The following is a 57,279-nucleotide window of genomic DNA, read 5'->3' on the forward strand; positions in this document are numbered from 1 at the left end:
GTCCCACGCCGGCCGGAGCAGGTCGCGCGCCCCGGAGACCACGGTGGTGGCCGGGGTGTCGTCGGTGTCGCTGACCGGCCCCATCAGCACGCGGGACCCGTCGGCGGTGACCCCGGCGGCGGTGCTGGCCGTGAGGCTGACCCCCACGCTGCGCAGGCCCAGGTCGGTCGATCCCAGCGGCCCACTGACGGGGTCCAGGGTGCCGCCGGTCCCGGAGGAGAGGAGGCCGCCGCGCAGGCCGTAGAGCAGGGGGCTCGCCTGGAACCCGGCGGGGTCGTACTGGCTCCCCCCGTCCACGCGGTAGGCGCTGACGCCGCCCGGCAGCGGGATCGGGTCGCCGTTGATCGAGACGCGCAGCGCCTCGATGCGAGTGTCCTGGCGCAGGGTCCACGCCAGCTGCGCCATCATCAGCTCGATCGACTCCGTCGACAGCTGACCCTCGTCGCCCTTCAGCGCGATGTCGGCGATGCCGTCGGAGATCGAGACGGACGGCGCGAGGGTGAGGCCGGGCGGCACGAAGCTCTTGACCACCCGGTCGAGCCCGTCGCTCGGCCCGAGGAGCAGGGCCTGGGTGAGGGTGCTCGCCAGCTGCTTGCCGCCGGGGACGTAGACGGGCTCCGGGACGAGCGTTCCCACCGTCGGGTCGAAGTAGTAGAGGGAGACCTGCCGGAAGCGCCGGGCGAACCAGGTCTCCGGCACGATGAGCGCGTCGGGCACCCCGTCGATGCGCCACTCCCCCTGCTCGAACGACATCGGGAAGCCGATGGTGCGTTGCGACTTCGGCAGCGCGCCCTGCCAGGCGCCCTGGGAGTCCAGCTGGTCGGGTTCGGCCAGCGTCACGGAGACCCCGGCCGCGGTCTCCGCCACGCGCGGGTAGCCGGCGTAGGTGACGGTCGAGTCGGGCGACCACGCGGCAGCGGCGTCCTTGGTGAGGAACTCGCGGGCCGTGTTGGTCTGGATCGGCGTCGCCGTCATCGCGACCAGGAACCCGCGCACGATGTCGGCGCGGGTGTCGCCCTCCTGCGGCGGCCGGGGGTTGAAGTAGATCCCCTGCTCCACCGACGTGCCACCCCGGGACTGGGTCTCGACGACGGGGCCGGTGTCCGGCATCGAGACGCAGCCGGCCAGCAGCGCGACGGCGGCCACGACCACCGTCACGAGCGAGGCCTGGCGCGCCCGGGCGCGGCTCACGAGACCGGCTCCGTCACGTCGGCGGGCACGAGCGGCAGCGGACTGTGCCGGAGCACCGCGCCCGCGCGCCGGGGCAGGGTCAGCCGGAACTGGGCACCCTCGCCGGGCCGGCCCCAGGCCTGGAGCCAGCCCCCGTGCAGGTGGGTGTCCTCGAGGGCGATCGACAGGCCGAGGCCGGTGCCGCCGCTCGTCCGGGCGCGAGCCGGATCGGCCCGCCAGAAGCGGTTGAACACCATCGCGGCCTCACCGGGCGCCAGCCCGACGCCGTAGTCGCGGACCGCGATCGCGGCGGCGTGCTCGTCACCCTCGACCAGGACCACGATGTCGCCGCCGGCCCGCTCGGTGCCGGTGTGGTCGATCGCGTTGGTGACCAGGTTGCGCACGACCCGCTCCACCCGGCGTACGTCGGCCTCCGCCAGGCAGGGGTGGTCGGGCGCCTGGACCACGACCTCGACGTTGCGCTGGCGAGCGAGCGGGCGGGTGGCGTCCACGATGCGGTGGGCGACGTCGACGAGGTTGATGTCGTCGAGGTCCAGGACGGCGGCGCCGGCGTCGAACCTGCTGATCTCGAGCAGGTCCGCCAGCAGCGTCTCGAACCGGTCCAGCTCGGTCTGGAGCAGCTCGGCCGACCGCGCCGTCGTGGCGTCGAAGTCGCCGCGCGCGTCGTGCAGGACGTCGCTCGCCATCCGCACGGTCGTCAGGGGGGTCCGCAGCTCGTGCGAGACGTCGGACACGAACCGCCGCTGCACCCGGCTGAGCTCCTCGAGCTGCCGGATCTGACGCTGCAGGTTGCTGGCCATCTGGTTGAACGACGTCGCCAACCGGGCCAGGTCGTCCTCGCCCGAGACCCGCAGCCGCTCCTGGAGGTGCCCGGCTGCGAGCCGCTCGGCCACCCGTCGCGCGAGCCGGATGGGGGTGACGACCTGGCGGGTCACCAGCCAGGTCATCCCGGCGACCAGCACGACGAGCAGCACGGCCGCGGTGAGCAGCGCGCGGGTCACCAGCGCCATCGTCTCCTCCTGCTCGTCGAGCGGGAAGAGGTAGTACAGCGTGTAGGTGTTGGCGTCGGCCGGCAGCAGCACCTGGGAGCCGACGACGATCCCCCGCGACGACGTGGTGGTTCCGTCGATGTCGGTGGTGTGGATCGTCGTGTAGGTCCAGGCCGTCGGCGCCTCGGCGTCGAAGTGCTCCTCCAGCGAGATCGGGACGCTGCTGGTGTCGAGCAGGGGGCTGGAGTTCACGCCGCCGTCGGCGATCCGTCCGCCCGGCCCGGTCGGTCCGGCCAGCACGACGTAGAAGCCTCGCGTGGCGCCGCGCCGGATGATCGGGTCGATCAGGTCCGCCTTCTGGCTGGCGACGTCGGCGTCGGTGCCGGGCACCGCCTCGAGGCGGTCCCGGGTCTCGGCGGTCTCGTCGTTGGCCTCGGCGACGACGGCGTCCACGCGGTGGTCGAGCAGGCCGTCCTGGATCTGCTGGAGCAGGTACCAGCCGACCACACCGATGACGGCCACGGAGAGCAGCACCGTGCTCGCGACGACCCGCGCCTGGATCGACCGGCGCCAGAAGGTCAGGGCCCGGCGTACCGGCTCCGGGAGCCAGCGCGACCCACGGGGGCGCAGGTGCAGCATCGCCGAGCCTTACGCCGTCCCGGCCTTGTAACCGACGCCCCGCACGGTGACGACGATCTCGGGGCTCTCGGGGTCGTGCTCGACCTTGGAGCGCAGCCGCTGCACGTGCACGTTGACCAGGCGGGTGTCGGCGGCGTGCCGGTAGCCCCACACCTGCTCGAGGAGGACCTCGCGGGTGAAGACCTGCCAGGGCTTGCGGGCGAGGCAGACGAGCAGGTCGAACTCGAGCGGGGTGAGGCTGATCGGGACGCCCGCACGCGAGACCGCGTGGCCGGCGACGTCGATCGACAGGTCGCCGATGGTGAGGTTCTCCTGCGCCGGCGTGTCGAACCGCCGGATCCGCGCCCGGATCCGGGCGACGAGCTCCTTGGGCTTGAACGGCTTCACGACGTAGTCGTCGGCGCCGGACTCGAGGCCGACGACGACGTCGACGGTGTCGCCCTTGGCCGTCAGCATCACGATCGGGACGCCGGACTCGGCGCGGATCTCCTTGCAGACGTCGATGCCGTCCTTGCCGGGCAGCATCAGGTCGAGCAGCACCAGGTCGGGCTTGTAGCTGCGGAACGCCTCGACCGCCTCGTCACCGCGCGTGACCATCCGGCTCTCGAAGCCCTCCTGCCGGAGGACGATCGTGAGCATCTCGGCGAGGGAGGCGTCGTCGTCGACGACCAGGATCCGGCCCTTGGTGTTCTGGTCGTTCGGTGGGCCGGAGGGCGCTCCGGCGGGCTCGCTCATATCTTCCATACTGCCAGCCCGCCCGAGCGCGATCTCAGTATCGGTACTGGTCCGACTTGTACGGGCCCGCGACGTCGACGCCGAGGTACTGCGCCTGGTCGTCGCTGAGGGTCGTCAGCTTCACGCCCAGCGCGCCGAGGTGCAGGCGGGCGACCTCCTCGTCCAGGTGCTTGGGGAGCACGTAGACGCCGACCGGGTAGTCCTCGGGCTTCGTGAAGATCTCGATCTGCGCGAGGACCTGGTTGGTGAAGGAGTTCGACATCACGAACGACGGGTGGCCGGTCGCGTTGCCGAGGTTCATCAGGCGACCCTCGGAGAGCACGATGATCGCGTTGCCCGACGGGAAGGTCCACACGTCGACCTGCGGCTTGACGTTCTTGCGGACGACGCCCTCGAAGGTCTCGAGGCCGGCCATGTCGATCTCGTTGTCGAAGTGGCCGATGTTGCCGAGGATCGCGTTGTGCTTCATCTGCGACATCTGCTCGACGGTGACGACGTCCTTGTTGCCGGTCGCGGTGATGATGATGTCGGCCACGTCGAGGACGTCGTCGAGCGTCGAGACCTGGTAGCCGTCCATCGCCGCCTGCAGCGCGCAGATCGGGTCGATCTCGGTGACGATGACGCGGGCGCCCTGGCCGCGCAGCGACTCCGCGCAGCCCTTGCCGACGTCGCCGTACCCGCAGACGACCGCGACCTTGCCGCCGATGAGGACGTCGGTGGCGCGGTTGATGCCGTCGATGAGCGAGTGGCGGCAGCCGTACTTGTTGTCGAACTTCGACTTGGTGACCGAGTCGTTGACGTTGATGGCCGGGAAGAGCAGCGAGCCTTCCTTCATCATGTCGTAGAGGCGGAGCACACCGGTGGTGGTCTCCTCGGTGACGCCCTTGATCTCACCGGCGATCTTCGTGTAGCGGTCCTTGCTCTCGGCCAGCGAGGCGTTGAGGACGTCGAAGACGATCTTCTGCTCGTGGCTCTTGGCCGAGGCCGGGTCGGGCGCCTGGCCCGACTTCTCGGCGTCGACGCCGAGGTGGACGAGCATCGTGGCGTCGCCACCGTCGTCGAGGATCATGTTGGCGAAGCTGCCCTCGGGCCAGTTGAGGATCTGCTGGGTGCACCACCAGTACTCCTCCAGCGTCTCGCCCTTCCAGGCGAAGACCGGGACACCCTGCGGGTCCTCGGGAGTGCCGTTGGGGCCGACCGCGATCGCGGCGGCCGCGTGGTCCTGGGTCGAGAAGATGTTGCAGGAGGCCCAGCGGACCTCGGCACCCAGCGCGACCAGCGTCTCGATGAGCACGGCGGTCTGGATGGTCATGTGCAGGGATCCGGCGATCCGGGCGCCGGCGAGGGGCTTGTCGGCCCCGTAGCGCTCACGCATCGCCATCAGGCCGGGCATCTCGTGCTCGGCGAGCTGGATCTCGGTGCGGCCGAAGTCGGCCAGGTTGAGGTCGGCGACCTTGAAGTCCATGTGTCTGCTCCTGGGGTCTGGCGAGGGGTTGCTACCGGGAATCCGAGGTTAGAACGCGTCGCACCCAACCGAAGAATCCTCGATGCCTCCGCTATCGCAGACCTCCGGCGGGCTGGTCGGCTTGGCGGTCTGCTCGGGTCGACCGTCGTGGTCACCGCTGCAAGAGGACGCCGGCGGACGTGACTGTGACCCCACGGGCCGGTGGCCGGTGGGGTGGGGGTCAGTGGGTTCGTCGGCGTTTGTGGGTGAGGTCGTTGGTATAGGTGCGGCCCATCGGTGAGGTCCACACGAAGGTGGTGAGGGTGGGTCGGGTGTAGGTCCAGTAGCCGTGGGTCTTGAGGCGGTGGTGCAGCCGGCACAGCGGTGCGAGGTTCGACGACGTCGTCGGTCCGAGTGGCCATGGCTGGATGTGGTCGAGGTCGCAGGTCCTCGCGGACTTGCCGCAGCCGGGGAACACGCAGGTGGGGCAGGTCAGGATGACCTGCTCACGCATCCGTGCGGTGGGCGCGTAGGAATCGGCGGTCAGCTCCACGGCCAGGTCGAGGACCGGGCGGATGCTGACGCGGGTGTTGCCCTTCTGGCACCACTCCGCGAGCTGCTCGACGGTGATCGTCGAGCCGGTCGACGAGGCACCCTCGACACCGACGATGCCGTGCGGGGCGCGGGTGTCGTGGTGGGTGTAGATCACCAGCTCCCGCTCACCGGAGCCGTCAGCGAACAGCCCGAGCGCCATGGCGCGACGCGCATCGAGGTCCAGGGTGGGGTGCTCGTCGAGGAGGGCGTGAGCCTTCGCCTTGATCGCGGCTTCCAGGGCGAGCGCGTCGTCGAGGTCGAGGAGTCCTTCGATCGGGACGTAGCCGTGGTTGTGCTTGGCGTCGTCGAGCCCGACCCGCAGGAAGGGGCCAGTGCTCGCGCGCTCGTCTTCCTCGTTGTCGGCGTCGGCCTCCTTGGCCGCGGCGTTGGCAACGCGTTCGATCTCGGCGAACGAGCAGGTGTGCGCGATGGGCGCCAGGATCGTGTCGACCTGCGCGGCTGCCTGGGGTGGCAGCGCGATGGTGTGCTCGGCGACCCGGCGGGCCTTCCACACCTGCACCTCACCGGCCATGACGCGGTCCCACAGACGAGGGAGGCGGTGCTTGGTCTCGATCGCGGATCCGATGAGCTTGCGCCCACCGGTCGAGGTCGTGCCGACGGCGACCGCGAACTCGGTGATCGCGAACTCCGACACCGTCGGTGCGCCGTACCCCGCGACCTCGAGCGGTCGGTCGCCGAACAGCACGTTCGCCTCGAACAGGGGGTGGTCGGCGAGAGCAGGGGCGTCGTCGCCGGGGTGCGCTTCGCCCCATGCGGCGGCGAGCTCGAACTCGTGGGCTTCGGCGAGGACCTTCGCGCGGTGGGTGACCTCGGTGGCAGCCAGCAGCGCCTCGTCGCGGGACCGAGGTCCGGCTTCGAGAGTGCTGCGGCGCTTCCGAGTGGGCATATGGCACACTATCACGATTCGAACGTATGTTCTACTCCATTTCGACCTCGCGCAGTTGCCTGTGGAGCGAGTCGTCGGCAGCGCAGCGCGTTATCAACGGCATGAGCGGATGCTTGGGTTGCTCTTGAGCGGCGTGCGCCATCATTGCTCGGTGACGACGACACCGACGCTGGATGAGCTGATCACCCTGCTCGTCCGCGGCGCATCAGAGGAGCTCTGCTTCTCAGGCGTTAACCACGAACTCCGGGAGGACGGCACGTGGCGAAGGTCGCGAGTCTGGCGTCAGAACAGGTTGGCCAGGATCGAGGACCTGTCCGGAGACAGCACCCTGATCGCCGGCGACCGAACCTATTGGCGCAAGTGGCCGTCAGACCCGACGTTCGTGGCGCTTGAGCGGCCCGCTGACCACGACACGTTCGACCTCGGCTCCTGGACGATGCTCGACCCCGACGAATATTGGCGAGACTGGTTGACCCAGGATGCCGAGGCCGTCCTGACTTCTCTGCGTCAGGTGACCTACGAGGGCCGTGACGCCCTGCAGTTCGTGGCGCCCGAGGTCAAAGGCGGTATGCCCACATTGACCGTTGATGTCGAGCTCGGCCTTGAAGTACGAGCCAAGCGGGCCGACGTCGGCGTGTTCCACTGCTGGACCGATCTCCGCACCGACGAGTCGATGAACGACGACCTCTTCCTGCATACGGCGCCGTTGTCCAGCAACCTGGGCTCCTGAGCAGGCGCCTCAGCACGTCGCGCTCATCGGCACGACCGAGCGCACGCCACGCGGAAGAAGCAGATGGTCAGGGCTCCGGCTCCCAGCGCATGAACACCCAGTGCTCACCGGGCAGCAGGTCGCGGGTCGCGTTGGGGACCGCTCTGAACCTCACAGACACGCCGGGAGGAAAGTCGGCGATGCAGTAGGTCTCGGCCGAGGACACGCACTCCGCCTGCACCTCGCCGACCTCGCCCTCGTACAGGAACCGGGCCTCGACGGCTCCTTGCTCCGAGGAGCCTTGGTGCGACACGGCCACCGCCCGAAGGTCGCTGGTGACCTGCTCCCACAGAGCCCGCATCATCGACAACATCACGTCGGTACTCATGTCGGCCACGGACGGAGTATCGCCCGCTCATCGGCCATGTGAGTGCGTCTTCGCTCGTTGCAGAAGCGGCAGCGGACGCGCTCACGGCAGCTGCGGCTGTCGGTGCGGTGCGCAGGAGTCCGCCGTACTTCTGCGGCGGTGACCACGACGGTCGACCCGAGCGGACCGCCAAGCCGACCGGGGCTGGAAATCGCCCGTGGTGCCACAGCGGGCGGTGACCACCCTTTCCGTCTGTCGCGTCGCCGACAGCGATCACAGCGCGCCGCGGCGCTGGCGACACCGAGCGATCAGTGAGCGACGGCGGCCTTCTTGCGGCGCGGGATGACGTGCAGGACGCCGAGGACCACGGCGCCGACGACCAGGCCGAAGACGGCCGAGAGCAGCGTGTTGGTGAGCCAGCCGGCGATGCTGCCGAGGGTGCCGCCGACGGCGTGGTGGACCTCGTGCTCGAGGTGGTGGACGAGGTCGTACGGCGCGTGCCAGCCGAGGTCGTCGAGCCCGACGATCTCGATGTGGCCACCGACCCAGAGCATGGCGGCGATCCCGACGACGGAGATCGTGGAGAGGAGCTTGGGAGTGCCGACGAGGAGGCCGTGGCCGATCTTGCCGGCGAAGCCCGTCGAGCGCTCGGTGAGGGCGAGCCCGATGTCGTCGAGCTTCACGATGATCGCGACCACGCCGTACACCGCGACGGTGATCGCGATCGCGACGACGACGAGGATCAGCAGCCGGTTGAGGAACGGCTCGTCGGCCACCTCGTTGAGCGCGATCACCATGATCTCGGCGGACAGGATCAGGTCGGTGCGGATGGCGCCCGAGACCATGGCCTTCTCGGCGTCCGCGCCGACGACGCCCGCCGGCACGGCCTCGTGCTCGTGGCCGCGCAGCCGGCCCCAGACCTTCTCGAAGCCCTCGTAGCACAGGTAGGCGCCACCGACCATCAGGATCGGCGTCAGCAGCCCGGGCAGGAACTGGCTGAGCAGCAGCGCGATCGGCAGGATGATCACGAGCTTGTTGCGCAGCGAGCCGATGGTGATCCGCTTGATCATCGGGAGCTCGCGGTCGGCGGTCACACCGTGGACGTACTGCGGGGTCACCGCCGTGTCGTCGACGACCACACCGGCGGCCTTGGTGGTCGCCCGCCCGGCGGCCGCACCGACGTCGTCGACCGACGCGGCGGCCATCTTGGCGAGGGCGGCCACGTCGTCGAGCAGTGCGAAGAGCCCTCCAGCCATGCGGGAACGCTAGCGGACGGCCGTTGGCTCCCCGACCTCGGAGGCCGCGCGGTGGTGCAAACCGGCGTCCACGCCGGCCTCGATCTCGGCCTGTACGTCGGGCTGGACCTGATCCTTCGCGACCGTGAGGTCGACGGCGTGCTTGGCGTGGCGCTCGGCGTACCCGAGCGGGTCGACCAGGTGGGTGAGGCGCGACGACACCGGGTGCCAGGCCAGCGCCAGCGCCAGCAGCACGGCGGCGAGCGTGGTGACGCCGAACGCGATCACCGCGTGGTCGTCGGCCCAGTCGCCCCAGCCCGCGTAGCCGGCGCCCTTCACCACGAAACCGTGGAAGAGGTAGACCACCAGGGTCGCGGCGCCCATCCGGGCGAACCAGCCGCCGACGCGTGGCACCAGGGCGAAGAACGCCCAGGCGCCGAGGGTCCCGATCGCGAGCACGAGCAACCGCGTGAGCAGCGCGCGGAGGTCGTCGGCGTACCCCATCTCGTCGTAGCGCGAGCGGTAGTAGAGCCACTCGGTGCTCGCCCAGACGTCGGTCCAGGTCGTGAGGATCCAGATGCCGACGAGGACCCCGACCGCGGCGACCTGGGACGGCCTGCGACGCAGCAGCTCGAGCCGCTCGGGCGTCGCCTTGAGACCCATCACGAAGAACGGCAGCAGGCCGAGGACGCGGGCGATGTCGAGCGTGTTGCCGGCGTACATCCCTGCGACCACGCTGACCACGACGGCGACGACGAGGCCGCCCCACATCGGGCGGAAGATCGGGGTGAGCAGCCGCCAGAAGAACATCGCCGCGAGGTACCACATGGGCCAGTGGGGGTCCTGGAAGAGGTTCTTCATCTCCTCGCCGCCCACGTAGACCCGGAACAGCGCGAGCGCGCACTCGAACATGACGTACGGCACGACCACCGTGCGGACGAGCTGCCAGAGCCGCACCTTGCTGTAGACGAACGTGCGGGACAGGTAGCCGGTCACGAAGACGAACGCCGGCACGTGCCAGGCGTAGAGGAAGTCGTAGAAGTGGTCGGTGACCGCGTTGTGCGGCAGCAGCGTCCACGAGTGGCCGACGACGACGAGCGTCACCAGGATCATCTTGGCGTTGTCGAACCAGGGGTCGCGAGCAGCAGGGCGCGCGGTCTGCGCGGGCGTCGAGGTCTCAGTCGGCACCCTTCGGGTCTACCCGGTGTTGCGGCCGATCAGTCCTCGACGAAGCCGATTCTCAGGTACTCCGCAGCGTACGTACCGCTGAGCAACAGGGACGCGTAGCGGGCGACCTCGGTCGGCGCCTCGGTCGTCACGATCTCGACCCGCACCCGCCGGTCGGCGGCGGCGGCCAGCAGCCTGCCCCGCTGCTCCCGCACGACCGCGTCCTCCGCACCGTCGTCCAGGACCAGCAGCATCGGCCGCCGCTCCCCCGTGTCGTCGGCGAAGGGGTCGTCGAAGACGTCCCGCTGACGGGCGGCCTCGATCACCGGCAGCAGGTGCTCGGCGTCACCGGCCAGGGCGGTCCGGCCGGTCGCGCGGCGGATGGACTCCGCGACGCGGCGGGCGGCCCGCGCGGCGAGCACCGAGCCGCCCCAGACGACCGGGTTGGTGTCGGCGAGCGCGATCGCCAGCATCTTGGCGGGGTTGACCGCCAGGTCGCGGTGCGGCGAGCAGGAGATCGCGACGGCGTCGAGCGCCTCCGCGACCTGCTCCGCGTCGGCCCGGGGACCCAGCGAGACCCGCTCCAGGTAGTCGAGCACCACCACGGCCGTGGCGAGCTGGTCGCGCGTGGTCGTCGGCAGGATCGTGCTCCAGCGGCCGGCGGCGTGGTCGGCGACCAGCGAGGTGGGTGGGCAGGCGACCACGAGCTGGCAGCCTCGGCGTACGGCCTCCGCGACGGCCGACGCGGTGCCGGGGTCGGAGCCGTCGGGGGCCAGGACCACGACGAGGTCGAGGCTCCCGGCCCAGCCCGGCAGCGCGGGCGCCGGCCAGGCCACGAACGGCACCGGGCACCAGGGCTCGAGCACGGCGCGCAGCAGCCGGGAGTCGGGGCCGGCGGCGATCACGGCGCGGGGACGGGAGAGGTCCTGGGCCCGGGCCACGGCGTCGGCGGTGGCCCCCGCGGCCTCACCGGAGGTACGGCGCACCCGCGCGCCCGACTCGGCCAGCGCGCGCAGCGCGAGGTCGCTGCCCGCCAGCGCGGTCTCGTCGTCGAGCCGGGACTCGTCGAACCAGGTCACCATCAGGACGGCTTGCGGGCCTCGTCGACGAGCAGCACCGGGATGCCGTCGCGCACCGGGTAGGCCAGCCCGCAGCCCTGGCAGACGAGCTCCTCGCCCACCACCGCGAGGTCGGCCCGGCACGCCGGGCAGACGATGATCTCGAGCAGGGCGGGGTCGAGCTCGGTCATCGGGCACTCCTGATCTGGGCGAGCACGGTGTCGCGCACCCGCTCCATGGTCTCCTGGTCGCGGCCCTCGGCGTTGAGGCGGAGCAGCGGCTCGGTGTTGGACGGCCGGACGTTGAAGGCCCAGTCGGCGTGGCTGACGGTGAGACCGTCCAGGCGGTCGGTGGTGACGCCCTCCTGCGCGGCGTACGTCGCCTCGATCTCGGCCGTGACCGCGACCTGGTCGGCGACCTCGGAGTTGATCTCGCCGCTGAGCACGTAGCGGTCGAACTCCGCCAGCAGCTCGGACAGCGTGCGCTCGGTCTCGGCGAGCGCGGCCAGCGTGTGCAGCGCGGCGAGCATGCCGGAGTCGGCGCGCCAGAAGTCGCGGAAGTAGAAGTGCCCGCTGTGCTCGCCGCCGAAGATCGCGCCCGTCTCGGCCATGGTGGCCTTGATGTACGAGTGGCCGACGCGGGTGCGCACCGGCTTGCCGCCCAGCTCGATCACGATCTCGGGCACGGACCGGCTGGTGATCAGGTTGTGGATCACGGTCGCACCCGGCTCCTTGGCCAGCTCGCGAGAGGCGATCAGCGCGGTGAGCGTCGACGGGGAGACGGCCTCCCCGCGCTCGTCGACGATGAAGCACCGGTCGGCGTCGCCGTCGAAGGCGAGCCCGATGTCGGCGCCCTCGGCGATCACCCGCTTCTGGAGGTCGACCAGGTTGGCCGGCTCGATCGGGTTGGCCTCGTGGTTCGGGAAGCTGCCGTCGAGCTCGAAGTACATCGGGACCAGGTCCACCTGGTCACCCAGCCGCGCGAAGACGGCGGGTGCGGTGTGTCCGGCCATCCCGTTGCCCGCGTCGGCGACGACCTTGAGCCGGCGGCCGACGACCGGGGCCAGGCTGAGCAGGTGCGCGGCGTACGCCTCGAGGACGTCGTGCTCGGAGATCGAGCCGGTGGGGCCGGCGACCGGACGGGGCTCGGCCACCAGGTCGCGGATCTCGGCGAGCCCGGTCTCCATGCCCACCGGCGTCGCGAAGGCCCGGCACATCTTGATGCCGTTGTACTGCGCCGGGTTGTGGCTCGCGGTGAACATGGCGCCCGGGTGCCCGAGGTGTCCCGACGCGAAGTAGAGCTGGTCGGTCGAGGCCAACCCGATCATCACGACGTCGGCGCCGGCCTCCGTGGCGCCCTCCGCGAAGGCGCCGGCCATGCCGGGCGAGCTCGGCCTCATGTCGTGGCCGACGACGACCGTCGCCGCCCCCACGACCTGGGCGAAGGCCCGGCCGGTCGCACGGGCGAGCCGCTCGTCGATCTGGTCGGGGACGGTGCCGCGGACGTCGTACGCCTTGAAGACGGCGTCGAGGTTCGCGGGGTCGAGGGTGTCGGCCATGCCCCGAAGCCTAGTGGGGACTGGTGATCACTCGCTGCTCAGGACCCGCAGGTGTCCACGCCTGGTGGTCTCGCGGCCGGTCTCCTCCGCAGGAGCGACCCGCAGCGGCGCGACCGGACGGCCCGCCTCACGTACGGCGTCGGCCAGCGCGAGCAGGTCGTCGCTGGTCGGACCCTCCGACGCCGGGTCGCGCGCCAGCCGGAGCACGTCCCAGCCGCGCGGTGCCGAGAGACGCTCGCTGTGCTCCTCGCAGAGGTCGTAGGCGTGCGGCTCGGCGTACGTCGACAGCGGGCCGAGGACCGCCGTCTGGTCCGCGTAGACGTACGTCAACGTCGTGACCGCGGGTCGACCGCAGGCCGTGCGCGAACAGCGGCGGGCAGGACTCACGTCGCAGACGGTACCTCCGAACCCCGACGGTGCGGATTAGGCTCGCGGCGTGGATGAGGCGGGTACGTCGAGTGGGCCGGGTCGCCGGCGCATCAGGGACCGGCGCGGTCGAGGCATGCGCGGGCCGGCGGTCGCACCGGCCGTCCCGGGTCGGCCCGAGCTGCCGACCGGTCGCGAGCGGTTCGACGACCTCGCGCTCGGCATCGTCATGGAGGTCGACCAGCGCTGGCAGGACCGGCTCGGCCTGGTCGAGTACGCCGTGGAGGACACCCCTCAGATCCCGGACGACTGGACCTCGGGCACGGTGCCGCTGTCGTCGCTGGTGCGCGGCAGCGGCGCGACGCCGACCCGGCTGGTCCTCTTCCGACGCCCGATCGAGCACCGCTGCGAGAGCCGTGCCGACCTCGAGGCCCTGGTGCTGACCGTGGTGGTCGAGCAGGTCGCCGAGCTGCTCGGCATCGACGCCGAGGACGTCGACCCGCGCTACGAGGGCGGCCTGTAGCTAGGACAGTCCGGGGCGCACGTGCGGCACCAGACCGTTGCGCACCGGGACGGTGAGCGGCAGCACCGACGTACCGACCGACGAGCTCGTCACGACGGAGCCGGTCACCGACGTACGCGCCGGCACCACCCGGAGCATCCGGGTCGCGGCCGGCAGCCGCACCACGGCCCCGCGGTCGGGGACGACCTCCGCGGTCGTCTCCTTGAGCGTGGACCCGTCGGCGGCGAGCGCCGTCACCGTCACGGTGCCGGCGGTGGTGGCGTCCGCGAGCACGACCTGGCGCGTGGTCGCGCGTCGACCCCGTGGCAGCTCGGGCAGCAGCACGGTCGACGCGGTGGCGAGCGGTGCGCCCGCCGTCGCGGCCGACAGGTCGCCGCGCACCATCGAGCGGGCCGACGCGGTGACCGGACCGGTCGAGACGACCGAGAGCCCGAGTGCTCCCTCGGCGACCGCCTGGTCGACGACCGCGGTGACGGGGACCCGGACCACGCTGCGGGGCGGCACCCGGATCTCGTCCACGCCGTCCGGGGCGAAGACGGACTCGGTGTCGATGATCCGCAGCTCGGCGCGGACCTCGTCGTCGCCGGGGTTGGCGATCGTCAGGGTGCGACGCCCGGAGCCGGGCGCGAGGCCGAGCAGCACGTTGTGGGTGGACGGCTCGGTCTGGCCGGGGAGCCAGTCCTGCGAGGCCGGTGCGGAGCCGATCCGGTCGTAGCGGTCGAGCAGCGACGCGCCGATCCGGCCTCGAGCGGTGACCACCTCGAGCGTGAGCTCGTCGGTGCGCGGCACCAGCGCACTGAGGTCGAGCCGCACCGTGCTGCCCCCGGGCACGGACACGCCGCGCAGCCGGGGCGCGTCGACGACGCCGTCGCGGCCGAGCACGGTGACGTCGGCGACGGCGGTGCCGGAGTCGGGGTTGGTGAGCTCGAGGACCGACCGGTGACTGGCGCCCGCACCGACGCCGGTGAACCAGCGGTCGGCGCTCGGCGGCAGACAGCTGGTGGCGGCCTGCTCGTCGCCACCGCCACGACCGGCCACCAGGCCCGGCGCGGCGTCGTCGGTGCCGGAGACCGCGAGCCCCTGACCGTCGTCGACGGAGGTGATCCGGCCGGACACCAGGTCGGCGTCCTTCGCCTTGTCACCGAGTCCGACCCGGACCTGGCCGTCCACGCCGTCCGACGCCGTGGTGAGGTCCACCGCGGGCGCGCCCGAGAGGCCGGCCGGGCAGATCAGCGTCGCCGAGGTCAGCGTCGTGCGCGTCGGGGGGTACGTCGGGGCCGAGCCCGCGTCCTGCTGGACCAGCAGCAGCACGGCCACGCTCAGCGCCGGCAGGACGACCGCGAGCACGGTCGTCAGGTTGACGCGGCTGCGCCTGGCCGCCGTACGACGGCCGGCGCGCTGGGGGGTGGGCTGGGAGTGGCTCATGGCCTCGACCGCCTCGGGTTCGTCGTCGGCAGGCAGAGGACGGCGACCACGACCACGCCGACTCCCTGGACGACGAGCAGCAGGATGCGCAGCCAGGAGGCCGGTCCCTGGAGGAGGCCGGCGTCCAGGGGCCGGTCGACCTGCCAGGCGCGGGTGGTCCGGTCCTCGGCACTCGCCTGCACCAGTCCCGTGGTGGCGTCGAGCACGGCGGCCACGTCACCATCGGCGGGCGAGGGCAGGACGACGTACTCGATCCCGCTCGAGCCGAGGGCGTCGACGGTGGCGGTCGTCGGGCGGGAGACCAGGGCCTGGACGTCCGCGCTGAACCCGTCGTCCTCCGAGGTCGTGTTGATGACCTCGTCCTCGCCGAGCGTGACGCCGTCGCCGCGCCGGATCGAGTAGGTGAGACCGTCCTCGACGCTGCCGCGGATCACCAGGATCCCGTGCGCGGGACCCTCCTCCGAGCTCTGGACCATGTAGACCGGGATGTCGGTGTCGATGCCGTCGGCGATCGCCGGGTCGGAGCCGAGCCACCACGCGAACCCGCCGATCGGCACCGCCGCTGCCATGACGACGAGGGCGCCGGCGACCACCCGGCGCCACGGCACCTGCTCGGTGCTCAGCCCGACGGCGCCGATCGCGGCCGCGACCACGAGCGCGCCCTGCAGCACGACGACGAGCACGCCGAGGCCGGCGTCGACCGAGGTGGCAGCGAGGTCGAAGGTCACCGTGCCGAGCAGCGCGGCGAGGACGCCGGTCACCAGGGCGACCACCCAGCACACCAGCACCGGGATCCGGGTGGCGCGCGGGAGCAGCGCGAGGACGGCGAGGGCGACGACCACGATGCCCAGCCACCACGGGGCACCCAGGCCCTCGAGCCGTCCGCTCAGGAGGTCGAGGGTGTCGGCCGTGGGGGTGGGCAGCCGGCCGGTGTCGAGCAGCAGGCCCTCGGCGGCGGAGCGCTGGACCGCCGGGATCCACCACGGGGACAGGAGCAGGGGCACGATCCCGATCGCGGCGGCGGGCGGGCCCCACACCGAGCGGTCCCGCACCGCGCCGCGCACCACGAGGGCGGCGGCGGCGAGGACGACGAGCACCAGGACCGCAGCCAGCAGCCACAGGACCGGGGCGAACGCCGACGCGATCGCCAGCAGCAGACCGACGCGCCACGCGGCCCGCCAGCGACGATCGGCCGCGGGGTCGGCGAAGCCGAGCGCGGCGTGCGCCAGCCACGGCAGCAGCGAGGCGACGACGACCAGGCCCAGCCGACCGTCCCCCCACGCACCGCACACGACCGGCACCAGGCTCCACGTCGTGGCGCCCCACAGCAGGATCCAGCGGGACGCGCCCGTGAACACGACCAGCCGTCCGACGACCCGCAGGAACCGCCACGCGCCCCACAGGGAGAAGGGCACAGCCGCCACGAACAGCACCGACACGGCCGCAGTCGGGCTGCCGCCGAGCACGGTCGCGAGCAGCGCCATCGGGAGGACGTACGCCGGGGCCGGCACGGCCGTGCCGGTGCCGAGCGGGTGCCAGGTCTCGACCTGGAGCCGCCACCAGTCGCTCGCACCGGCCGGGACCGGGGAGAGACCACCGCCGGCGATCGAGCCGAACGCCGTACGCGCGGCGACGAGCGCGACCAGGACCACGAGCGCGGTGACCAGCGCGACCGGGTTGGTGAGGAAGCGGACCACGATGCCGGTGTCGGCCGCGATCATGTCGTCGTCGTCCTGGCTCGGTCGCTGGGCGTAGCTCGCGGGCGCATGCTCCGCCGCTGCCGCGCGCCGGCGCTCGGCGACGTCCTGGGCCTGGTTGGTGGCCGCGGCGACCAGGTCGCCGAGGAAGTCCAACCCGTGCCGGTAGGGCACCCACCACGGGGAGAGCAGCGGCCGGGCGCGGTCGAGGTCGGCGCGGGGCTGCTCCCGTCGCGCCTGGCGGGCGGCGCGGACCTGGCCGGGATGCGTGTAGAGCGAGAGCAGCGCGGCGAGCTCGTCGAGCGCCTCCCCCACCGACCTGACCACCAGGAAGCCGAGCATGCGCAGCAGGGTCCCGAAGGCCAGCCGCACCGTCAGCCAGGGCAGCGCGCGCCCGGGGGCGTTGGCGAGCAGCGTGTAGAGGGCGGCGCGGCGCTCCTGGTAGTGCGTGTGCCGACCCGTCAGGGAGGTACGGCGTACGCCGCGGTGCGCCGCCTCGGCGTGGAAGACGACGGCGTCCGGGACGACCAGCGTGGTGTGCCCGGCCGCCGCGGCCCGCCAGCCGAAGTCGATGTCGTTGCCGAAGATCGGGAGCTGGGGGTCGAAGCCGGCGAGCGCCTCGACGACCGTGCGGCGGACGAGCATGCCGGCGGTGTTGACGGCGAGCACCCGGCGGACCTCGTCGTGCTGGCCCTGGTCGTACTCGCCGCGCTCCAGCCCGGTCTCGCGCCGACCGGTGCCGCTGATCGTGACGCCGAGCTCGAGCAGGCGCTTCAGCGAGGGCCACTCGCGCAGCTTGGGGCCGAGGATGTCGGCGTCCGGGTCGGCCTCCGCCGCGGCGAGCAGCGCGGCCAGCGCCCCGGGGTCCGGGTTGGCGTCGTCGTGGAGGATCCAGACCCACTCCGGGGCCTCGCCGCGCTCACGCAGCCGCGCGAGCCCGAGGTCGACGGCGGCGGGGAACGAGGTGGACCCGGGCGCACGGAGCACGTCTCCGAAGGCCTCCTGGAGGAGGCCGGCGCTGTCGTCCTTGCTGCCGGTGTCGACGGCGACGACGGCGGCGAGTGGGGCGCGCTGCGCCCGGACGCCGTCGATGACGGCGGGGAGCCAGCGTCCGCCGTCATGGCTGACGAGCAGAGCAGCGACGGAGGGAACCACGATCCCGAACCCTAACCGGGAGGTGATCGCCTCCCCGATTCGGCGGTGGTGCCCTCCGTCATCGCTGGGCCTGTGGCCGGTGCTAGACCGCGCGCTTCTTCAGCTTGCGGCGCTCGCGCTCGGACAGACCGCCCCAGATGCCGAAGCGCTCGTCGTTCATCAGCGCGGACTCGAGGCAGTCGTCGCGCACCTCACACGTGAGGCACACCTTCTTGGCCTCCCTCGTGGAGCCTCCCTTTTCGGGGAAGAACGCCTCGGGGTCGGTCTGTGCGCACAGCGCACGGTCCTGCCATCCCGCTTCCTCGGCGTCCACGTCGAGGAGAAAAAGTTCTCTCACGTCACTCGCCCTTTCGACCCGGTACTGCTCCCACATCCGCGTTCGGCGGTGACATCCGGCGCCGGGGAAAATCGGCACCGGGTCCACCGCCTGGAAAACGTGAACGACACTGTGGGAATTACATGCCTGTCGTACCCCGAAAGTCAACCCCGGATCTGCTATGGCGCCCCGCTCGATCCGCGTCCACCACTCGTGCGGCAAGGTATCCGCATGCAGAACATCACGGTGCTGTCGGGGGGCATGGGCGGCGCGCGCTTCCTCCAGGGTCTCCTCCAGGGCATCGCCGGGGGCCGCCTCCCCGGCGTCGCGGCGGACGCGCGGGTGACCGTCGTCGCCAACACGGCCGACGACATCTGGGTCCACGGGCTCAAGGTCTGCCCGGACCTCGACACCGTCATGTACACCCTCGGCGACGGGATCGACCCCGAGCGCGGGTGGGGTCGGCGCGAGGAGACCTGGAGCACCAAGGACGAGCTCGCGGCGTACGGCGTGGAGCCGACCTGGTTCGGCCTCGGCGACCGCGACATCGCGACCCACCTGGTCCGCACCCAGATGCTCGACGCGGGCTACCCGCTCTCCGAGGTGACGGCCGCCCTGTGCCGTCGCTGGCTCACCCCGACGTACGGCGAGCGCGTGCGGCTGCTGCCGATGACCGACGACCGGGTCGAGACGCACGTCGCGATCGCCGACGCCGACGCGCCGAGCGGCCGCCGGGTGATCCACTTCCAGGAGTACTGGGTGCGGCTGCGGGCGTCCGTGCCCGCCGAGCTCGTGGTCGTCGTCGGGCTGGAGGACTCCTCCCCCGGTCCGGGCGTCATCGACGCCATCACCGACGCCGACCTGGTCCTGCTCCCCCCGTCGAACCCGGTCGTGTCCGTCGGGACCATCCTGGGCGTGCCGCGGGTGCGCGAGGCCCTCGTCGCGACCACCGCGCCGGTCGTCGGGCTCTCCCCCATCGTCGGCGGCACGCACGTGCGCGGCATGGCCGAGCAGATGCTGACGTCGATCGGCGTCGAGGTCACCGCCGCCGGGGTCGGGCTCCACTACGGGTCCCGGGCGCACGGCGGGGTCCTGGACGGCTGGCTGGTCGACACGGTCGACGCCGCACAGGTCGAGCAGGTCGAGGCGGCGGGACTCCCCTGCCGCGCCGTACCTCTGATGATGACCGACGCGGACGCCACCGCGGCGATGGCAGCCGCGGCGGTGGAGCTGGTCGCGCCGTGAGTCGGCTCGAGATCACCGCACCCGACGGGGCCCCCGAGGTCGAGCCCGGCGACGACCTGGTGGCGATCGTGCTGCTGATGGCCTCCCTCGCCGACGGCGACGTCCTCGTCGTGACGAGCAAGGTGGTGAGCAAGGCCGAGGGCCGCCTGCGGACCGGCACCCGCGAGGAGGCGCTCCCCGGCGAGACCGCCCGGGTGGTCGCCCGCCGCGGCGAGACCATGATCGTGCGCAACCACCTCGGGCTGACCATGGCCGCGGCCGGCATCGACAACTCCAACGTCCCGCAGGGTCAGATCGTGCTCCTGCCCGAGGACCCGGACGCCTCGGCGCGCGGGCTGCGCGACGGACTGCTCGACCGCACCGGCGTCAACGTCGGGGTCGTCGTCAGCGACACCGCCGGGCGGGCCTGGCGGGAGGGCCAGACCGACATCGCGATCGGTGCGGCCGGCATCGTCGTCGCGGAGGACTTCGCCGGGCGCCGCGACGGCTACGGCAACGAGCTGGCGGTCACCCTGCCGGCCGTCGCCGACGAGCTCGCCGGCGCCGCCGAGCTCGCCACCGGCAAGCTCGGCGGGCGCCCGTTCGCCGTCGTCCGCGGCCGCGCCGACCTGGTGCTGCCCCGCGGCGAGCACGGCCGGGGCGCGGCGGCCCTGGTCCGTCCCGACGGCGCCGACCTGTTCGGGTACGGCGCCCGCGAGGCGGTCGTCCGCGCCCTCCGGGCCGAGGTCGCCGACCAGCGGCCGTTCGGCGCACCGGCGTCGCCGACCGAGCTGTCCGCCGCGGTCCGCGACGTCGTCGGCCTGGTGCCGTCCCACACGGGAGCCGCCGACGGCGCGCTGCTCGTCACCTGCCCGCGCGGCCTGATGCGGGCGCTGACCGCCCTGACCTTCGCGCACGGGTGGATGGTGCACACGACGGACCACCCCAACGAAGTGCGGTTGCGTCCTTCGTCTGGGTGACGCCCCCGTAGACTCTGCCCTCGACCGAGCCCAACGCGATCGCATCGCCCCGCACGACCGAGGAACACGACGTGGCCAAGCCCGCCAAGACCGACCGCAAGGCGGTCATCGAAGAGATGCGCAAGAAGCAGAAGAGCGCCGACCGCCGGCGCGGGACCGTGATCGTCGCGGTGTGCGTCCTCGTCGGCCTCGGCATCATCGCCGCCGCCGTCGTACCGATCCTGCTGAACAAGCACGAGGACTCGAAGCTCGACAACGTGGCCCTCGACAAGCTCGGCTCGGCCGCCTCGGTCTGCCAGAAGACGACCACCCAGAAGGCGGACGGCAACCAGAACCACGTGCCGGTCGACACGCCGGTCACCTACACCACCGCCCCGCCGGCGTTCGGCGCGCACTGGAACCAGGCCGGCCTCGCTCCGGCCTCGTTCAGCAAGAAGTTCTACACGGCCGACGAGCGCCCGCCGCTCGAGGCGCTCGTGCACAACCTCGAGCACGGCTACACGATCCTCTGGTACGACCAGACCATCGCGAAGGACAGCTCGGCCGTCGACAACATCAAGGCGATCGCGCGCAAGTTCGGCGACGAGAACTACCGCGACAAGTTCATCGCTGCCCCGTGGCTGTCCAGCGACGAGGACGGCGCGAAGTTCCCCGACGGCCAGCACGTGGCCTTCACGCACTGGTCCGCCGGCGGCAACGGCGAGACCGACACGACCAAGCAGGTCGGCGCCTTCCAGTACTGCTCCGACGTCAGTGGTGCGGCCCTGAAGACGTTCATGGACACGTACCCCTACACCGACTCGCCGGAGCCCGACGCGATGTGACCGCCGGGAGGGCGTCTACGTCAGCCCCGCGCGACCGCTCTCCTTCAGCGCTGCGACGATCTGCTTGACCTCCTGCGCCCGGGCGCGGGTCGTCACGAGCAGCGCGTCGGGGGTGTCGACCACGACGACGTCGTCGAGGCCGACGACGGCGACGACCCGGCCGCTCCCCGGCACGACCAGCCCGGTGCTGTCGACGCCGAGCACGGAGGCCTCGTCGCCCAGCACCGACACCGGGACGCCGTCCCGCTCGAGCAGCGTCGCCAGGGCGTCGAAGTCGCCGATGTCCTCCCAGTGGAACGACGAGGGCACGACCGCGACCCGGCCGGCGTCGGCCGCGGGCTCGGCCACCGCGTGGTCGAGGGCGATCTTCGGCAGCCCGGGCCACAGCTCGTCGAGGCGGTCCGGGTCGGCCGCGATCGCGCGCAGGGTCTCCGCGAACTCAGGGTGCCACCGACCGAGCAGGTCGAGGAGCACGGTCGGGCGGACCACGAACATCCCGGCGTTCCAGCGGTAGCGACCGGTCTCGAGGTAGGCCTCGGCGGTCGCGACCGACGGCTTCTCGACGAACTCGGCGACCACGGCAGCGCCGGGGTGGGCGGGCAGCGGGTCACCGACGTGCACGTAGCCGAACGCGGACGACGGGAAGGTCGGCTCGATGCCGAGGGTGACGAGCCAGTCGTCGCGGGCGACGTCCACGGCACGGCGTACCGAGTCGGCGAAGAGGTCGGGATCGGCGATCACGTGGTCGGCGGCGAACGACCCCATCACCGCGTCCGGGTCGGACCGCTCGAGGAGCGCCGCGGCGAGGCCGATCGCGGCCATCGAGTCGCGGGCCGACGGCTCGGCGATCACCGCGTCCGGACCGACGTCGGAGAGCTGGCCGAGCACGGCCTCGCGGTGCGCCTGGCCGGTGATCACGACGACGCGGTCGGACGCCAGGGGCGCGAGCCGGTCGTACGTCTCCTGCAGCAGGGTGCGGCCCTCTCCGCGCAGGTCGTGCAGGAACTTGGGGGCCGAGGAGCGGGACAGCGGCCAGAGGCGGGTGCCCGCGCCACCGGCGGGGATGACGGCCCAGAAGTGGTCGATCGAAGACATGGTGGGAGCCTAGGGCCGTGACGACCTTCAACGACGTGCTGGCACGCCAGATGCGCACGGATCCGGGCAGACCGTTGGTCACGTTCTACGACGAGGCCACCGGGGAGCGGGTCGAGCTCTCCGTGACGACGTACGCCAACTGGGTCGCCAAGACCGCGTCGCTGCTCACCGAGGAGCACGACCTCGAGCGCGGTCAGCGGCTCGCGATCGACCTGCCGACCCACTGGCTCGGGACGGTCTTCCTGGGCGCGGCCTGGCTCGTCGGCCTGGCCGTCGTCGGCCCCGACGACGAGGCCGACGCGGTGGTCTGCGGCCCCGACTCCCTGGCCCGCTGGGCGGCCCGCGCCGGCGAGCTGCCGGTGCTGGCGTGCTCCCTGCGGCCGCTCGGCGTCCGCTTCGCCGACCCGGTCCCCGCCGGGGTGCACGACGTCGGCATCGACGTCTGGTCGCAACCGGACGCCTTCGTCTCCTACGACCCCCCGCAGCCGGAGGACGCCGCCACCGCGGGCGGTCTCGGTGACCGCACCCACGCCGAGCTGTGGAGAGCGGCCGCCGTCGGGAGCCTCTTGTCCGACGGCGGCCGCCTCCTCTCGGAGGCGAACCCGGCTTCCCCACCGGGACTCGCCTCCCTCACCGAGCCGCTCGCACGCGGCGGCTCGCTGGTGCTGGTCGTCCACTCCGAACCGGAGCGGCTCACGGCGACGTACGTCGCGGAGCGCGCCACGGCTCGCTTCCCTTGAGGGGCGAGCAGCACCACGTCCTCACTCGACCCGGCCGTCAGCCGGCCAGGTCGTAGACCCCCATCCCCGACGCGAGGAACCGCGGCTTCCCGAACCCGGTCGCGCTTCCCGGGATGAGGTAGAGGTAGCCGTTGCTCCGTCGTACGACGAGGTCGGCGTGGCCGGTGATCCCGATGTCGCTGATCCCGATGACCCAGTTGTACGGCTTGAGATCGAGGCTCACCGCCGCGCCCTTGGTCAGCCCACCCGGACCGTTGCCGGGGTAGAGCGTCGCCTTGCCGCCCTTGGTGAAGAGGGAGTCCGGGGCGCCGTCGGAGGTCCACCGGCCGACCGGCACCTGGGCCGAGGCGCTGATCGCGCCGTGGGCGACGTAGCTGGAGCGCAGGCCGGACATCCCGGCGCCGGGGTAGATCCGGATGGCGCCGCCGCTGGGCTGGCCCATCAGGTCCGGCCAGCCGTCGCCGGTCATGTCGCCGACCGCGGCCAGGAGGCGCACCGAGGAGAAGCCGGTGCCGATGACGGTCGGCGAGCCGAAGCGACCGGTCCCGTTGCCGCGGCGCAGCTCCAGGTCGCCGTTGCTGTTGCGGGAGATGATGTCGCCGTGGCCGTCGCGGTCCCAGTCGCCGGCGTTGAAGAGGGCGTTGGCCTTCGGGATCCGGACCCCGGTGTCGATCGGCGCCCGGGTCTCCGTGCCGCCGTAGTTGCCGAGAACGGACAGGGTGCTGCCGGAGCGGACCACGACGTCCGGGGTGCCGTCCCGGACCACCTGCGTGACCCCCACGACCGCACCCGTCTTGGCCATCGAGGTCAGCGGCCCGAGCGAGTGGCCGAAGGTGCCGTCGCCGCGGCCCGGGTAGACGTAGCCGTAGCCGGTGCTGCAGGTCCGGACGAAGAGGTCCTTCTTCCCGTCGCCGGTGAAGTCACCGAGGCCGTCCATCGACGCGAACGCCGACCAGCTGCCCGCCAGCGCGACGGGTGCACGGAACTTCCCCTTGCCGGTGCCGGCGATCAGCCAGGGCCGGCCCGCGGTGTCGCGGGCGAGCAGGTCGGCATGACCGTCGCCGGTGACGTCGCCGATGCCCGTGAGCAGGTTGTACCCGCCCCAGGTCGCGGCCAGGCGGACGGCCCGGAACGCGCCGTTGCTCTTGCGGAGCAGGACGTCGAGCTGCCCGGTCGACGGGACGCGGGCGACGAGGTCGTTGCGGCCGTCGGCGTTGACGTCCCCGACAGCGGTGACCAGGTCGTGGCCCTTGATCCGGTTGATCGGCCTCGCGATCGCCGCGCCGAAGGTGCCGGCGCTGGTGCCGGGGCGGACGCGGCCGACGCCGGTCCCGCCAGCCTGGACGACCAGGTCGGCGCGGCCGTCCCCGGTCAGGTCCGGTGAGACCACGGTCCGGTCCGTGCTGACCACGCCGTTGGCGGCGGCGACCGGAGGTGCCAGGGCGGTCAGGCCGCCCGTGGGGATGACGAAGACCCGGCCGTCGCTGGACCGTCGCGCGACGATGTCGGGGTTCGGCGTCGACGCGAGGTTGGACTCGAGCTCACGCCCGGCCCAGCCGCGTTGCGCCGCGGCGGCGAGCTTGCGGATGTCGGGGATCCGGGCGTAGAGGTACTTGCCCGGGCACGCGGTGGACGCAGCGTCCCGGTGCCCGTTGATGGCCTGGAAGACGGTCTTGCCGACCTGCTGCTTGGTCGACGAGGCGTTGACGCCGTGCAGCGACAGCTTCCACGCGAAGAGCGCGCCGTACGCCTGCACCATCGCGCTCGAGGGCTGCTTGATGTCGTAGTTGCCGATCGCCGACATCGCGAACGCGTAGTCGTTGTAGTTGAGTGTGTGGGCGCCGACGACCGGGCGGTCGATCCCGCCGTACCGGCCCTCCCAGATGCGCCCGAACCGGTCGACCAGGAAGTTGTAGCCGATGTCGGACCAGCCGCGGCTCTTGGTGTGGTACGCGTAGATGCTGCGCAGGATGCCCGGCACCTCGGCGCGGCTGTAGTCGTTGGCGTTCACCGTGTGGTGGACGAAGCCGGCGTGCACCTCGAAGTAGTGCAGCGAGCTCTTGTCCCGCATCTTCTCGTCGGCACCCCACTGGGCCCGCGAGTAGATCTTCGGCTTCGGCGTGAAGGTGGCCGCCTGGAGGGCGATCCGGTCGGAGCCGTCGTCGCCGGCGCCCGGGTCGGTCGCCAGCGAGGCGGCCTCGGCGCTCGAGCCGGTCGTCGTCGTGGGTGTCTCGGGGTCGACGCTGTCCGTGTCGAGGGCCGGGTGCTCGACGGCCGTCCTGGTCGCCTTGCCCGGGTCGATGACCGCGAGCTTCAGGTCGGGCGGCAGCTCCCCCGTCGTGGACTGCACCTGCACCTGGACGTCGTCGACGTCACCCACCAGGAGCGCGTCCGTGCCCGGGCGGGCGTGCTTCGCCTCGGCGGTCCCCGGGTCGGGGCCGTGGTCGGCGTCGTAGTCGAGGTCCATCCACTTCGACCAGGTCTGCCCGGTCCGGGTGCGCACCTGGAGCGCGATCTCGTCCTCGGGCACCTTGACGCCGTGCTCCCAGGTCACGCCGACCGCGCCGTACCCGACGACGGGCTCCGGGACGCTGGTGACCGTGTGGGCGGTCGTCTGCTCGGCCGCGACCAGGTCCGCCTTGGTGCGAGCGGTCCGGGGGGCGTTCGAGGACGCCGTCAGGTCGTACTGGGTGACGGTCGGGTCGACGACCTGGGCCGGCACCTCGGAGGCCCGGGAGGACTCCTTGACGTAGGCGCTCAGGTCGGCGGCGAGGCCGGACGAGGCGGTGGCCCCGTCGGGGCGGTCGTGCACGACGTCGAGGCTGACGACGCTCGCCGCAGGGGTGAGCACAGCGACCACGAGACCGAGCGCCAGCAGCTGCTGGCAGGCCGTGACGAACCGGATCTTGCTGGGTGGCATGAGGCATTGCTCCTGTGCGGGGGAAGTTCACACAGTGAGCAACTTTCACACCAGTCACAGGGGCAACGGAAGGGTCCGTGAGTAACTACAAGACTGTAATTTCCACTCGACACGCCGGTGGATCTCAGATTTGTCAATCAATTCCACGCTTGTAATTCGCGCGGTCGGGGACGACAAAGCTGGCTCGCGCGTCGACTTCGGGCCGTGGGTGGGCGCCGAGTCGGCGCCAGTTTTCGCCGGGACGCCTGCGGCGGTGGGAAAACTGGCGCCGACTCGGCTGCTATCTAGCTCCGCTAGATGTCAGCGCCGAGCTCTTCGTCTTCCTGCTCGAGCTCTTCCTCGGTCTCGTTGCCGCTGTCGTACTTGACGTAGCGGATGCCGGGGCCGACGGCGCCGTCGAAGCCGAGCTTGCCCTGCTCGAGGACGATCACCCGGTCGCACATCTTGCGCACCGAGGCGGCCGCGTGGCTGACGTAGATGAGGGTGCGGCCGCCGTCGCGGATCTCCTGCATCTTCTCCAAGCACTTCTCCTTGAAGGGCTTGTCCCCCACGGCGAGCACCTCGTCGGCGAGGAAGATGTCGGAGTCGACGTGGATGGCGACCGAGAAGCCGAGCCGCGAGCTCATGCCCGACGAGTAGTGGCCGACCGGCGAGTCGAGGAACTTGCCGAGGCCGGCGAACTCCGCGATGTCGTCGAACTTGCGACGGGTCTCGGCCTCGGTCATGCCGAGGACGGCCGCGTTGAGGAAGATGTTCTCCCGCCCCGTCAGCTGCGGGTGGAAGCCCGCACCGGTCGCGATCAGGCCGGCGATCCGGCCGCGCGTCTTCACGGAGCCGCCCTCGGGGCGCATGACCCCGTTGATCAGCTTCAGCAGGGTGCTCTTGCCGGAGCCGTTGAGGCCCATGAGCCCGACCGACTCGCCCTGCTCGATCGTGAACGAGACGTCGTCGACCGCCTTGAAGGAGTTGCTGATCTGCTCGCGGCGCAGCGCCGCGACGGTCATCTGCTTGAACGTGCGGTGGTAGCGCAGGGTGAAGTTTTTGGTCGCGTGGTCGACGACGACCGACTCGGTGCCGCTCATCAGAGACGCTCCGGGATCTTGTTCTCGAGGCGGGTGAACACGAGCTGTCCGATGACGAGCAGGATCACGCCGACCACCACCGCGAGCCCCGAGTACTGCCACAGGTAGTCCGGGATGTGCGTCGCCTCGGTGTGCGCCGGGTCGTCGGTGGTGCCCACCCAGAACGCCTGCTGGAAGAGCAGCACGGCGACCGCGATCGGGTTGAGCAGGTAGTACTGCGCGAACTCGCCGAACCGGTCCTGGACCAGCGTGTACGGGTAGATCATCGGCACGCCGAAGCGCACGAAGTTGGTCAGGATCTGGGCGACGTTGCCCACGTCGCGGAAGAACACGTTGGCCGCGCTGAAGAGCAGCGCCATCGCGACCCCGAGGGTCGCGATGATGACCAGCGCCGTGACCAGGGCCGCGACACCCACCAGCGTCGGCGTCCAGCCGAGCAGCACGCAGGCGACCACCATGATCACCAGCTGCGGGATCACGTGGTAGCCGGAGACGAGCATCGAGGCGACGGGGAACATCTCCCGTGGCATCGCCATCTTCTGCACGAGGCCCTTGTTGCGCACGATGGAGCGGGTCCCGGCGTTGAAGGTCTCGGTGAAGAAGTGGACGATGATGATGCCGCAGAACATGTGGATGGCGAAGTTCTGCACCGACTTGTGCAGGTTGAACAGCACGCCCATCACGACGTAGTAGATGAAGAACTGGCTGAGCGGGTTGATGTAGGACCACAGCAGGCCCAGGAACGACCCCTGGTAGCGCGCCGAGATCTCCCGGCGGACCAGCAGCTTCAGCAGGTAGCGCCGGCGGAAGACCTCGAGCAGGCCCGCGCCTGCGGCCGGCGAGACCAGCGGCGCGTCGACGTGGCGTCGAGGGCGGGCCGTCTCGACATTCGGCTCGGTGACGTCAGTCATCGGCCGCCTCGGCTTCGGTCCACGGACGGAACGTCTCCTCCCACGCCTCGGGCGACGTGATCTCCGGCAGCTTCGAGCGATACTCAGCGGCGAGCTCCGGCCACCGGCGGTAGAGCTTGAGGTGCAGGTCGGTGACCCGCTTCACCAGGTCGCGGAACAGCTCCGGGTCCCGAGTGTAGAGCGCGGCCGACGTCTGGTCGGGCATCGAGACGATCGCCGAGTCGTGCCGCGCCAGGCGGTACCACTTGGCGTCCATCGCGGCGACCTCCGCCTCGGGGAACTCCCGGGACAGCGGCCGCGGCTTGCGCAGCTGGCGCAGCGGCATCAGCCCGGCGGTGATGATCTGGGTGCGCTTGCTCGGCACCTCCAGCTCGTCGTGCGCCCGGCGCGACGGCTTCGACCTGCGCACGGGCGGGAAGGCATCCGGGTCGGAGTTGAGCTGGGCGTCGGCGTACTGCTTGCGCAGCGCGTTGACCTCGCCGAGCCGGGTCCCCAGCTGGGCGTGCAGCCCGTCGGGTCCAGCCAGGACGTCCTCCATGGCCAGCTGCCGCAGCTCGACGGTGGAGTACTGCATCGACACCAGGTGCGCGATCGTGTGGTTGAGGCTCTCGCGGATCACCCGTCCGCCGTGGGGGTACGGCGAGTGCAGCAGCGCGGCGATCAGCCGGTTGCGCTGGTGGAAGTAGGCCTGCCAGTCGAGCGCGTCGTTCTTGTCGGTCCACGGGACGTGCCAGACGGCCGCACCCGGGAACGTCACCGTCGGGTAGCCCGCGGCCTTGGCCCGGACCCCGAACTCGCTGTCGTCCCACTTGATGAAGAGCGGCAGCGAGAGCCCGACGTCCTCCAGCACCTGGCGCGGGATCAGGCACATGAACCAGCCGTTGAAGTCGACGTCCACCCGGCGGTGCAGCCAGCGCGTCGAGCGCAGGTTGCGGGCGGCGAAGTCCCACTCGGACAGCACGTGCTCGGGCGACATCCACCACCAGCGCCACGACTGGATGATCTCGCCGAAGCTGTGCAGGCGCGATCGCGAGTAGAGGCTGAACATGTGGCCGCCGACGATCGTCGGCCGGCGGGCGAGGTCGCCGAAGGTGACGGCGCGCAGGATGCCCTCGGGCTCGCAGACGACGTCGTCGTCCATGCAGAGCACGTACGTCGACACCGCGGCCTTGACGGCCTCGAGCTGGCCGCGCGCGTAGCCGCCGGAGCCGCCGAGGTTGCCCTGCTCGATGATCCGGAGCTTGCCCTGCACGGCCTTCTCGGCGGCGGGGAACTCGGTGGAGTCGACGACCTTCTGGGTGCCCTGCTCCATGACCAGGACCTCGTCGAGCAGGCTCAGGACGAGCGGGTCCTCGCCCAGCTGGCCCACGAGCTTGGCGCAGAAGTCCGGGCGGTTCATGGTCGTGATCGCGACGGTGACGGTGCCGGACTCGGCGCGGTCGGCGGGGACCTCGGCGTCCCAGGTCGCCGTCACGACGGCGTCGTCGTCACCCGCGGTCACGTCGTACCAGTACCAACCGCCGTCGGCGAAGGGCTTCAGCGGCAGCTCGAACGCGAACGCTCCGCTGGCGTCGCCGTCGGCGACCTGGGCCGACTCGACGCGCTGCGAGCGGCCGTTGGCCATGGACTTGTAGACCGTGACGCTGGCGCCCCGCCCGGTGAGCTCGACCGTGAGGCGGACGTCCTGGACGATGCTCCACCGGCGCCAGTACGACGCGGGGAAGGCGTTGAAGTAGCTGCCGAAGGACAGCCGCTCGCCCTGCTCGATGCGGATCGCGTGCCGGTCGACGATCTGGTCGGGGTGGACGGTCGTGCCGGAGCTCACGGCCTGGCGCAGCGAGGCCTTGTTGAGCTCCTTGGCGCCCTTGTCGCCGCCGACGTTGTACTTGTCCGCGTCCAGTACGGCGGGGTCGGGGTCGACGTACAGCGGGATCACGTCGAGGTCGCGGTCGGCCGGCATGATCTGGCGCTGCAGGACTCGGCGTACGGTCTGGGCGCTCATTCGTCGACCCCTCCACTCGTCAGCGGCGCCCCTTCGGCGAAGTGCGGCCGCAGCTTGTTGTCGAACATGGAGAGGGCGGAGCCGATCGCCATGTGCATGTCGAGGTACTTGTAGGTGCCGAGCCGGCCGCCGAAGAGCACCATCGGCTCGGCCTTCGCGAGCTCGCGGTACTTCAGCAGCTTGGCCCGGTCCTCTGCGGTGTTGACCGGGTAGTAGGGCTCGTCGCCCTCCTCGGCGAAGCGTGAGTACTCGTGCACCACCACGGTCTTGCCCGGCAGGTAGGTGCGCTCCGGGTGCAGGTGCTTGAACTCCAGCGTCCGGGTGTAGGGCAGGTCCTCGTCGTTGGCGTTGACCACGCCGGTGCCCTGGAAGTCGTCGACGTCGAGGGTCTCGCGCTCGAGGTCGATCGTGCGCCAGGACAGCCGCCCCTCGGAGTTGCCGAAGTACTCGTCGACCGGCCCGGTGTAGACGATCGGGACCTTGCCCTTGTAGTCGTCGACGACGTCGAAGAAGTCGGTGTCGACCCGCACCTCGATGTTGGCGTGGTCCGCCATCCGCTCGAGCCACGCGGTGTACCCGTCGACCGGGAGGCCCTCGTAGGTGTCGTTGAAGTAGCGGTTGTCGAAGGTGTAGCGCACCGGCAGCCGCGTGATGATGTCGGCCGACAGCTCCTTCGGGTCGGTCTGCCACTGCTTGGCGGTGTAGCCCTTGACGAACGCCTCGTAGAGCGGGCGGCCGATCAGGCTGATCGCCTTCTCCTCGAGGTTGGTCGCGTCCTGGGTGGCGATCTCGCTGGACTGCTCGGCGATCAGCGCGCGCGCCTCGTCGGGGGTGTGGCTCTTGCCGAAGAACTGGTTGATCAGGCCGAGGTTCATCGGGAACGAGTAGACCTGGCCCTGGTACTTCGCGAAGACCCGGTGCTGGTAGCCCGTGAAGTCGGTGAACCGGGTGACGTAGTCCCAGACCTTCTTGTTGGAGGTGTGGAAGAGGTGCGTCCCGTAGACGTGCACCTCGATGCCGGTCTCCTCGTCGAACTCGCTGTAGGCGTTGCCCCCCAGGTGGTGGCGGCGCTCGAGCACGAGGACCTTGAGGCCGAGCTCGCTGGCGCACCGCTCGGCGATGGTGAGGCCGAAGAAGCCGGAGCCGACGACGACGAGATCAGGGGCAGACACGGTTGGTCAGTCTACGGATCTGGTGGGTACGGCACGCATTCCCCGCGCGTCGCGCATGGCCCGGATCACATTGTCGGCCTCGGCCCGTCTCCCCCGCAGCGCACTGAGCAGCACGACCGTCGCGGCGATCAGCCAGGGCTTGCGGCGCACCAGCGCGTTCTCGCCGTACCGGAGGTGCACGACGAACAGGTTGCGGTACATGTAGTAGCCCTTCCACCCGCTCAGGTCGTGCTGCTGGTCGAACGGGAGCTGGCGGACCAGCACCGCGTCGCGGGCCGCCCAGATCCGGAAGCCGGCCCGTCGGGCGCGGATGGCGAAGTCCACGTCGTCGTAGAAGATGAAGTACGACGGGTCGGGCAGCCCGACCGCGTCGATCACGGTGCGCCGGATCATGAAGCCCTCGAAGGCGACGTTCTGGACCTCGACCAGCTCGGGCATCCGGTCCCGGCTGCCGTAGTCGGTCTCGACCATCCGCGTCTTGGGCCGGATCGTCAGCGGGTTGCGCAGGTCGAAGTGGGTCGCCGCCTTCTCGACGAGGTGACCGGCGGTGTCCTCCCGGACCGCCATCAGGCAGTCCCGGTCGAGCGCCATCAGCACGGTGAGGCAGTCCGGCGCCGGCACGACGTCGTCGTCCATCAGCCAGATCCGGTCGAAGCCGGCCCGGTACGCCGTCCGCACGCCCAGGTGGAAGCCGCCGGCCCCACCGAGGTTGTCCTCGGAGCGGACCACCTGGAGGCCGGGGTTGCGGGCGGCGCCGAGCACGGCCGAGGTGTGGTCGGTGCTGGCGTTGTCGACCACGATCACGCTGTCGGGCAGCCGCTCGAGCTCGCCCAGGCCGACCAGCATCCGCTCCAGGAGGTCGGCACGGTTGTAGGTGACGACGACGACGGCGACGGTCTCGTGCGTCACAGGTACCTCCGGTGCCCGGTGAAGTCGCCGCGGAGCCCGTCGTACATCGCGCGGACGCTCATCGCGAGCCGACCCGGGCTCGGGCGGGTGAACGTGTAGAACCAGGCCGTCTTGGCGACGAAGGCCAGCGCGTGCGGCCAGCCCTTGTACTCGCGGAGGTTGAGCAGGTTGTTGCGCGCCATGCAGTAGTGCTTGAGGTCGCTGGGGCTGTGGTTGTAGGTCGTGCGCCCGAACATCATCGGCGTGCCGAGGCTGCCGACCGACGGGTGCCGGACCTGCGCGTCGACCACGGTCGCGATCCGGGCGCCGGCCGCCTCGGCACGCAGGCGGTACTCGTGGTCGTCGCCCCAGATGAAGTACTCGGCACGGGGCAGGCCGATCCGCTGGACCAGCTCGCGGGTGACCAGCACCCCGTTGAACGGGATCACGATGCCGTCGATCCGCCCGGCGGTTGCCGCGCGGCGTACGTCGGCGAGCTCGTGCACGACCCGGGTGCCGCCCGGCAGCCGGATCGGGAAGACCAGCCGCTCGGGCTGCGCCTCGTCGACGACGAGCGGCCCCCAGAAGTCGAGGTCTTTCTCCTCGAGCAGCCGGGCCAGGCAGCCCGGGTCGGGCAGCCCGTCGTCGTCCATCAGCCAGACCAGGTCGGCCTCCCGCTCGACGGCCCACGCGAGGCCGTCGTGGAAGCCGCGGGCGCCGCCGCCGTTCTCGTCCAGCGTGCGGCCGAGGACGCGGTCGCCCCGGGTGGCGAGCCACTCCCCCGTGCCGTCGGTCGAGGCATTGTCGACGACCAGGACCTCGGCGAGCTCCGGGACCTGCTCGAGCCGCTCGACCAGCCCCTGGAGCAACGACAGCCGGTTGAACGTGACGACCACGGCGGTCACGCGGGCGTCGGCAGGGGGCACGCCGTACACCCTAGAGAACGACTAGCAAGCACTGCCCAGGTCGTCGGCCGAGTTGGCGGCGTACCCGGTGCTCAGCGAGCCGAGCGAGCCGCCGGTGATGGTCTCGGACTGTCCCTGCTTCGGCTTCTTCGCCTTGCTGCCGCCGGCGGACGCGGTGCCCTCGGCCCGGTCGACCGCCTGCGCGACCTTGTGCCGGATCAGCTTGATGTCGGGGTCGGCGGTGTTGATCATCGGCGGCACCAGCGACAGCGTCGAGACCTTCTGGCTGCGCGCCTTCATGGCCAGCTGCACGAAGCGTGAGAACTCGCCGGACGGGATGTTGGTCGAGACCATGGCGGAGCTCGCGTCGGCGATGTCGGCGAAGTTGCGGACCGCCGTCTGCGGGCTGATCTGCTGGAGCATCGCGCCCATCACGCACTTCTGGCGTGCCATCCGCGAGTAGTCGTCGGAGTCGTCGCGCGCCCGGGCGAACCAGAGGGTGTCGTGGCCGTCGAGCTTGCGGACGCCGGGCTTGATGTAGCCGGTGACGTCGGAGCCGAGGCCGCCGACCGGGATCGGCTGGCGCACGTTGAGCGTCACGCCGCCGACGGCGTCGACGAGGTCGCTGAAGCCGCGCAGGTTGACCATCGCCCAGTAGTTGATCTTGAGGCCGGTGATGCCCTCGATCGCCATGATCGTCGCGTCCACGCCGGGGTTGTCGGAGTCCGGGAACAGCTCGGTGTTGTCGCCGGCCCAGGTGCTCACGCCGTTGAGGTAGTCGGCGTCGAAGCCGTCGGGGAACTGCTCGCGCATCACCGACCCCTTCACGAAGGGGAAGTTCTTCATGTTGCGCGGGAGCGAGATCAGCACGGTGCGGCCGGTGTCCTCGTCGATGCTGGCGACCGTCATGGAGTCGGGCCGCAGCCCCCACCGTCCGGCGCCGGAGTCGCCGCCGAGCAGCAGCACGTTGTAGCGGCCGTCGTGGGCGCTGGTCGCCTGGCCGTCGCCGGACATCGCGAGGACGAAGTCGCGCTGGACGCCGACCATGTGCGCGCCGAAGAGCAGCGTGGCGGCGATCGAGAAGCAGAGCACGCCGTTGACGCCGATCGCGGCCCGGCGGTGCGCCATGTTGAGCGTGAGCGGCTGGCCGAGGCGCCAGGCGTCGACGAAGAGGTACGCCCAGCCGATGGCGAGCCCGGTGAGCAGCAACCGCAGCAGCAGCAGCGCGGCGGGGTCGAAGGCGAGATCGAGGTACGTCGTCGGCCGCACCAGGGCGACGACGGCGGCCGTGAGGACGGAGAGCAGCAGCACCGCCCAGATCCGCAGCGCGACGCGGCCGACCTTGCGGTTGCCGGCGACGAGCTGCGCGGAGCCCGGCAGCACGAGGGTCATCAGCATCAGGGCGACGGCCCGGCGGAACCGTACGCGGGCGGCGCGCTCACCGGGGGTGAAGCGCGAGGCTTGCGACCCGGGGGAAGGTGCGGGCGGCATCGAGATGCCTCTCTCGAGAACGTCGTGCGGGGAAGGATGGTGCCCCGTCAGTATCACCAGTCACAGGGGCAACATCCGACACGACGCGCCGGTCGAGCCCGGGACGCCAGGCCCGACCGGGTACCGTCGCCGCATGAACGAGCGTCCCCGCGGCGACGGCGAGCCCGCGGAGGGCACCCCGGAGTACCACTGGCTGTACGGCGGTGGCGCCGACCCCAGCAAGGCCCGTCCTGGTGAGCCCCGGCCCGACGAGACCCGGGTGATGCCGGCGATGTCCCGCCCCACCAGCCCGCCTCCGGCCGGCACCACCAGCCGGCCGGTCCCGCCGCAGCGCAGCGCCGGCGTACCCCCGACTCCTCCGCCGGTCGCGCCGACCCCGGCGAGCCAGCGGGCACCTCGCCGCCGCGGCCCCCGCTTCTACCTGCGCATCGTGCTGGTCCTGCTCCTGCTCTGGGTCGCCTACCTGGTCGCCGTTCCGCTGATCGCGTGGAACAAGGTCGACAAGGTCGACTTCGAGCCGAAGGGCAACCGTCCCGCCGACCAGCCGGGCACGACCTACCTCATGGTCGGCAGCGACTCCCGCGCCGGGCTGACCAAGGAGCAGCGCAAGGAGTACGCCACCGGCAACGAGTCGGGGCAGCGCACCGACACGATCATGCTGCTGCACACCGGCTCCGGACCCAACCTGCTGATGTCGATCCCGCGGGACTCGATCGTCGACATCCCCGGGCACGGCAGCGGCAAGATCAACGCCGCCTACGCGTACGGCGGGCCGAAGCTGCTGGTGCGGACCATCGAGAACGAGACCGGCATCCGAGTCGACGAGTACGCCGAGGTCGGCCTCGGCGGCGTCGTCGAAATGGTCGACGCGGTCGGCGGCATCGAGATCTGCCCGACGTTCCGGATGAAGGACCGCCTCGCGGGCCTGAACATCAAGAAGGGCTGCCAGCAGGCCGACGGCCGGGTGGCCCTGGGCTACGCACGCTCACGGCACACCGACCCCCGCTACGGCGACATCACCCGCGCCAAGCACCAGCGCGAGGTCGTCTCCGCAGTCGGCTCCGAGGTGATGTCGCCCTGGACGTTCATCAACCCGTTCCGCTACTGGGGCGTGATGATGGCGGTGCCGGACACGTTCACGTTCGGTGAGGGGATGTCGCCCTTCGGCGCGGGTCGCTGGGCGCTCGCGATGACCCGGGTCAACGGCGACAGCGGCCTGACCTGCGGGGTGCCGATCTCCGACCTCGCCGTGCACTGGGACCCGGACCGGTCGAAGCGGATGTTCGACTACATCAAGGAAGACAAGACGGACGACATCCCCAAGGGGCTCTGCACGCCGACGGGTCTCCCCAAGAGCGTGACGGGATGACGTTCGAGACCCTCCAGTGGGAGGTCGACGGCGACGGCGTCGGCACGCTGACCCTGCACCGGCCCGACCAGCTCAACGCCTTCGACCTGACGATGGCCGCCGAGCTCGAGCGGTTCTTCCGCGAGGACGCGTGGTCCGACGACGTCCGCGCCGTCGTCGTGACCGGCGCCGGCCGGGCGTTCTGCGCCGGCATGGACCTCAGCGCCGACGGCAACGTCTTCGGCCTCGACGAGTCGGTGCAGCCGAGCGTCGCGGACTTCCGGGCGGCGTACGACGAGGCGCCGTACCAGGACGGCGTCCGCGACACCGGCGGCAAGGTGACCCTCGCGATCCACGCCCTGCCCAAGCCGGTGATCGCGGCCATCAACGGGCCCGCCGTCGGCATCGGCGCCACCATGACGCTCGCGATGGACCTCCGGCTGGCGTCGACGAAGGCCCGGATCGGCTTCGTCTTCGGTCGGCTCGGCATCGTGCCGGAGGCCGCGTCGAGCTGGTTCCTGCCGCGCATCGTCGGCATCCAGCAGGCACTCGAGTGGGTCTACTCGGCCGACATCCTCACCGCCGACCAGGCCCTCGCCGGCCGGCTGGTGCGCAGCCTGCACGAGCCGGACGACCTGGTGAGGGACGCCCAGGAGCTCGCCCGGTCGTTCGTGGTCAACCGCTCCCCCGCCGCCCTCGGCCTCGCCAAGCGGCTGCTCTACCGCAACAGCGCCGTCGCCGACCCGCTGGACGCGCACCTGTCCGACTCGCTCGCGATGTACTGGCAGTCGCTCGGCGACGGCCAGGAGGGCGTCGCCGCCTTCCTCGAGAAGCGGGCGCCGTCCTTCACCGGCTCGGCCGCCGACCTGCCCGACGTCTTCTGACCGATCGTGCACCGCCTGGCGTCCGCCCGGGCCACCGCACTGCGCAGCGCGGGGGCCGCTGGCCGTGCGCATCCCGTGCCGGGTCGCGTACGTCGTGGCCGAGCCGGACCGGGCCGGGTTCGCCTACGGCACCCTGCCCGGGCACCCGGAGTCCGGCGAGGAGCGCTTCCTGCTGACCCGCCTCTCCGACGGGCGGATCACCTTCACGGTCACGGCGTTCTCCCGTCCCGCGACCCGGCTGGCCCGCGCCGGCGGCCCGCTCACCCGCAGCATCCAGGACCGCGTCAGCCGGCGCTACCTGCGCGCCGCCGATCGCTGATCCGCTTGGCCTTGCCCAGCGAGCGCTCGAGGGCGTGCGGCGCCAGCACCTCGACCCGCGCCGTGACTCCGATCCGCTGCTTGATGCGCTCCTCGAGCCGCGCACCCAGCCCCTCGTCGTACCTCTCCTCGACGGCCTCGACCTGCACGGTCAGCTCGTCGAGGCTCCCGGGTCGGGTCAGCACGCACAGGTAGTGCGGTGCCAGGCCCTCGACCGCGAGGATCTGCTCCTCGACCTGCGACGGGAAGACGTTGACGCCGCGCACGATCATCATGTCGTCGGTGCGGCCGGTGACCTTCTCCATCCGCCGGAAGGTCGGGTACGCCGTGCCCGGCAGCAGCCGGGTCAGGTCGCGGGTGCGGTAGCGGATGACCGGCATCGCCAGCTTGGTCAGCGAGGTGAAGACCAGCTCGCCGCGCTCGCCGTCCGCCACCGGCTCGAGGGTCACCGGGTCGACGACCTCGGGCAGGAAGTGGTCCTCCCAGACGTGCAGCCCGTCCTGCGTCTCCCCCGACTCCGCCGAGACGCCCGGCCCCATCACCTCGGACAGCCCGTAGAGGTCGACGGCGCGGATGCCCGAGCGCTGCTCGACGGTCCGTCGCATGTCGTCGGTCCACGGCTCGGCGCCGAAGATGCCCACCTCGAGGCTGGTGCTCCGCGGGTCGACGCCCTGGCGGTCCATCTCGTCCAGGATCGCCAGGAAGTACGACGGCGTCGACATGATCACCCGCGGTCCGAAGTCGAGGATCAGCTGGACCTGCCGCTCGGTCATCCCGCCGGCGATCGGCACGACCGTGCACCCGAGCCGCTCCGCGCCGTAGTGCGCGCCGAGCCCGCCGGTGAAGAGCCCGTAGCCGTAGGCGACGTGGACCACGTCGCCGGGCCGACCGCCCATCGCCCGGATCGAGCGGGCCATCAGCTCCGCCCAGGTGTCGATGTCGGCCTGGGTGTAGCCCACGACGGTCGGCTTGCCGGTCGTCCCGCTCGACGCATGGACCCGCACCACCTGCTCGCGCGGCACCGCGAACATGCCGAAGGGGTAGTTGGCCCGCAGGTCGGCCTTGGCGGTGAAGGGGAACCGGGCCAGGTCGGCGAGCGAGACCAGGTCGTCGGGGTGCACACCCGCCTCGTCGAAGGCGTGGCGGTAGTGCGGGACCGCGTCGTACGCCGCGCGCAGCGTCGCCTGGAGGCGCTCCAGCTGGAGTGCCTCCAGGCGATCACGGTCGTACGACGGGACCTCTCCGGTCACCCGGTCAGGCTAGACCCTGGTCAGGGCTTCAACTTCGCGGTCGCGGCGCTGGACGCGGAAACGGTCGTGTAGCCGGCTTTGGTGGCCGTCACGACGACGTGCAGCTTCTTGCCGGCCTGCGCCTTCTTGACCTTGTACGAGGTCTTGGTGGCACCGGAGATCGGCGTGCTGCCGGCGTACCACTTGTAGGTCAGCTTCACCCCGGTCTCCCACTTGACCGGCTTCACCTTGAGCGTGCGGCCGACCTTGGCCACGCCCTGGATGACCGGCTTGGGGTGGGTCGCGAGCTTGCCCTTGGCGACGGTCGCGGTCGCGAGGCTCACGGTGCTGGCCGGCGAGTAGCCGGTCTTGGTCCCGGTCACCCTGAGCGTGATCTTCGAGCCGGCGTCGGCGGCCACCAGCGGGTAGCTGCTGCCCGTCGCCCCGCTGATCGGGGTGCTGCCCCGGAGCCACTGGTAGGACAGCGTCACACCGTCGTCCCAGGTGCCGGTGACGGCCTTGAGCACCGTGCCGACCTTGGCGGCTCCCGTGATCGCCGGGGTCGGGGTGGAGACCAGGTCGCCGAGCCCGATGGTGGCCGTCAGGTCGCTGGACCGGGCGACACCGACGTACCCGGCCTTGCTGCCGGACACCCGGACCCGCAGCTGCTTGCCGAGGTCGGCCGGCGCCACGACGTACGTCGCACCGGTGGCTCCCGCGATCGCGTCCTCGCCTGCGAACCACTGGTAGGCGAGGTCCGTGCCGTCGTCCCACGCACCCGGGGCGGCCGTGAGCGTCTCCCCGACCTTCGTCACCCCGGAGATGACGGGCGTCGGCGTGCTCTCCAGCTCGCCGGCGACGACCGCGGAGGTCGCCTCGCTCGTCTTCGTGACCGGCACGTAGCCGCTCTTGCGGCCGGTCACCGACACCGTGATGACGGCGCCAAGGTCGTCGGCCGACGGGTGGTAGAAGAAGTCGGTCGCCCCCTCGATCGGCTGACCGTCGGCCGACCAGGCGTAGTCGAAGACCACCCCGTCGTCCCACGAGCCACGGTCGATGCTGAGCGTCCCGCCGACCTGCGGCGTCCCCATGACCGCCGGGGTCGGCGTCGAGGTCTGGTCACCGAGGCCGACCGCCGCCGTGGCGTTGCTCGTCCTCGACACCGGCTCGTAGCCGGTCTTCGTGCCGGTGACCCTCACGGTGATGGCGGCGTCCAGCTGGCCGAACGCCGGCTCGAACGTCTCCTCGGTCGCACCGCTGACCGGCTTGCCGTCGGCGAGCCACTGGTAGGCGAGCTCCGTGTCCGCGTCCCAGTCACCCGGGTGCGCGGTCAGGGTCGCGCCGACCTTCGGCGTACCGGTGATGGTCGGCACCGGGGTGCTCGACAGGTCACCCTGGGCGACCGGACCGGTGGCCTCGCTCGTCCTCGTGACCGGGTCGTAGCCCGTCTTGGTGCCGGTCACGGCCACGGTGACGACCGCGCCGACCTTGCCCGCACCGGGCGTGTACGTCGTGCCCGTGGCACCGTCGACGGGAGTGCCGTCGGCGAGCCACTGGTAGGTCAGCTCGACGCCGTCGTCCCAGGTGCCCGGCACCGCGGTGAGGGCGACGCCGACCTTCGGGGTGCCGGTGATGGTCGGCACCGGGGTGTCGACGAGGTCACCCTGGGCGACCGGGCTGGTGGCCTCGCTCGTCTTCGTGACCGGGTCGTAGCCCGTCTTGGTGCCGGTGACGGCCACGGTGACGACCGCGCCGACCTTGCCGGGACCGGGCGTGTACGTCGTGCCCGTGGCACCGTCGACGGGGGTGCCGTCGGCGAGCCACTGGTACGCCAGCTCCGTGTCCGCGTCCCAGTCGCCCGGGTGTGCTGTCAGCGTGGCGCCGACCTTCGGCGTACCGCTGATCGTCGGCACCGGGGTGCTCGACAGGTCACCCTGGGCGACCGGACCGGTGGCCTCGCTCGTCTTCGTGACCGGGTCGTAGCCCGCCTTGGTGCCGGTCACGGCCACGGTGACGACCGCGCCGACCTTGCCCGCACCGGGCGTGTACGTCGTACCCGTGGCGCCGTCGACCGGAGTGCCGTCGGCGAGCCACTGGTAGGCGAGCTCGACGCCGTCGTCCCAGGTACCCGGCACGGCGGCGAGCTCCCGCCCGACCTTCGCCGTGCCGCTGATGGTCGGCACCGGGGTGCTCGCCAGGTCGCCCTTGGCCACGGGCGCCGTCGGGTCGCTCGTCTTCGACACCGTCTCGTAGTCGGGCTTGGTGCTGGTCACCTTGACGGTGATGGCAGCGCCGACCTCGCTCGCGCCCGGGGTGAACCACGGAGAGACGGCGCCGTCGATCGCCACGTCGTCGGCGTACCACTGGAAGGCCTGAGAAGTGCCGTCGTCCCAGGTGCTGCTGGTGGTCAGCTCGTGTCCCACCTGCGGGGTACCCACGATGGTCGGGGTCGGCTGCAGGGTCTGCACCCCCACGATCGTCTTGCCTTCGCTGGTCTTGGTGACCGTGGTGTAGCCGGACCGGGTGCTGGTGACCTCGTAGGTCAGCACCTGGCCGATCTGGGCGACCGTCGGCGTGTACGTCGTGCCGGTCGCGCCGGCGATCTCGACTCCGTCGGCGTACCACTTGTTGGTCTTCGTCGTGCCGGTGTCCCAGGTGCCCTGGACACCGGTGACGGCCGTCCCGACCCGCGGGGTGCCGGTGATGGTCGGCGTCGGCTGCAGCGTCTGCGTGCCCGCCACGACCGCGTCGCTGCCGGCGCTGATCTTGGTCACGGCCGTGATGCCGGCCTTCGTGCCGGTCACGGTCACGGTCAGGGTCTGGCCGAGCTGGGTCGCCGTCGGGGTGAACGAGCCGGTGGTCGCTCCGCCGATGTTGGTGCCGTTGGCCTGCCACGTGAAGGTCGTCGTGACGCCGTCGTCCCACGAGCCGTAGTTGGGGGCGAAGGGGACCCCGACCTTCGGGGTGCCCGTGAAGGTGGGCGTGGGCGTCGACGCGAGCGCGTCACCCGCGGCCACCGCAGTCGTGGCCGCGCTGGTCTTGCTGGCCGTGGTGTAGCCGGCCCTGGTCCCAGTGACGACGACGTCGATCGTCTGCCCCACCTGGCTGGCGACGGCCGGCACGTAGGACGGTCCGGTCGCGCCGGAGATGTTGGTGCCGTTGGCACGCCACTGGTAGGTGAAGACCGTGCCGGCCTGCCAGGTGCCGCGGTCGACCGTGAGCCGCTGGCCGATCTTCGGGGTGCCCGAGATCGTCGGCGTGCCGGTCGTCATCGTGGCCCGGACTCCGACCGCGGTGGCGGCACTCGTCTGGGTCGTCGGGTTGAAGCCGGCCAGGGTGCCGGTCACCCGCACGGTGACCGGGAGGCCGACAACGTCGCTCGCGGGCGTGTACGTCGCGCTCGTGGCCCCGGGGACGGGCGTGCCGTCGAGGAACCACTGGTAGCCGAAGGTGGTGCCGTCGGCCCAGCCGGTGGTGTCCGCGGTCAGCGGGACGCCGACGGTAGGGGTTCCGCCGGTGATGGTCGGGACGGGCGCGGGAGAGATCGGAGCGTTGCCGACGACCGTGGTCGCGGTGCAGCTCAGGCAGGTGCCGCCGAGGGTCGACGCGCGGGCGACGGCCTTGAGCGTCTTGCCGGTGGTCGCAGCCACCGCAGTGAACGGGACGTCGACCGTCGCCGTCGCCGCCAGGGCGGTGGCCGGGACGCTCCAGGTCAGGGTGCTGCCGTCCAGGGTGACGTTGGCCGGCAGCGTGCCGATCGTCGCGTCGTCGAGGACGTCACCCACGTCGAGGGTGATGACGGTCCCGCCTGCGGGCATCGCGATCTTGCCGGTGTTGCGGGCCGACAGCGTGTAGGTCAGCGCGTCGCCCGGGTTGACCTGCGTGGTCGGACCGGCGACGTTCAGGTTGAACTTCACCTGCCAGGCCGGCTTGGTGTTGGAGAACCACCAGCTCTGGAAGAACGCGGTCAGGTCTCGGCCCGAGATGCTCTCGGCCAAGGCCTCGAACGCCGCCGTACGCCGTCCGCTGATCTGGCCGCCGCCGTAGGTCAGCTGGTACTGCCGCATCAGGGTCTCGAAGTCGGCCGCGCCGATCGCGGTGCGCAGTGCCTCGAGGGACATCGCTCCCTTGGCGTAGACCTGCTGGCCGAACAGCTGGTTGCCGTTGGTCATGGCCGCGCCCGCGATGGTGAACGTGCTGGAGGTGGGGGACGCCGAGTTCCACGTGGCGTACACGGCCTGCTCGGTCGTGGTGTTGCTGGTGCCGGAGCTCTCGAAGGCGAACTGGTACGGCGCGTACGTCGCCGGACCCTCGTTGAGGGTGATGTCGTTCCAGTCGGTCGGCGAGACGTTGTCGCCCCACCACTGGTGCATGATCTCGTGGTAGAAGGAGCCACCGGCGCTGTTGGGGAAGAACGGCCGGTCCTGGGTCTCGAGGGCGTAGTTGATCGTGCTGGGGACCACGTCGGTCACCACGCCGGTGCTGTTGCCCGGGTAGGGGCCGTACTTCGACTCGTAGAAGTCGAGGAGCGACTTGAACTGCGAGCGCGAGACCTGGGTGGTGTTCTGGTTCGCGACGGAGATCGCGGGGTCGATGAACGACCACTCGTGCAAGACGCGGCCACTGGCCAGGGTGATGTCGGACTCGTAGACGTCGTACCGGCCGATCGAGATCATCGAGAGCTCGCTGGCCATCTGCTTGGTCTCGTTCCACACCCACGTGGTGCGGCTGCCGTCATCGTTGGGAGTCTTCGAGACCAGCTCGCCGTTGCCGGCCACGGCGGACGGGTAGGGCTTGCCACCGGCGTTGGCGTAGTTGGACGTCTTCAGCGTGCTGGGGACGTCGACGCTCACCGTGTAGGTCGCCTTGTCGCGCGGCGTGTTGTTGTTGGGGAAGAGCGTCATCGAGCCGACGGGCTGGTTGACGAAGGTCGCGCCGTCCGTCGTGTTGTTCCAGCCCTCGGCCGAGCCGTCGGTGTCGAAGTGGATCACGGGGGCGCCATGGGCGGTCACGACGGTCGTGAAGGAGCCCTCCACCGGCGTGGCCGGGGTGATGATCAGCTTGTGGTTGTCGGCCGTGGCGGCGGTCGTGCTGCTGGCCTCGATGCGGGTGAAGGTGGCGGGGGCGCCGTTCACGGTGACCGTGTCGACGTCGTACGTCGACGCGGCGAGGTTGCCGGTCGAGCCCTGGAAGTCCAGGGAGTACGACGACAGCGGGGCACCTGTCGTCGCCGCGTCGATGGTCGTCGTGGTGGCGACGGTGGACGTGCCGACCGCTGCATTGGCGGTCGCGGTGACGAAGTCGGCCTTGAGCTTGATGTCGTAGTGCGAGACGTCGTACCCGCCGTTGCCCTGGTTGGGGAAGAGCGAGTCGCCGGCGGTCTGCGCGCCCGAGACGGCGTCGGCGGCGTACGCCGTGCCGGTCAGTTGGGTCGTGGCGAGCGCGCCGGCGGCGAGCGTCAGCGCGAGGGCCCTCCCGACGTACCGTCCGACTCGACTCGTGCTCGTCTGCGTGCTGACGAAGCTCATGCGCGATCCCCTGGTTCAGCCCGAGACGGCTGGCACGACCGATTCGGCCGCGCGGTGACCGTAACGGCCGGATATTTCGCCAGCGTTACAATTCTCAGCCTTTGCAAGATTGTCCGACAATCTCGCGCGCCTTCGTCAGAGAGCCGTGGCGAACAGGTCGCGCAGGACCCGGAAGTGCCGCTCGGTCCCGGCCTCGTCGTAGGACGAGGTGTCGGCCATCGAGTAGCCGTGCGCCGCGCCCGCATAGATCTCGTTGACGTGCTCACGCCCGGCGGCCTGCAGGGCCTGCTCGAGCGCCTCGACCTGCTCGACCGGCATCGAGGAGTCCTGGTCGGCGTGGCCGAAGGCGTACGCCGCGGTCGAGCGGGCGATCGCGAGGTGCGGGCTGTCGGCGTCGTCGGTCACCAGCCGGCCGCCGTGGAAGCCGCCGACGGCCGCGACCGTGCCGGGGAACCACCCGGCCGAGCGGACCGCGAGTCGCGCCCCCATGCAGTAGCCGGTGACGCCGAGGGGGCCGGCCCCCGCGTGCTTCTCGAGCTCCGCGACCCAGGCCATGGCGTCCGTTCGGGCCCGGTCCGGGGTGAGCGCACCGACGCGGTCCATCACCCCGCCCGCGAAGAACGCCTCCCGCGCCCCGCGGTCGCGGAGGTCGCCCTGGGGCGCGAGGTCGGCGGCGCTGCCGTCGCGGTAGAAGACGTGCGGCGCGAGCACGACGTACCCCCACGACGCGATGCGGTCGGCCATCTCCTCGATCTGCGGCCGCAGCCCGATCGCGTCCACGTAGAAGAGGACGCCGGGCTTGCCGGACTCGCCGGTCAGGTAGGCCTCGGCCCTGCCGTCGGGCGTGGTGATCTCGATCGTCTGACCCATGCGCGCGACGGTAGCCCGTGCGTCGACAGCGTCGGCGTGCTGGGGTCGGTGAGCGGATCAGGCGGGCTCGGAGAGGCTGCCGAAGCCGCTGCGGTGGAAGACGAGCGGCAGCGAGGTGTCGGTGTGCTCCACGGCGTGCAGCTGGAGTATCACGATCGTGTGATCGCCGGCCTCGACCTCGTTGTAGATCGTGCAGTCGAACCGGGCCAGACCCTCGTCAAGGGTGACGGCTCCCTCATCGGTGCTCGTGACGGCCACGTCGTCGAAGCGGTGCTCGACCGGCCCGGCGAGCCGGCGGCAGACATCGCCGTGGTGGTCGGCCAGGACCGTGAGGCCGAGGTGGTCGGCGCGGCGCAGGTCGGGCCAGGTCTTGGACGTGTTGGCGACCGAGAACGAGACGAGCGGTGGGTCGAGGCTGACCGAGGTGAACGAGCTTGCGGCGAGACCGGACCTCTGTCCGTCGACCTCGGCAGCGACAGCGACGACTCCGCTGGGAAACACCCCGAAGGCCTGCCGGAGCAGGGCGGGATCCAGGTCCTGGTTGGTGGCGAGGGTGGAGACGGTCATGCGAGTGCTCCTGCCTGGGTGATGGCGTCGAGCGCGGGGCGGAGCTGGGCCAGCCCGTCGACGGAGGTGGCTGAGGTGGTCACGAGACGATCCGCCCGGAGCCGAAGGGAACCGAGGCCGCGGTCGCCGCGACCGGCGCAGGGTGGGTCCACAGTCCTCGCCTCGCCAGCTCGGGCAGCACGCCCTCGCCGAACCAGTACGACTCCTCCAGGTGCGGGTAGCCGGACATCACGAATTCCTCGATCCCGACTTCGGCGTACTGCTCGACCAGGTCGGCGATCTCGGTGAAGGAACCGACCATGGCGGTGCCGGCTCCGCCACGCACCAGGCCGACTCCGGCCCACAGGTTCGGGTAGACCTCGAGCGACTCCTTGCTGCCTGCATTGAGGTCGAGCATCCGGCGTTGACCGACGGACTCGCTGCGCTTGAGCCCGGCCTGGACCTGGGCGATCTGGTCCTCGCTGATGCCACTGAGCAATCGGTCGGCCTCGGCCCAGGCAGCCTCGGAGGTGTCGCGCGCGATCGTGTGGAGCCGAATGCCGAACCGCACGTCGCCCTCGCGCCCCTCGTCGGCGGCGAGCTTGCGGATCCACTCGACCTTCTCGCGGACCGCCTCCGGCGGCTCGCCCCAGGTGAGGTAGACATCGACGTGCTTGGCAGCCACCCGGCCGGCAGCCTCCGATGAGCCGCCGAAGTAGATCTCGGGCAGCGGGTCCGGGATCTGGTCGAGCGTCGCGTTCTCGAGCTGGTAGTACCTCCCGTCGTAGGTGACCGTCTCGCCGGCCCAGAGCGAGCGGACGACGTGCAGGAACTCCTCGCACCGCTCGTAGCGGCCGTCCTTGTCGAGGAAGTCGCCGTACATGCGCTGCTCGTGCGACTCGCCACCGGTGACCACGTTGAGCAGCAGTCGCCCGCCGGAGAGGTTCTGGAAGGTGCCGGCCATCTGGGCCGAGAGGAACGGCGAGGTGAGGCCGGGGCGGAAGGCGACCAGGAACTTCAGCCGCTCCGAGAGGCTGCTGATCATCGCGGTGGACACCCAGGCGTCCTCGCACCACGCACCGGTCGGGGTCAGCGCGGCGTCGAAGCCCAGCTGCTCCGCGCTTCGCGCGATCTGGCCGAGGTAGGGAACCGATGCGGGTCGGCCCGCGGCCCCGGCGCTGACGCCGTGTCCTCCCGCGACGACCTGTCGGCCGTCGCCACCGTTGGTGGGCAGGAACCAGTGGAACTTGAGCTGGTCGGTCATGGCATGTCCTCCGGTCAGAGCTGTCCGTGGTTGGGCGGAAGGGTGCCGTCGAGCGCGTGGCGTCCGAGGTGGCGGACCTTCCAGGCCGCTGGGTCGTGCAGGGTGTGCGTGCGGGCGTTGCGCCAGTGCCGGTTGAGGTTGAGCGAGTCGAGGGCCGAGCGGGTGCCGCTGACCTCGAACAGCCGGCTCGCCGCGTCGATCGAGGCGTGAGTCGTGGCGGCCCGCGCGGCGGCGACAGCGAGGCTGGCGTAGCCCGCGGTCTCGGTCGTCAGGTCCGCATCGGCCCGGTCGACCGCCCGGCCGGCCTCGGTCACGAGCGCTTCGGCTCCTCGGACCGCGAGGTCCATCTCCCCGAACGCCTGGACGACCGTCGGGTCGTCGGCGTGGCGCTCGAGGCCGAGCTCGGAGATCGCGTCCGGGTAGGGACGACTCTTGGTGGTGACGAACTCCGCTGCCTCGGAGACCGAGGCGCGCGCGATGCCGGCGTCGATGGCAGCGTGGAGGAGCTGAGCGAAGGCGCCGTAGGTCTGCGGGCCGTCGAAGGTGAGGTGCCACGGCGTCACACGATCGGCCGGGACGTTCACCTCATCGAGGCGCACGGTGCCGCTGGCCGTGGTGCGCTGCCCCATGCCGTCCCAGTCGTCGACGACCGTGACGCCCACGGCGTGGCGCTCGATCCACGCGACGTGCATCGGCCCATCCACGTCGAGGTGGGCGAGCACGGGGATCCAGTCGGCGAGGAGGGCGCCGGTGGCGTAGCCCTTCTCGCCGGACAGGACCCAGCCACCAGGCGCGGGGCGCAGCGTCGTCCGGAAGTCCCGGACGTGTTTGGTCCCGATCTCCGACTGAGCGTTGCCGAACCGCTTGCCGGCAAGGACCTCGCCGAAGAAGTACGCCTGCTGGTCCGGCGAGGCGGCATGGCGCAGCGCGTTGACGTAGACGAAGTGGCTGTGCGGGATCTGGGCGACGCTCGGATCTCCGGCTGCGAGCAGTCGGAAGACCTCGGCGACCACCTCCGCGGAGAGGTCGGCGCCGCCGTGCTCGGCAGGCACCGTGATGGCGAGCAGACCGGACTCCGAGATCTCGTCGATCTCGGCCACCGGTATCACCCGGTCGGCATCACGGCCGGCGGCGCCCTTGGCGAGCCGCTCGCCGAGGTCGGCCGCGACGGCGACGGCCTCGGCGGCGGTCAGCACGGGAACGGGCATCAGACCCGCTCCAGCTCCGCCGCTTCGAGCTCGCGGACGATCGGGAGCACCTCACGACCGAAGTACTGGACGTCCTCCTGGAAGTGCAGGAAGCCGAGCAGGAAGAGGTTCACGCCTTGGCGCTTGTACTCGAGCATGCGGTGGGCGATCTGCTCGGGCGTGCCGATGAGCCCGGTGCGGAAGCCGTCGTTGTACTGGACCAGGTCCTTGAAGTCGGAGTCCTGCCACATGCCCTTCTTGTCGCCCGTCGACTGGCCCGCCTGCTTGACCGCGGAGCCGAAGCCCTCGACGGCCTCGACGTCGGCCTTCTCGACGATCTCGTCGAGAACGGCGTGGGCCTCGGCCTCGGTCTCACGGCCGATGAGGAAGCCGTTGACGCCGAACCGCACGTGACCGGCGCGGTTGTTGACCGACGCCACGTCGCTGACGTCCTGGATCTGCTCGGCGATTCCCTCGGGGCTGTTGCCGTTCATGAAGTACCAGTCGGTGACCCGGCCACCCATGCCGCGCGCGTCGGTCGAGTTGCCACCCATGAAGATCTCGGGGTGCGGGCGCCCCGGCACGTCGTACGGCTTGGGCTTGAGGTCGAAGTCGTGCAGCCGGTAGAAGTCACCGTTGAGCTCGGCGTGATCGCTGGTCCAGATCTCGCGGAGGTAGCGGATGAACTCCTCCGAGCGACGGTAGCGCTCGCCGTGCTCGAGCCACGGCTCGCCGAGCTTCGTGAACTCGTCCTTGAACCAGCCGCTGACGACGTTCACGCAGAAGCGGCCCTTGGTGTACTGGTCCGAGCTGGCGACCAGCTTGGCGAGAACGCCCGGCTGCCACAGCCCCGGGTGCACCGCGGCGATGACCTTCAGGCGCTCGGTCGCCAGGGCGATGGCGAGGCTGATCGAGGTCGACTCGTGCTGGTAGGCCGCGCCGTAACCGGCCATGTACCGCACCTGGGAGAGCGCGTAGTCGAAACCATTTGCCTCCGCGAGGCGGCCCAGCTCGATGTTGTAGTCGAGGCTCCAGTCGGTGCGCTGCTCGATCTTGCTGACGACGAGGCCGCCACTGACGTTGGGCACCCAGTAGGCGAACTTCAACGGCTCGTTGGCCCGGTCGGTGGTCGGCTCGCTCATCACAACTCCTCTAAGACGGTTATGTACATCAGGTTGCTTGACTTTGATGCTCCATGCAAGGTGAGACGGGTCATCCCGATCCAGGAACCCACGACGGCGTGATAGGCGGAACCTGTCACCAGCCGCGAAGGCGTCGTCTCACGTGTACCAAGTGGGCTCGGGGATCTCTCCGAGGAGCGTGTAGCGCCCGACCTCCGCACGCTTGTGAGCCACCGGGTCGTGCAGGCTGTGGGTGCGGATGTTGCGCCAGAAGATGTCCAGGCCGACCGAGCTGGCCGTGGCGCGAGCGCCGGTCACCTCGAACACGCGGGTCCCGACCTCCAGCCCCACGTCGATGGCGACCTGCTTGGCTGCCGCGATGACGACGGCGGCCTCACCCCGCTCCTGCGCCGTCACGGTGTCGGCGTGCGCGTTGATCGCCTCGATCAGGACCGCTGCCCTCTCGGTCAGCGCCTCGGCGGCCCAGAGCTTGGAGCGCAGGTCGCCGTAGGTCTCGAGGACGTAGAACTCCTCGCTGCTGCGCTCCTTGACGTCGGCGGCATAAGGCCAAGGGCGGGTCCGCTCGCGGGTGTAGCTCGCCGCGGTGGCCAGTGCTCCCTCTGCGATGCCGAGGTACATGTTGGCGAAGATCAGCTGGATCAGCGGCACGTTCAGGGTGTTGTAGACCCGCGGTGCGAACTCGTGCCCGCCGTCGTCGGTGGCCACGTAACCGGCCGCAGCCTCCCACGGCACGCGAACGCCGTCGATGACCACGCCACCGCTCTCGGTGAGACGCTGCCCGAGGCTGTCCCAGTCACCCTTGAACTGGATCGCCGGCTGGTCGGTGGGCACGATGGCGAAGACGTGCTTCTCGGTGCCGTCGATGACGCCCTCCAGCACCGTGACGTCGCTGACCTGGCCACCGGTCGAGAACGACTTCTCACCGCGGTAGACGAGCTCGCCGCCCTCTTCGGTGATGGTCAGGTCGCTGTCGCGGGGGTTGACGGCTCCACCGTAGAACCAGGCGTTCTCCGTTGCCTGCTGCTCGACTGCGGCGACCTGCTCGGGAGTGGCGACGAGTCTGGCCGCCCAGGCCCACAGGTAGTGGTAGCCGAGGAGCTGGCCGATCGACCCGTCGCCGGCAGAGACGGCGCGGACCACGCGAAGGGCGGTCGTCCAGTCCTGTCCCGCTCCGCCGTGCTCGACGGGCCCCAGCAGCGTGACGAGGCCGCTGTCCTTCAGCAGCTCGACCTCGGCGTACGGCGTGTTGTTCGCACGGTCTCGCGCGACGGCGTCGACCGCGAGCTGGGAGGCGACGTCGCGTCCACGCTGAACCCAACCGTGAGGATCGGTCGGCGTCGGCCCCCAGTCGGCGCGGGTCGTGGCAGTGGAGTCGGTGAGTGTCATGGCGGCTCGCTCTCGGGAGTAGTGCGGTAGTCTTTGTCTAGTAAACTAATTGTCTTTAGCGATTACGCAAGCCGCGGAGGCCCGGGCGGGATACGGAAACGCCGACGGGGCCAGCGGATTCGCCTTTCACCCCGGAGTTCGTGGACAGAGGAGACCGTCGTGCGGATCGAGCAGTTGGAGTACGTCGCCGCGGTGACGCAGCACGGCTCGTTGCGGCGCGCCAGCGAGCGGCTTCACGTGTCTCAACCCGCCCTGAGCGAGGCCGTGAGCAAGCTCGAGCGTGAGCTCGGGGTGACCCTGCTGGACCGCCGCCGCTCCGGAGCGCGGATCAGCCGCCAAGGGCAGGATCTGCTCCAGAACATGGTCGAGGTCCTCGAGGCGGTTGACCGCCTCAAGCAGGCGGCCGGAGACCAGCACACGGCGAGCCTCACCGTTCGGGTGGGCACCGTGAACGCAGCGACGTCCACCCTGTTGGTGCCAGCGGCCCGCAGCTTCCAGGACAGCGTGCCCGGGACGACGGTCGAGATCCTCAACATCCAGCAGGCAGAGATCCACCAGGCCCTCATCGAGGGCTCTCTCGACCTCGGGCTCGTCAACGTGCTGGCCGGGGACGAGCCGATCCTGCACCTGGTCGGCACCGACCTACTGCACGGCAGGCCGGTCGTCGTGCTTCCTGCCGATCACGCCCTTGCTGCACACGACGAGGTCACCATCGAGCAGCTCCGTGAGCAGAGGTTCGTGGCGATGCGGGCCGGCTACCTGATGCACCGCTTCGCCCACCGCCTGTTCGGCGCCTCGATGCCCCGGGTCACCCACACCACGGATGGCGCCGAGATGGGCAAGCTCATGGTCTCCGAGGGCCTCGGAGTGTCCGTGCTTCCGGACTACAGCGTGATCGGCGACCCGCTGGAGCGGGCCGGCCTGATCACCACCCGCCCCATCGCCGGTGACAGGACCCGGGTCACCCTGGTCCTCCTGCAGCGGCAGACCGACCACGTTCCGGCGGCGGTACGCGAGCTGCACGCCTCGCTGGTGGCCCACGCACGAACCGCCGTGGCCTGATCTGCGGCTCAGCTGTCCGAGACGGGGGCGAGCTGACCCTGCAGGTTCGGGTCGTCGTTGCTCGCGAGGTACTTCTGGACCCGCGGGTCGAAGAAGATCTTCTGGAGCTTCTTCACCTGCGGGTCGTCGACGTAGTCGGATCCGACGACCAGCTGCCCGGCGAACTCCTTCGGCGCGTCAGGCGCGTAGATCTTGTCCGACTCAGGGGTGCCCGCGTCGACGAACGACATGTTGTAGTCGATGACCGCGTCGACCGAGTCGAGCGTGCGCGGCCCGGCGCCGTACTCCATGTAGGTGAACTTGTAGCCGCCCGGGTTGGTGGCGATGTCGGCCTCGGTGGCGGCCCACGGGTCGACGCCGTCCTTGAAGGTCAGCTTGCCTGCCCGCTCGAGGATCCACAGGGCCTGCGCCGTGTTGGCCGGGTCGTTGAGCAGCGCGATCGTCGCGCCCTGCGGCAGCTCCTCGAGGGAGCCGTACTTGCTGGAGTAGATCGAGTAGGACCACTGGAAGACCGGCCCGAGCGCCGTCAGCTTCATCCCGGTGGAGTCGAGCACCTGCGCCAGCCAGTGCTTGTGCTGGTAGATGTTGGCGATGTACTTCCCGTCAGCGGTGGCCTGGTCGAGCTGGTTGCCGTCCTCGATCCCGACACCCTTGATGGTGACGCCGTAGTCGGGCGCGATGTCCTTGTTCAGGTAGTCCAAGAACGCCTGCTCGGAGGCCGAGCTGGCCTGGAACGCGATGCTGAAGTCGTTGGAGAAGGCGCTGCCGTCCACCGCCGTCTTGTCGTCCCCGGTGAAGCGAAGAACGAGGGCGACGACAACGGCGAGGACGATGACGCCGGCGACAGCCGGAATCAGCCACCTGCGGGGGCGACCTCCCAGGTCGAGATCATCGTGGTCGGACTCAGCGCGCGAGCCCGAAGGCTGCTGGGTGGTGGACATGACGGTTCCTTTCATGACGCGCGGAGCGCGCGGGGCTGACACCCGTGCAGGTGCTGCCCGGGCGCGAGGTGATGCAGAGGTCAGTGGGTGAGGGCGCGGACCATGCGATCGCCGGTGAACTGGATGGCCTGGACGAGGACGACCAGCAGCACGATGCAGGCGATCATGATGCTGTTGTCGAACCGCCGGTAGCCGTAGTTGACGGCGAGGTAGCCGATACCGCCCGAGCCGATGGCGCCGGCGATCGCGGAGTACTCGATCATCGCGATGACGTTGAGCGTCAGGCCGGCCGCCAAGCCTGGAAGCGCCTCTCGGAGCTGGATGCCCGACATGATCTGCCACCTGCTCGCACCGGTGGCGAGCCCGACGTCGAGGAGGTCCCTCGGGACCTCACGTACGGCGTTCTCGGTCAGCCTGGCGAAGAAGGCGACACCGGCCACGGACATCGGGATGATGGCGGCCTTGAAGCCGATGGTGGTCCCGAAGACCAGCTTGGTGACCGGGATGATGGCGGCCATCAGGACGAGGAAGGGCAGCGACCGCCCCAGGTTGGCTACCCAGCTGATCGAGACGTGAACGACGCGGTGAGGGGTGAGTCCCAGGGGCGAGGTGTTGAAGATGAGCAGCCCGAGCGGGCCTCCGAGGAGCACCACGATCGTCATGACCACCGCGACCATCCGAGCCGTCTCACCCAGCGCGGGGAACAGCAGGTCGGGAACGTCAGACCACGGCGTGGCGATCAGCGGAGCGAGGGTGCTCATGCGGCCGGCTCCGCACTGCGAGAGCTGCCGGCGACGGCTCGAAGGACCGCTGGGCCGGCGGGCTCGGCGACGACGCCGTGGCTCCGGAAGCGCTCCGCCACCTCCTTCTCGTCGAGTGTGGGATCCAGTCCGACGGTGAGGCGGCCAACGGGAACCTGCGACGACTCCTCGATGAGCGCGGCCAGCACAGCGACATCGGACCCGAGGTCGCGGCTCACCTCGGCAAGCCAGAAGGGTGACACCTCACCTTCGAGCCGGAGGCGCCACTGACGCAGCTCCGGCGCGGCTACCACCGGCGGCATCGGAAGGAGCGCGGTCGCCAGCGGCGAGTCGGACCGGCGGACGATGTCGGCCACGCTCCCCTGCTCCACGATCCGGCCGTGGTCCAGCTGAGCGACATGGTCGGCGATCCCGCGGACGACATCCATCTCGTGGGTGATCACCAGGATGGTCACCCCGAGGTCGTCACGCAGCTCGGTCAGGAGAGCGAGGATGGCGCGGGTCGAATTCGGGTCCAGGCCCGACGTGGCTTCGTCGGAGAGGAGTACCGAGGGCTTCAGCGCCAGGCCGCGGGCGATGCCGATGCGCTGGCGCTGGCCACCTGAGAGCTGAGACGGGTAGTGGTTGGCCCGGTGCATCATCCCGACGCGTTCGAGGAGGTCCCCGACGCGACGGCGCACCTCGTTCTCCGGCAGCCCTTGGTTGCGCATCGGCAGTGCGACGTTCTGTGCCGCAGTGAGGCGACGCAGCAGGTTTGCGGCCTGGAAGACCGTCCCGATCTGCTGGCGGGCACGGCGCAGGTCGCGGCCGGACAGCGCGGCCAGGTCGGCACCGCTGACCGAGATGCTCCCGCTCGTCGGACGCTCCAGCAGGTTGACGCATCGGGCGAGAGTGCTCTTGCCGGCCCCGCTGGGGCCGACCACGGCTGCGATGCGGCCGTCCTCGACCCGGAGGTCGATGCCGTCGAGGACCGTGGTGGCGCCGTAGCGCTTCGTCAGTCCGGAGATCTCGATCATGCGTGCTGTCCCTGTCGTCGCGTGAACAATCTTGACTGACTTTATGGACTTAGGACGACTTGACAAGCGATCTGGTCACAAACGCTGCATGGTTTCGCCGATGCCGTGCTCGGCAGGTCGGGGCACGCACAGCGCCGCTCGGGCGGATAAGTCGATAGGCTCACTAGACATTACGATCCACAGGAGCCACCCATGAGCATCCAGACTGACGACGATCCCCGCACCCAGGACTCGTCCACCCACTCGCCCGTGCGACCTGGTTCGGCCGAGCTGTCCGCGCTCCTCGAGCGAATCGCCGTCGACGCCGACCTGCGGGACCGTGACCGCATCGCACCCTTCGAGCAGATCGCGTGGGCCAAGGCAGCTGGCCTCGGTCGTCTCCGCGTCGCCACTGCCGACGGGGGTGGCGGCGCAAGCCTGCGCGAGTTCTTCGCGACGCTGATCGCGCTGGCGGAGGCAGACTCCAACGTCGCCCACATCCTGCGCACCCACTTCTGGTTCGTCGAGCAGCAGCTCGTAGCCGTCGACCCCGCGGCCCGCGCCCGAGGACTGGCCATCATCACCGCGGACCAGCTCGTCGGCAACGGCTTCAGCGAGCAGAGCAAGCACGCCGTCGGACTGCACTTCGACACCACCATCACGCCGCACCCTGGCGGTGGCTACCGGCTCAACGGCGTGAAGTTCTACTCGACCGGCACGATGTACTGCGATCACACCCAGATCTGGGCGTCCTCCGGCGAGCACAGCATCGCCGGCGCAGTCGTGCCGATCGACCGTGATGGCGTCACCGTCGAGGACGACTGGGACGGATTCGGCCAGCGGCTCACGGGGACCGGAACCACCCGGCTGGTCGACGTCGCGGTCTCCGACGAGGAGTTCTTCGACCTGGGCGATCCCGATGACCAGCCGGCCGGCTACATGGGAGCCTTCCTGCAGCTCTACCTGCAGGCGGTCACTGCCGGCATCCTGCGCAGCGTGCGCAACGACGCCGTGTCCCTCGTCCAGCGGCGCGCCCGCAACTTCAGCCACGCCTCGAGCGGCTCAGCGGCCGACGACCGACAGGTGCTGCAGGTCGTCGGCGAGATCTCCGCGGATGCCTTCGCGGCCAAAGCCATCGTCCTCGCGGCTGCGGACGCCATCCAGGTGGCCTTCGACTCGGTCATCGACGGCGCACCTGACCCGAGGGCGGCCGAGGCCGCCCAGCTCGCCGCCGCGCAGGCCAAGATCGCGATCGACCGGTTCTCCTACGCAACCGCCGCCAAGCTCTTCGACGTCGGTGGCGCCTCAGCGACGCAGAAGGTCCACAACCTCGACCGACACTGGCGCAACGCGCGGGTGGCCTCGACCCACAACCCGACATTCCTCAAGGCATCCGCGGTCGGTGATCACCACGTCAACGGAGCTCCGTTCCCCGGCAACGCCTACTTCTGAGGGCCCGTCTGCAGCCTGCCGCCGCGACCCGACAGGTCAGATCTTGGACTGCACGCCGGCCAGCAGCTGGCGGCCGATCACGATCCGCTGCACCTGGTTGGTGCCCTCGTAGATCTGGGTGATCTTGGCGTCGCGCATCATCCGCTCGACCGGGTAGTCGCGGGTGAAGCCGTAGCCGCCGAGCACCTGGACCGCGTCGGTGGTGACCTGCATCGCGACGTCGGAGGCGAAGCACTTGGCCGAGGCACCGAAGAAGGTGAGGTCCTTGTCGCCGCGCTCGGACTTGCCGGCGGCGGCGTACGTCATCTGCCGGGCCGCCTCGACCTTCATGCCCATGTCGGCCAGCAGGAACTGCAGCCCCTGGAAGTCGCTGATCGGCTTGCCGAACTGCTTGCGCTCCTGGGCGTAGCCCAACGCGTAGTCGAGCGCACCCTGGGCGATCCCGACGGCCTGCGCGGCGATCGTGACGCGGGTGTGGTCCAGGGTCCGCATCGCGGTCTCGAAGCCGGTGCCCTCGGCGCCGATGATCCGGTCCGCCGGGATCCGCACGTTGTCGAGGTACACCTCGCGCGTCGGGGAGCCCTTGATGCCGAGCTTCTTCTCGGGGGCGCCGAAGGTGACGCCCTCGTCGGACTTCTCGACCACGAACGCCGAGATGCCCTTGCTGCGCTTGTCGGGGTCGGTGACGGCCATGACCGTGTAGTACTCCGAGACGCCGGCGTTGGTGATCCAGCGCTTCACCCCGTTGAGCACCCAGTGGTCGCCGTCGCGCACCGCGCGGGTCTTCATCCCGGCCGCGTCCGAGCCGGCGTCGGGCTCGGACAGGCAGTAGGAGAACCCGCCCTCTCCGGCGGCGAGCTTGCCGAGGTAGTGCTTCTTGAGCTCCTCCGACCCGGCCAGCTGCACCGGCAGCGACCCGAGCTTGTTGACCGCCGGGATCAGGCTGCTGCTCGCGCAGGCCCGCGCGACCTCCTCGATCACGATCACGGTCGCGAGCGCGTCGGCCCCGGCACCGCCGTACTCCTCCGGCACGTGCGGGGCGTGGAAGTCCGCGGCCAGCAGCGCGTCGGCCGCCTCCTGCGGGTAGCGGGCGTTCTCGTCGACGTCGGCGGCGTACGGCGCGACCTTGGCATCGCAGATCGCACGCACCGCCTCGCGGACGGCCTGGTGCTCCTCGGAGAGGGCGAACATCGGGAAGTCGGAGCTCATGGGACCGAATCTACCCGTCGGTAGCCAGCCGCTCGTCCCCGGCCGCACGTCCCCGCACCTGGTCGCGAAATGGCGGACGCCCGGCCGGGGCAGAACCCGGCCGGGCGTCTTTGAGAGAGACGATCCTCAGGTCACTTCTTGACGGTGACCTTGACCGGGAAGCTGCTGCTCCCGGCCGTCGACTTGTCGCCGGCGTACACGAAGGTGATCTTCGAGGTCTTCTTCAGACCCTTCTTGACCTTGATCGCCGCCTTGCCCTTCTTGAGCACACCGGTGCCGATCGTCTTCTTGCCGACCTTGGCGGTGACCTTGCCGGTGGCGGGCTTGTTCTGACCGGCCACCTTCACGACGACCGAGAACGCCTTGTTCTTCTTGACCGACTTCGGGGCCTTGGCCGTGACGCTCGCGGTCTGCTTGGAGATCGTGTAGGTCGTGATGACCTGCTTCGAGTCCGTGGTGCAGGCGAGCGGCATGATCGAGTTCAGCGTGAACGACGCGGGCATCGTCACCGCGGCCGCGCCGGCCTCCGGCAGGTTGAACGCCGAGTTCGAGACCTGCTTGGTCAGGGTCGCCGGGGTGTCGTGCACCAGCTGCACCGGGTCGATGGTGAACGCCGCGATCGGGACCGAGCCCTTGCCGATCGGGAAGGCGAGGTCGGAGCTGCCGCCGCCGATCTGGGTCTGGTTGTACGGCGGCGCCATCAGCGCGTTGACGACGTCGGCCGGGACCGTGAACGTGAGGTTGAGGCTGACCAGGCCCGGGCTGACCGGGGTGCCGCTCGCCAGCGACGGGTAGCCGGACAGGTCGGCCGTGGCGGTGACGCCGATCGGCAGGGTCGTGCTTCCGGC

The 57,279-nt window shown here is 70.7% G+C and carries 48 protein-coding genes (2 of these 48 cut by a window edge); 11 read left to right on the forward strand and 37 right to left on the reverse strand.

Going from position 1 to position 57,279, the window contains the following annotated elements; genetic code table 11:
- The 5 genes from ABEA34_RS04615 to ABEA34_RS04635 all read right to left on the reverse strand — a co-directional run.
- On the reverse strand, window positions 1-1,191 hold the 5' portion of the coding sequence (locus ABEA34_RS04615) for an LpqB family beta-propeller domain-containing protein (protein WP_345519713.1). The gene continues 564 nt to the left of window position 1, outside the view; only the first 1,191 of its 1,755 coding nucleotides appear in the window; it begins with the start codon at window positions 1,189-1,191; its stop codon lies beyond the left edge, outside the window.
- Window positions 1,188-2,819, reverse strand: coding sequence for an MtrAB system histidine kinase MtrB (gene mtrB, locus ABEA34_RS04620; RefSeq protein WP_345519715.1), 1,632 nt, complete (start codon window positions 2,817-2,819; stop codon window positions 1,188-1,190). Before mtrB ends, ABEA34_RS04615 begins: the two co-directional genes overlap by 4 nt.
- A 9-nt stretch (window positions 2,820-2,828) precedes the next feature.
- Complete coding sequence (mtrA, locus tag ABEA34_RS04625; protein ID WP_425576856.1) at window positions 2,829-3,563, reverse strand: MtrAB system response regulator MtrA; 735 nt, start codon at window positions 3,561-3,563, stop codon at window positions 2,829-2,831.
- Window positions 3,564-3,588: 25 nt separating this feature from the next.
- Entirely contained in the window at window positions 3,589-5,019 is a 1,431-nt protein-coding gene (gene ahcY, locus ABEA34_RS04630) for an adenosylhomocysteinase (RefSeq protein WP_345519719.1), read from the reverse strand.
- Between the two features lie 220 nt (window positions 5,020-5,239).
- Window positions 5,240-6,499 (reverse strand): HNH endonuclease signature motif containing protein, encoded by a 1,260-nt coding sequence (locus tag ABEA34_RS04635; RefSeq protein ID WP_345519721.1) that lies wholly within the window; start codon window positions 6,497-6,499, stop codon window positions 5,240-5,242.
- 151 nt (window positions 6,500-6,650) lie between these two features.
- Between ABEA34_RS04635 and ABEA34_RS04640 the strand changes: the two genes are divergently transcribed.
- Window positions 6,651-7,229: a hypothetical protein gene (locus ABEA34_RS04640; protein ID WP_345519723.1), complete on the forward strand. Its 579-nt coding sequence runs from the start codon at window positions 6,651-6,653 to the stop codon at window positions 7,227-7,229.
- 67 nt (window positions 7,230-7,296) lie between these two features.
- On the opposite strand, the gene ABEA34_RS04645 is transcribed toward ABEA34_RS04640, so the two are convergent.
- The 7 genes from ABEA34_RS04645 to ABEA34_RS04675 form a co-directional block, all read right to left on the reverse strand.
- A complete protein-coding gene (locus ABEA34_RS04645) occupies window positions 7,297-7,596 on the reverse strand; it encodes a MafI2 family immunity protein (RefSeq protein ID WP_486348346.1) in 300 nt (99 codons plus the stop codon).
- 287 nt (window positions 7,597-7,883) lie between these two features.
- On the reverse strand, window positions 7,884-8,831 hold the full coding sequence (locus ABEA34_RS04650; RefSeq protein WP_345519727.1) for a DUF808 domain-containing protein: 948 nt from the start codon (window positions 8,829-8,831) through the stop codon (window positions 7,884-7,886).
- A gap of 9 nt (window positions 8,832-8,840) precedes the next feature.
- Window positions 8,841-9,998: an acyltransferase family protein gene (locus ABEA34_RS04655; RefSeq protein WP_345519729.1), complete on the reverse strand. Its 1,158-nt coding sequence runs from the start codon at window positions 9,996-9,998 to the stop codon at window positions 8,841-8,843.
- A gap of 29 nt (window positions 9,999-10,027) precedes the next feature.
- Entirely contained in the window at window positions 10,028-11,059 is a 1,032-nt protein-coding gene (locus ABEA34_RS04660; protein WP_345519731.1) for an SIS domain-containing protein, read from the reverse strand.
- The gene (locus tag ABEA34_RS04665) at window positions 11,059-11,226 is read right to left on the reverse strand and encodes a Trm112 family protein (protein ID WP_345519733.1); all 168 of its coding nucleotides are present in this window, start codon (window positions 11,224-11,226) and stop codon (window positions 11,059-11,061) included. Before ABEA34_RS04665 ends, ABEA34_RS04660 begins: the two co-directional genes overlap by 1 nt.
- Window positions 11,223-12,593, reverse strand: a complete 1,371-nt coding sequence (locus tag ABEA34_RS04670; protein WP_345519735.1) for a phosphomannomutase/phosphoglucomutase — start codon at window positions 12,591-12,593, stop codon at window positions 11,223-11,225. Before ABEA34_RS04670 ends, ABEA34_RS04665 begins: the two co-directional genes overlap by 4 nt.
- A gap of 27 nt (window positions 12,594-12,620) precedes the next feature.
- Window positions 12,621-12,980, reverse strand: a complete 360-nt coding sequence (locus tag ABEA34_RS04675; protein ID WP_345519737.1) for a DUF3499 domain-containing protein — start codon at window positions 12,978-12,980, stop codon at window positions 12,621-12,623.
- Between the two features lie 115 nt (window positions 12,981-13,095).
- Between ABEA34_RS04675 and ABEA34_RS04680 the strand changes: the two genes are divergently transcribed.
- Window positions 13,096-13,482: a metallopeptidase family protein gene (locus ABEA34_RS04680; protein ID WP_345519739.1), complete on the forward strand. Its 387-nt coding sequence runs from the start codon at window positions 13,096-13,098 to the stop codon at window positions 13,480-13,482.
- On the opposite strand, the gene ABEA34_RS04685 is transcribed toward ABEA34_RS04680, so the two are convergent.
- From ABEA34_RS04685 to ABEA34_RS04695, 3 genes are all read right to left on the reverse strand, one after another.
- Complete coding sequence (locus tag ABEA34_RS04685; protein WP_345519741.1) at window positions 13,483-14,907, reverse strand: DUF5719 family protein; 1,425 nt, start codon at window positions 14,905-14,907, stop codon at window positions 13,483-13,485.
- Complete coding sequence (locus ABEA34_RS04690; protein WP_345519743.1) at window positions 14,904-17,759, reverse strand: glycosyltransferase; 2,856 nt, start codon at window positions 17,757-17,759, stop codon at window positions 14,904-14,906. Before ABEA34_RS04690 ends, ABEA34_RS04685 begins: the two co-directional genes overlap by 4 nt.
- An 82-nt stretch (window positions 17,760-17,841) precedes the next feature.
- Window positions 17,842-18,096, reverse strand: a complete 255-nt coding sequence (locus ABEA34_RS04695; protein ID WP_425576857.1) for a WhiB family transcriptional regulator — start codon at window positions 18,094-18,096, stop codon at window positions 17,842-17,844.
- A gap of 210 nt (window positions 18,097-18,306) precedes the next feature.
- Between ABEA34_RS04695 and cofD the strand changes: the two genes are divergently transcribed.
- From cofD to ABEA34_RS04710, 3 genes are all read left to right on the forward strand, one after another.
- The gene (gene cofD / locus ABEA34_RS04700; RefSeq protein WP_345519747.1) at window positions 18,307-19,320 is read left to right on the forward strand and encodes a 2-phospho-L-lactate transferase; all 1,014 of its coding nucleotides are present in this window, start codon (window positions 18,307-18,309) and stop codon (window positions 19,318-19,320) included.
- Complete coding sequence (cofE, locus tag ABEA34_RS04705) at window positions 19,317-20,279, forward strand: coenzyme F420-0:L-glutamate ligase (RefSeq protein WP_345519749.1); 963 nt, start codon at window positions 19,317-19,319, stop codon at window positions 20,277-20,279. The genes cofD and cofE overlap by 4 nt, the downstream gene beginning before the upstream one ends.
- Window positions 20,280-20,350: 71 nt before the next feature.
- Window positions 20,351-21,103 (forward strand): DUF3105 domain-containing protein, encoded by a 753-nt coding sequence (locus tag ABEA34_RS04710; protein WP_345519751.1) that lies wholly within the window; start codon window positions 20,351-20,353, stop codon window positions 21,101-21,103.
- Between the two features lie 15 nt (window positions 21,104-21,118).
- Here ABEA34_RS04710 and ABEA34_RS04715 read toward each other — a convergent pair whose 3' ends face one another.
- On the reverse strand, window positions 21,119-22,198 hold the full coding sequence (locus ABEA34_RS04715) for a mannose-1-phosphate guanylyltransferase (protein WP_345519753.1): 1,080 nt from the start codon (window positions 22,196-22,198) through the stop codon (window positions 21,119-21,121).
- 17 nt (window positions 22,199-22,215) lie between these two features.
- Here ABEA34_RS04715 and ABEA34_RS04720 point away from each other — a divergent pair, with 17 nt between their 5' ends.
- Window positions 22,216-22,938, forward strand: coding sequence for a TIGR03089 family protein (locus ABEA34_RS04720; protein WP_345519755.1), 723 nt, complete (start codon window positions 22,216-22,218; stop codon window positions 22,936-22,938).
- Window positions 22,939-22,975: 37 nt separating this feature from the next.
- Here ABEA34_RS04720 and ABEA34_RS04725 read toward each other — a convergent pair whose 3' ends face one another.
- From ABEA34_RS04725 to ABEA34_RS04760, 8 genes are all read right to left on the reverse strand, one after another.
- A complete protein-coding gene (locus tag ABEA34_RS04725; protein WP_345519757.1) occupies window positions 22,976-25,858 on the reverse strand; it encodes an FG-GAP-like repeat-containing protein in 2,883 nt (960 codons plus the stop codon).
- A gap of 293 nt (window positions 25,859-26,151) precedes the next feature.
- On the reverse strand, window positions 26,152-26,940 hold the full coding sequence (locus ABEA34_RS04730; protein WP_345519759.1) for an ABC transporter ATP-binding protein: 789 nt from the start codon (window positions 26,938-26,940) through the stop codon (window positions 26,152-26,154).
- The gene (locus ABEA34_RS04735) at window positions 26,940-27,851 is read right to left on the reverse strand and encodes an ABC transporter permease (RefSeq protein WP_345519761.1); all 912 of its coding nucleotides are present in this window, start codon (window positions 27,849-27,851) and stop codon (window positions 26,940-26,942) included. Before ABEA34_RS04735 ends, ABEA34_RS04730 begins: the two co-directional genes overlap by 1 nt.
- Window positions 27,844-29,853: a glycosyltransferase gene (locus ABEA34_RS04740; protein WP_345519763.1), complete on the reverse strand. Its 2,010-nt coding sequence runs from the start codon at window positions 29,851-29,853 to the stop codon at window positions 27,844-27,846. Before ABEA34_RS04740 ends, ABEA34_RS04735 begins: the two co-directional genes overlap by 8 nt.
- Window positions 29,850-31,025, reverse strand: a complete 1,176-nt coding sequence (gene glf, locus ABEA34_RS04745) for a UDP-galactopyranose mutase (RefSeq protein WP_345519765.1) — start codon at window positions 31,023-31,025, stop codon at window positions 29,850-29,852. Before glf ends, ABEA34_RS04740 begins: the two co-directional genes overlap by 4 nt.
- Before the next feature lie 6 nt (window positions 31,026-31,031).
- Window positions 31,032-31,934 carry a glycosyltransferase family 2 protein gene (locus ABEA34_RS04750; protein WP_345519767.1) on the reverse strand — a complete coding sequence of 301 codons (903 nt, stop codon included), beginning with the start codon at window positions 31,932-31,934 and terminating at the stop codon, window positions 31,032-31,034.
- A complete protein-coding gene (locus ABEA34_RS04755; RefSeq protein WP_345519769.1) occupies window positions 31,931-32,839 on the reverse strand; it encodes a glycosyltransferase family 2 protein in 909 nt (302 codons plus the stop codon). The genes ABEA34_RS04750 and ABEA34_RS04755 overlap by 4 nt, the downstream gene beginning before the upstream one ends.
- Before the next feature lie 21 nt (window positions 32,840-32,860).
- Window positions 32,861-34,309 carry an LCP family protein gene (locus ABEA34_RS04760; protein WP_345519771.1) on the reverse strand — a complete coding sequence of 483 codons (1,449 nt, stop codon included), beginning with the start codon at window positions 34,307-34,309 and terminating at the stop codon, window positions 32,861-32,863.
- Between the two features lie 133 nt (window positions 34,310-34,442).
- On the opposite strand from ABEA34_RS04760, the gene ABEA34_RS04765 reads away from it, so the two are divergent.
- From ABEA34_RS04765 to ABEA34_RS04775, 3 genes are all read left to right on the forward strand, one after another.
- On the forward strand, window positions 34,443-35,678 hold the full coding sequence (locus tag ABEA34_RS04765; RefSeq protein WP_345519773.1) for an LCP family protein: 1,236 nt from the start codon (window positions 34,443-34,445) through the stop codon (window positions 35,676-35,678).
- Entirely contained in the window at window positions 35,675-36,541 is an 867-nt protein-coding gene (locus ABEA34_RS04770) for a crotonase/enoyl-CoA hydratase family protein (RefSeq protein ID WP_345519775.1), read from the forward strand. Before ABEA34_RS04765 ends, ABEA34_RS04770 begins: the two co-directional genes overlap by 4 nt.
- A 64-nt stretch (window positions 36,542-36,605) precedes the next feature.
- A complete protein-coding gene (locus ABEA34_RS04775) occupies window positions 36,606-36,860 on the forward strand; it encodes a DUF1990 domain-containing protein (RefSeq protein ID WP_345519780.1) in 255 nt (84 codons plus the stop codon).
- Here ABEA34_RS04775 and paaK read toward each other — a convergent pair.
- The 8 genes from paaK to ABEA34_RS04815 all read right to left on the reverse strand — a co-directional run bounded on the left by paaK (window position 36,826) and on the right by ABEA34_RS04815 (window position 50,011).
- Window positions 36,826-38,109 carry a phenylacetate--CoA ligase PaaK gene (gene paaK, locus ABEA34_RS04780; protein WP_345519782.1) on the reverse strand — a complete coding sequence of 428 codons (1,284 nt, stop codon included), beginning with the start codon at window positions 38,107-38,109 and terminating at the stop codon, window positions 36,826-36,828. The two genes, ABEA34_RS04775 and paaK, sit on opposite strands and share 35 nt — an antisense overlap.
- 20 nt (window positions 38,110-38,129) lie before the next feature.
- The gene (locus tag ABEA34_RS04785) at window positions 38,130-43,616 is read right to left on the reverse strand and encodes a M1 family aminopeptidase (RefSeq protein WP_345519784.1); all 5,487 of its coding nucleotides are present in this window, start codon (window positions 43,614-43,616) and stop codon (window positions 38,130-38,132) included.
- 135 nt (window positions 43,617-43,751) lie between these two features.
- Window positions 43,752-44,486 (reverse strand): dienelactone hydrolase family protein, encoded by a 735-nt coding sequence (locus tag ABEA34_RS04790; protein ID WP_345519786.1) that lies wholly within the window; start codon window positions 44,484-44,486, stop codon window positions 43,752-43,754.
- Window positions 44,487-44,543: 57 nt separating this feature from the next.
- Window positions 44,544-45,053 (reverse strand): flavin reductase family protein, encoded by a 510-nt coding sequence (locus ABEA34_RS04795; RefSeq protein ID WP_345519788.1) that lies wholly within the window; start codon window positions 45,051-45,053, stop codon window positions 44,544-44,546.
- Window positions 45,054-45,132: 79 nt separating this feature from the next.
- On the reverse strand, window positions 45,133-46,296 hold the full coding sequence (locus ABEA34_RS04800) for an LLM class flavin-dependent oxidoreductase (RefSeq protein ID WP_345519790.1): 1,164 nt from the start codon (window positions 46,294-46,296) through the stop codon (window positions 45,133-45,135).
- Between the two features lie 14 nt (window positions 46,297-46,310).
- Window positions 46,311-47,504 (reverse strand): SfnB family sulfur acquisition oxidoreductase, encoded by a 1,194-nt coding sequence (locus ABEA34_RS04805; RefSeq protein ID WP_345519792.1) that lies wholly within the window; start codon window positions 47,502-47,504, stop codon window positions 46,311-46,313.
- Window positions 47,504-48,625 (reverse strand): dimethylsulfone monooxygenase SfnG, encoded by a 1,122-nt coding sequence (sfnG, locus tag ABEA34_RS04810; RefSeq protein ID WP_345519794.1) that lies wholly within the window; start codon window positions 48,623-48,625, stop codon window positions 47,504-47,506. Before sfnG ends, ABEA34_RS04805 begins: the two co-directional genes overlap by 1 nt.
- Before the next feature lie 138 nt (window positions 48,626-48,763).
- Complete coding sequence (locus ABEA34_RS04815; protein ID WP_345519796.1) at window positions 48,764-50,011, reverse strand: acyl-CoA dehydrogenase family protein; 1,248 nt, start codon at window positions 50,009-50,011, stop codon at window positions 48,764-48,766.
- A gap of 159 nt (window positions 50,012-50,170) precedes the next feature.
- Between ABEA34_RS04815 and ABEA34_RS04820 the strand changes: the two genes are divergently transcribed.
- Complete coding sequence (locus tag ABEA34_RS04820; RefSeq protein WP_345519799.1) at window positions 50,171-51,073, forward strand: LysR family transcriptional regulator; 903 nt, start codon at window positions 50,171-50,173, stop codon at window positions 51,071-51,073.
- An 8-nt stretch (window positions 51,074-51,081) separates the two neighbouring features.
- Here ABEA34_RS04820 and ABEA34_RS04825 read toward each other — a convergent pair whose 3' ends face one another.
- The 3 genes from ABEA34_RS04825 to ABEA34_RS04835 all read right to left on the reverse strand — a co-directional run bounded on the left by ABEA34_RS04825 (window position 51,082) and on the right by ABEA34_RS04835 (window position 53,791).
- A complete protein-coding gene (locus ABEA34_RS04825) occupies window positions 51,082-52,014 on the reverse strand; it encodes a MetQ/NlpA family ABC transporter substrate-binding protein (protein ID WP_345519801.1) in 933 nt (310 codons plus the stop codon).
- 80 nt (window positions 52,015-52,094) lie between these two features.
- Window positions 52,095-52,775 (reverse strand): methionine ABC transporter permease, encoded by a 681-nt coding sequence (locus ABEA34_RS04830; RefSeq protein ID WP_345519802.1) that lies wholly within the window; start codon window positions 52,773-52,775, stop codon window positions 52,095-52,097.
- Complete coding sequence (locus ABEA34_RS04835; RefSeq protein WP_345519803.1) at window positions 52,772-53,791, reverse strand: methionine ABC transporter ATP-binding protein; 1,020 nt, start codon at window positions 53,789-53,791, stop codon at window positions 52,772-52,774. Before ABEA34_RS04835 ends, ABEA34_RS04830 begins: the two co-directional genes overlap by 4 nt.
- A gap of 192 nt (window positions 53,792-53,983) precedes the next feature.
- Here ABEA34_RS04835 and ABEA34_RS04840 point away from each other — a divergent pair, with 192 nt between their 5' ends.
- Window positions 53,984-55,222, forward strand: a complete 1,239-nt coding sequence (locus ABEA34_RS04840) for an acyl-CoA dehydrogenase family protein (protein ID WP_345519804.1) — start codon at window positions 53,984-53,986, stop codon at window positions 55,220-55,222.
- 36 nt (window positions 55,223-55,258) lie between these two features.
- On the opposite strand, the gene ABEA34_RS04845 is transcribed toward ABEA34_RS04840, so the two are convergent.
- A complete protein-coding gene (locus ABEA34_RS04845) occupies window positions 55,259-56,431 on the reverse strand; it encodes an acyl-CoA dehydrogenase family protein (RefSeq protein WP_345519805.1) in 1,173 nt (390 codons plus the stop codon).
- 131 nt (window positions 56,432-56,562) lie between these two features.
- On the reverse strand, window positions 56,563-57,279 hold the 3' portion of the coding sequence (locus ABEA34_RS04850) for an Ig-like domain repeat protein (RefSeq protein ID WP_345519806.1). Its footprint extends 132 nt past the window's final position; 717 of the gene's 849 nt are visible here — the last part of the coding sequence; the start codon falls outside the window, past its right edge; it ends in the stop codon at window positions 56,563-56,565.

The organism is Nocardioides conyzicola (assembly GCF_039543825.1).
Lineage (GTDB): Bacteria > Actinomycetota > Actinomycetes > Propionibacteriales > Nocardioidaceae > Nocardioides > Nocardioides conyzicola.

Bases quoted from the DNA above. Each gene is read 5' to 3' on its own strand.
- ABEA34_RS04795 (WP_345519788.1), bottom strand. From the start codon at position 45,053: ATGACCGTCTCCACCCTCGCCACCAACCAGGACCTGGATCCCGCCCTG.
- ABEA34_RS04680 (WP_345519739.1), top strand. From the start codon at position 13,096: ATGCGCGGGCCGGCGGTCGCACCGGCCGTCCCGGGTCGGCCCGAGCTG.
- ABEA34_RS04685 (WP_345519741.1), bottom strand. From the start codon at position 14,907: ATGAGCCACTCCCAGCCCACCCCCCAGCGCGCCGGCCGTCGTACGGCG.
- ABEA34_RS04790 (WP_345519786.1), bottom strand. From the start codon at position 44,486: ATGGGTCAGACGATCGAGATCACCACGCCCGACGGCAGGGCCGAGGCC.
- ABEA34_RS04665 (WP_345519733.1), bottom strand. From the start codon at position 11,226: ATGACCGAGCTCGACCCCGCCCTGCTCGAGATCATCGTCTGCCCGGCG.
- mtrA (WP_425576856.1), bottom strand. From the start codon at position 3,563: ATGGAAGATATGAGCGAGCCCGCCGGAGCGCCCTCCGGCCCACCGAAC.
- ABEA34_RS04845 (WP_345519805.1), bottom strand. From the start codon at position 56,431: ATGAGCTCCGACTTCCCGATGTTCGCCCTCTCCGAGGAGCACCAGGCC.
- ABEA34_RS04835 (WP_345519803.1), bottom strand. From the start codon at position 53,791: ATGATCGAGATCTCCGGACTGACGAAGCGCTACGGCGCCACCACGGTC.
- ABEA34_RS04715 (WP_345519753.1), bottom strand. From the start codon at position 22,198: ATGTCTTCGATCGACCACTTCTGGGCCGTCATCCCCGCCGGTGGCGCG.
- ABEA34_RS04805 (WP_345519792.1), bottom strand. From the start codon at position 47,504: ATGCCCGTTCCCGTGCTGACCGCCGCCGAGGCCGTCGCCGTCGCGGCC.
- ABEA34_RS04730 (WP_345519759.1), bottom strand. From the start codon at position 26,940: ATGAGCGGCACCGAGTCGGTCGTCGTCGACCACGCGACCAAAAACTTC.
- sfnG (WP_345519794.1), bottom strand. From the start codon at position 48,625: ATGAGCGAGCCGACCACCGACCGGGCCAACGAGCCGTTGAAGTTCGCC.
- ABEA34_RS04765 (WP_345519773.1), top strand. From the start codon at position 34,443: ATGAACGAGCGTCCCCGCGGCGACGGCGAGCCCGCGGAGGGCACCCCG.
- ABEA34_RS04800 (WP_345519790.1), bottom strand. From the start codon at position 46,296: ATGACCGACCAGCTCAAGTTCCACTGGTTCCTGCCCACCAACGGTGGC.
- ABEA34_RS04770 (WP_345519775.1), top strand. From the start codon at position 35,675: ATGACGTTCGAGACCCTCCAGTGGGAGGTCGACGGCGACGGCGTCGGC.
- ABEA34_RS04735 (WP_345519761.1), bottom strand. From the start codon at position 27,851: ATGACTGACGTCACCGAGCCGAATGTCGAGACGGCCCGCCCTCGACGC.
- ABEA34_RS04830 (WP_345519802.1), bottom strand. From the start codon at position 52,775: ATGAGCACCCTCGCTCCGCTGATCGCCACGCCGTGGTCTGACGTTCCC.
- ABEA34_RS04660 (WP_345519731.1), bottom strand. From the start codon at position 11,059: ATGGTGACCTGGTTCGACGAGTCCCGGCTCGACGACGAGACCGCGCTG.
- cofD (WP_345519747.1), top strand. From the start codon at position 18,307: ATGCAGAACATCACGGTGCTGTCGGGGGGCATGGGCGGCGCGCGCTTC.
- ahcY (WP_345519719.1), bottom strand. From the start codon at position 5,019: ATGGACTTCAAGGTCGCCGACCTCAACCTGGCCGACTTCGGCCGCACC.
- ABEA34_RS04645 (WP_486348346.1), bottom strand. From the start codon at position 7,596: ATGAGTACCGACGTGATGTTGTCGATGATGCGGGCTCTGTGGGAGCAG.
- ABEA34_RS04825 (WP_345519801.1), bottom strand. From the start codon at position 52,014: ATGTCCACCACCCAGCAGCCTTCGGGCTCGCGCGCTGAGTCCGACCAC.
- ABEA34_RS04725 (WP_345519757.1), bottom strand. From the start codon at position 25,858: ATGCCACCCAGCAAGATCCGGTTCGTCACGGCCTGCCAGCAGCTGCTG.
- ABEA34_RS04760 (WP_345519771.1), bottom strand. From the start codon at position 34,309: ATGCCGCCCGCACCTTCCCCCGGGTCGCAAGCCTCGCGCTTCACCCCC.
- ABEA34_RS04785 (WP_345519784.1), bottom strand. From the start codon at position 43,616: ATGAGCTTCGTCAGCACGCAGACGAGCACGAGTCGAGTCGGACGGTAC.
- ABEA34_RS04840 (WP_345519804.1), top strand. From the start codon at position 53,984: ATGAGCATCCAGACTGACGACGATCCCCGCACCCAGGACTCGTCCACC.
- mtrB (WP_345519715.1), bottom strand. From the start codon at position 2,819: ATGCTGCACCTGCGCCCCCGTGGGTCGCGCTGGCTCCCGGAGCCGGTA.
- ABEA34_RS04815 (WP_345519796.1), bottom strand. From the start codon at position 50,011: ATGACACTCACCGACTCCACTGCCACGACCCGCGCCGACTGGGGGCCG.
- ABEA34_RS04740 (WP_345519763.1), bottom strand. From the start codon at position 29,853: ATGAGCGCCCAGACCGTACGCCGAGTCCTGCAGCGCCAGATCATGCCG.
- ABEA34_RS04635 (WP_345519721.1), bottom strand. From the start codon at position 6,499: ATGCCCACTCGGAAGCGCCGCAGCACTCTCGAAGCCGGACCTCGGTCC.
- ABEA34_RS04670 (WP_345519735.1), bottom strand. From the start codon at position 12,593: ATGGCCGACACCCTCGACCCCGCGAACCTCGACGCCGTCTTCAAGGCG.
- ABEA34_RS04650 (WP_345519727.1), bottom strand. From the start codon at position 8,831: ATGGCTGGAGGGCTCTTCGCACTGCTCGACGACGTGGCCGCCCTCGCC.